Origin of the sequence: Phaeobacter sp. PT47_59 (assembly GCF_028890025.1) — a bacterium.
GTDB lineage: Bacteria > Pseudomonadota > Alphaproteobacteria > Rhodobacterales > Rhodobacteraceae > Phycobacter.
On record NZ_JARCJL010000005.1, the window covers coordinates 1 to 57,152 of the forward strand.

At 62.7% G+C, this 57,152-nt stretch carries 49 protein-coding genes; 27 read left to right on the plus strand and 22 right to left on the minus strand.

The window, feature by feature from the left end; all coding sequences use genetic code 11:
• Window positions 1-1,496, minus strand: a 1,496-nt coding sequence (locus PXK01_RS05910; RefSeq protein WP_274859244.1) for a methyl-accepting chemotaxis protein, incomplete at its 3' end; no start/stop codon positions are given.
• A 422-nt stretch (window positions 1,497-1,918) separates the two neighbouring features.
• On the opposite strand from PXK01_RS05910, the gene PXK01_RS05915 reads away from it, so the two are divergent.
• Genes PXK01_RS05915 through PXK01_RS05945 form a run of 7 tightly spaced genes read left to right on the plus strand, consistent with a single transcriptional unit; the run spans window position 1,919 to window position 6,824 of the window.
• Window positions 1,919-2,206 (plus strand): STAS domain-containing protein, encoded by a 288-nt coding sequence (locus tag PXK01_RS05915; protein WP_274848825.1) that lies wholly within the window; start codon window positions 1,919-1,921, stop codon window positions 2,204-2,206.
• The gene (locus PXK01_RS05920) at window positions 2,203-2,577 is read left to right on the plus strand and encodes a response regulator (protein ID WP_274848826.1); all 375 of its coding nucleotides are present in this window, start codon (window positions 2,203-2,205) and stop codon (window positions 2,575-2,577) included. The genes PXK01_RS05915 and PXK01_RS05920 overlap by 4 nt, the downstream gene beginning before the upstream one ends.
• Window position 2,578: 1 nt before the next feature.
• Window positions 2,579-4,741 (plus strand): chemotaxis protein CheA, encoded by a 2,163-nt coding sequence (locus tag PXK01_RS05925; RefSeq protein ID WP_274859245.1) that lies wholly within the window; start codon window positions 2,579-2,581, stop codon window positions 4,739-4,741.
• Window positions 4,725-5,213, plus strand: coding sequence for a chemotaxis protein CheW (locus PXK01_RS05930; protein WP_274848828.1), 489 nt, complete (start codon window positions 4,725-4,727; stop codon window positions 5,211-5,213). The genes PXK01_RS05925 and PXK01_RS05930 overlap by 17 nt, the downstream gene beginning before the upstream one ends.
• Window positions 5,210-6,076: a CheR family methyltransferase gene (locus tag PXK01_RS05935; RefSeq protein WP_274848829.1), complete on the plus strand. Its 867-nt coding sequence runs from the start codon at window positions 5,210-5,212 to the stop codon at window positions 6,074-6,076. Before PXK01_RS05930 ends, PXK01_RS05935 begins: the two co-directional genes overlap by 4 nt.
• Window positions 6,077-6,109: 33 nt before the next feature.
• Window positions 6,110-6,496 carry a response regulator gene (locus tag PXK01_RS05940; protein WP_274848830.1) on the plus strand — a complete coding sequence of 129 codons (387 nt, stop codon included), beginning with the start codon at window positions 6,110-6,112 and terminating at the stop codon, window positions 6,494-6,496.
• Between the two features lies 1 nt (window position 6,497).
• Window positions 6,498-6,824 (plus strand): hypothetical protein, encoded by a 327-nt coding sequence (locus PXK01_RS05945; RefSeq protein ID WP_274848832.1) that lies wholly within the window; start codon window positions 6,498-6,500, stop codon window positions 6,822-6,824.
• A gap of 89 nt (window positions 6,825-6,913) precedes the next feature.
• Here the strand turns inward: PXK01_RS05945 and PXK01_RS05950 are convergent, their stop codons facing one another.
• Both PXK01_RS05950 and PXK01_RS05955 read right to left on the minus strand, forming a co-directional pair.
• On the minus strand, window positions 6,914-8,080 hold the full coding sequence (locus tag PXK01_RS05950; protein ID WP_274859246.1) for a nucleotide sugar dehydrogenase: 1,167 nt from the start codon (window positions 8,078-8,080) through the stop codon (window positions 6,914-6,916).
• Window positions 8,081-8,169: 89 nt separating this feature from the next.
• Entirely contained in the window at window positions 8,170-8,973 is an 804-nt protein-coding gene (locus tag PXK01_RS05955) for an undecaprenyl-diphosphate phosphatase (protein WP_274859247.1), read from the minus strand.
• Between the two features lie 236 nt (window positions 8,974-9,209).
• Between PXK01_RS05955 and PXK01_RS05960 the strand changes: the two genes are divergently transcribed.
• Window positions 9,210-10,649, plus strand: coding sequence for an NAD(P)-dependent oxidoreductase (locus PXK01_RS05960; RefSeq protein WP_274859249.1), 1,440 nt, complete (start codon window positions 9,210-9,212; stop codon window positions 10,647-10,649).
• A gap of 86 nt (window positions 10,650-10,735) precedes the next feature.
• Complete coding sequence (gene gltB / locus PXK01_RS05965) at window positions 10,736-15,268, plus strand: glutamate synthase large subunit (protein ID WP_274859250.1); 4,533 nt, start codon at window positions 10,736-10,738, stop codon at window positions 15,266-15,268.
• A 100-nt stretch (window positions 15,269-15,368) separates the two neighbouring features.
• On the opposite strand, the gene PXK01_RS05970 is transcribed toward gltB, so the two are convergent.
• Window positions 15,369-16,124, minus strand: coding sequence for an FkbM family methyltransferase (locus tag PXK01_RS05970; protein WP_274859251.1), 756 nt, complete (start codon window positions 16,122-16,124; stop codon window positions 15,369-15,371).
• Window positions 16,125-16,284: 160 nt separating this feature from the next.
• Here PXK01_RS05970 and mtgA point away from each other — a divergent pair, with 160 nt between their 5' ends.
• The 3 genes from mtgA to queG all read left to right on the plus strand — a co-directional run bounded on the left by mtgA (window position 16,285) and on the right by queG (window position 18,823).
• Entirely contained in the window at window positions 16,285-17,019 is a 735-nt protein-coding gene (mtgA, locus tag PXK01_RS05975; RefSeq protein ID WP_274859252.1) for a monofunctional biosynthetic peptidoglycan transglycosylase, read from the plus strand.
• Window positions 17,020-17,083: 64 nt separating this feature from the next.
• Window positions 17,084-17,749, plus strand: coding sequence for an FtsZ-binding protein FzlA (gene fzlA / locus PXK01_RS05980; protein ID WP_274849701.1), 666 nt, complete (start codon window positions 17,084-17,086; stop codon window positions 17,747-17,749).
• 21 nt (window positions 17,750-17,770) lie between these two features.
• Window positions 17,771-18,823, plus strand: coding sequence for a tRNA epoxyqueuosine(34) reductase QueG (gene queG / locus PXK01_RS05985; RefSeq protein ID WP_274859253.1), 1,053 nt, complete (start codon window positions 17,771-17,773; stop codon window positions 18,821-18,823).
• On the opposite strand, the gene PXK01_RS05990 is transcribed toward queG, so the two are convergent.
• The 3 genes from PXK01_RS05990 to PXK01_RS06000 all read right to left on the minus strand — a co-directional run bounded on the left by PXK01_RS05990 (window position 18,820) and on the right by PXK01_RS06000 (window position 23,184).
• Complete coding sequence (locus PXK01_RS05990; RefSeq protein ID WP_274859254.1) at window positions 18,820-19,614, minus strand: carnitinyl-CoA dehydratase; 795 nt, start codon at window positions 19,612-19,614, stop codon at window positions 18,820-18,822. The two genes, queG and PXK01_RS05990, sit on opposite strands and share 4 nt — an antisense overlap.
• A gap of 1 nt (window position 19,615) precedes the next feature.
• The gene (locus tag PXK01_RS05995; protein WP_274859256.1) at window positions 19,616-21,649 is read right to left on the minus strand and encodes an acetate--CoA ligase family protein; all 2,034 of its coding nucleotides are present in this window, start codon (window positions 21,647-21,649) and stop codon (window positions 19,616-19,618) included.
• 371 nt (window positions 21,650-22,020) lie between these two features.
• Window positions 22,021-23,184: an acyl-CoA dehydrogenase family protein gene (locus PXK01_RS06000; RefSeq protein WP_274859257.1), complete on the minus strand. Its 1,164-nt coding sequence runs from the start codon at window positions 23,182-23,184 to the stop codon at window positions 22,021-22,023.
• 78 nt (window positions 23,185-23,262) lie between these two features.
• On the opposite strand from PXK01_RS06000, the gene PXK01_RS06005 reads away from it, so the two are divergent.
• Window positions 23,263-24,201, plus strand: coding sequence for a GlxA family transcriptional regulator (locus PXK01_RS06005; RefSeq protein WP_274859258.1), 939 nt, complete (start codon window positions 23,263-23,265; stop codon window positions 24,199-24,201).
• Here the strand turns inward: PXK01_RS06005 and PXK01_RS06010 are convergent.
• Window positions 24,198-25,397 carry a hypothetical protein gene (locus PXK01_RS06010; protein ID WP_274859259.1) on the minus strand — a complete coding sequence of 400 codons (1,200 nt, stop codon included), beginning with the start codon at window positions 25,395-25,397 and terminating at the stop codon, window positions 24,198-24,200. The genes PXK01_RS06005 and PXK01_RS06010 overlap by 4 nt on opposite strands.
• A 30-nt stretch (window positions 25,398-25,427) precedes the next feature.
• Window positions 25,428-26,198 (minus strand): class II aldolase and adducin N-terminal domain-containing protein, encoded by a 771-nt coding sequence (locus tag PXK01_RS06015; protein ID WP_274859260.1) that lies wholly within the window; start codon window positions 26,196-26,198, stop codon window positions 25,428-25,430.
• Between the two features lie 186 nt (window positions 26,199-26,384).
• Here PXK01_RS06015 and ade point away from each other — a divergent pair, with 186 nt between their 5' ends.
• The 4 genes from ade (at window position 26,385) to PXK01_RS06035 (ending at window position 31,127) form a co-directional block, all read left to right on the plus strand.
• Window positions 26,385-28,187, plus strand: a complete 1,803-nt coding sequence (gene ade, locus PXK01_RS06020) for an adenine deaminase (protein WP_274849709.1) — start codon at window positions 26,385-26,387, stop codon at window positions 28,185-28,187.
• Window positions 28,184-29,650, plus strand: a complete 1,467-nt coding sequence (locus PXK01_RS06025) for an AMP nucleosidase (protein ID WP_274859261.1) — start codon at window positions 28,184-28,186, stop codon at window positions 29,648-29,650. The genes ade and PXK01_RS06025 overlap by 4 nt, the downstream gene beginning before the upstream one ends.
• A 142-nt stretch (window positions 29,651-29,792) precedes the next feature.
• Window positions 29,793-30,080 carry an HU family DNA-binding protein gene (locus tag PXK01_RS06030; RefSeq protein ID WP_274849711.1) on the plus strand — a complete coding sequence of 96 codons (288 nt, stop codon included), beginning with the start codon at window positions 29,793-29,795 and terminating at the stop codon, window positions 30,078-30,080.
• Window positions 30,081-30,239: 159 nt separating this feature from the next.
• Complete coding sequence (locus tag PXK01_RS06035) at window positions 30,240-31,127, plus strand: DMT family transporter (protein WP_274859262.1); 888 nt, start codon at window positions 30,240-30,242, stop codon at window positions 31,125-31,127.
• Between the two features lie 9 nt (window positions 31,128-31,136).
• On the opposite strand, the gene PXK01_RS06040 is transcribed toward PXK01_RS06035, so the two are convergent.
• Complete coding sequence (locus PXK01_RS06040; RefSeq protein ID WP_446728422.1) at window positions 31,137-31,658, minus strand: glutathione peroxidase; 522 nt, start codon at window positions 31,656-31,658, stop codon at window positions 31,137-31,139.
• A 163-nt stretch (window positions 31,659-31,821) separates the two neighbouring features.
• Between PXK01_RS06040 and msrB the strand changes: the two genes are divergently transcribed.
• On the plus strand, window positions 31,822-32,271 hold the full coding sequence (gene msrB, locus PXK01_RS06045; protein ID WP_274849713.1) for a peptide-methionine (R)-S-oxide reductase MsrB: 450 nt from the start codon (window positions 31,822-31,824) through the stop codon (window positions 32,269-32,271).
• A complete protein-coding gene (gene msrA, locus PXK01_RS06050) occupies window positions 32,268-32,780 on the plus strand; it encodes a peptide-methionine (S)-S-oxide reductase MsrA (RefSeq protein ID WP_274849714.1) in 513 nt (170 codons plus the stop codon). Before msrB ends, msrA begins: the two co-directional genes overlap by 4 nt.
• Window positions 32,781-32,855: 75 nt before the next feature.
• Here the strand turns inward: msrA and PXK01_RS06055 are convergent, their stop codons facing one another.
• Window positions 32,856-34,865: a hydantoinase/oxoprolinase family protein gene (locus PXK01_RS06055; protein WP_274859263.1), complete on the minus strand. Its 2,010-nt coding sequence runs from the start codon at window positions 34,863-34,865 to the stop codon at window positions 32,856-32,858.
• A 125-nt stretch (window positions 34,866-34,990) separates the two neighbouring features.
• On the opposite strand from PXK01_RS06055, the gene PXK01_RS06060 reads away from it, so the two are divergent.
• Window positions 34,991-35,878, plus strand: coding sequence for an SDR family oxidoreductase (locus PXK01_RS06060; RefSeq protein ID WP_274859264.1), 888 nt, complete (start codon window positions 34,991-34,993; stop codon window positions 35,876-35,878).
• Between the two features lie 113 nt (window positions 35,879-35,991).
• Here the strand turns inward: PXK01_RS06060 and dxs are convergent, their stop codons facing one another.
• The 6 genes from dxs to PXK01_RS06090 all read right to left on the minus strand — a co-directional run bounded on the left by dxs (window position 35,992) and on the right by PXK01_RS06090 (window position 41,174).
• Window positions 35,992-37,920, minus strand: coding sequence for a 1-deoxy-D-xylulose-5-phosphate synthase (gene dxs / locus PXK01_RS06065; RefSeq protein ID WP_274859265.1), 1,929 nt, complete (start codon window positions 37,918-37,920; stop codon window positions 35,992-35,994).
• 42 nt (window positions 37,921-37,962) lie between these two features.
• Window positions 37,963-38,847: a polyprenyl synthetase family protein gene (locus tag PXK01_RS06070; RefSeq protein WP_342456176.1), complete on the minus strand. Its 885-nt coding sequence runs from the start codon at window positions 38,845-38,847 to the stop codon at window positions 37,963-37,965.
• 4 nt (window positions 38,848-38,851) lie between these two features.
• On the minus strand, window positions 38,852-39,100 hold the full coding sequence (locus tag PXK01_RS06075) for an exodeoxyribonuclease VII small subunit (RefSeq protein WP_274859267.1): 249 nt from the start codon (window positions 39,098-39,100) through the stop codon (window positions 38,852-38,854).
• A 175-nt stretch (window positions 39,101-39,275) separates the two neighbouring features.
• Window positions 39,276-39,761, minus strand: coding sequence for a hypothetical protein (locus tag PXK01_RS06080; RefSeq protein ID WP_274859268.1), 486 nt, complete (start codon window positions 39,759-39,761; stop codon window positions 39,276-39,278).
• Between the two features lie 202 nt (window positions 39,762-39,963).
• Complete coding sequence (locus PXK01_RS06085) at window positions 39,964-40,665, minus strand: response regulator (protein ID WP_274846897.1); 702 nt, start codon at window positions 40,663-40,665, stop codon at window positions 39,964-39,966.
• Window positions 40,662-41,174 (minus strand): MarR family winged helix-turn-helix transcriptional regulator, encoded by a 513-nt coding sequence (locus tag PXK01_RS06090; RefSeq protein WP_274859269.1) that lies wholly within the window; start codon window positions 41,172-41,174, stop codon window positions 40,662-40,664. The genes PXK01_RS06085 and PXK01_RS06090 overlap by 4 nt, the downstream gene beginning before the upstream one ends.
• 190 nt (window positions 41,175-41,364) lie before the next feature.
• Between PXK01_RS06090 and PXK01_RS06095 the strand changes: the two genes are divergently transcribed.
• Window positions 41,365-42,231 (plus strand): branched-chain amino acid aminotransferase, encoded by an 867-nt coding sequence (locus tag PXK01_RS06095; RefSeq protein WP_274859270.1) that lies wholly within the window; start codon window positions 41,365-41,367, stop codon window positions 42,229-42,231.
• Window positions 42,232-42,331: 100 nt separating this feature from the next.
• Here the strand turns inward: PXK01_RS06095 and PXK01_RS06100 are convergent, their stop codons facing one another.
• A complete protein-coding gene (locus tag PXK01_RS06100; RefSeq protein ID WP_274846900.1) occupies window positions 42,332-42,760 on the minus strand; it encodes an organic hydroperoxide resistance protein in 429 nt (142 codons plus the stop codon).
• A 111-nt stretch (window positions 42,761-42,871) separates the two neighbouring features.
• Between PXK01_RS06100 and PXK01_RS06105 the strand changes: the two genes are divergently transcribed.
• On the plus strand, window positions 42,872-43,303 hold the full coding sequence (locus tag PXK01_RS06105; RefSeq protein WP_274859271.1) for a MarR family winged helix-turn-helix transcriptional regulator: 432 nt from the start codon (window positions 42,872-42,874) through the stop codon (window positions 43,301-43,303).
• A gap of 119 nt (window positions 43,304-43,422) precedes the next feature.
• Window positions 43,423-44,985: an alkaline phosphatase D family protein gene (locus PXK01_RS06110; RefSeq protein WP_274859272.1), complete on the plus strand. Its 1,563-nt coding sequence runs from the start codon at window positions 43,423-43,425 to the stop codon at window positions 44,983-44,985.
• 60 nt (window positions 44,986-45,045) lie between these two features.
• Here the strand turns inward: PXK01_RS06110 and PXK01_RS06115 are convergent, their stop codons facing one another.
• Window positions 45,046-45,987 carry a DMT family transporter gene (locus tag PXK01_RS06115; RefSeq protein WP_274859273.1) on the minus strand — a complete coding sequence of 314 codons (942 nt, stop codon included), beginning with the start codon at window positions 45,985-45,987 and terminating at the stop codon, window positions 45,046-45,048.
• A gap of 616 nt (window positions 45,988-46,603) precedes the next feature.
• On the opposite strand from PXK01_RS06115, the gene PXK01_RS06120 reads away from it, so the two are divergent.
• The gene (locus tag PXK01_RS06120) at window positions 46,604-48,106 is read left to right on the plus strand and encodes a malonate--CoA ligase (RefSeq protein ID WP_274859274.1); all 1,503 of its coding nucleotides are present in this window, start codon (window positions 46,604-46,606) and stop codon (window positions 48,104-48,106) included.
• 104 nt (window positions 48,107-48,210) lie between these two features.
• Here PXK01_RS06120 and PXK01_RS06125 read toward each other — a convergent pair whose 3' ends face one another.
• Complete coding sequence (locus PXK01_RS06125) at window positions 48,211-48,837, minus strand: cation transporter (RefSeq protein ID WP_274859275.1); 627 nt, start codon at window positions 48,835-48,837, stop codon at window positions 48,211-48,213.
• 73 nt (window positions 48,838-48,910) lie between these two features.
• On the opposite strand from PXK01_RS06125, the gene PXK01_RS06130 reads away from it, so the two are divergent.
• The gene (locus PXK01_RS06130; RefSeq protein ID WP_274859276.1) at window positions 48,911-49,333 is read left to right on the plus strand and encodes a MerR family transcriptional regulator; all 423 of its coding nucleotides are present in this window, start codon (window positions 48,911-48,913) and stop codon (window positions 49,331-49,333) included.
• A 3-nt stretch (window positions 49,334-49,336) separates the two neighbouring features.
• Here PXK01_RS06130 and PXK01_RS06135 read toward each other — a convergent pair whose 3' ends face one another.
• The gene (locus PXK01_RS06135) at window positions 49,337-50,371 is read right to left on the minus strand and encodes an ACP S-malonyltransferase (RefSeq protein ID WP_274859277.1); all 1,035 of its coding nucleotides are present in this window, start codon (window positions 50,369-50,371) and stop codon (window positions 49,337-49,339) included.
• Window positions 50,368-52,557: a dehydrogenase E1 component subunit alpha/beta gene (locus PXK01_RS06140; RefSeq protein WP_274846908.1), complete on the minus strand. Its 2,190-nt coding sequence runs from the start codon at window positions 52,555-52,557 to the stop codon at window positions 50,368-50,370. Before PXK01_RS06140 ends, PXK01_RS06135 begins: the two co-directional genes overlap by 4 nt.
• 330 nt (window positions 52,558-52,887) lie before the next feature.
• On the opposite strand from PXK01_RS06140, the gene PXK01_RS06145 reads away from it, so the two are divergent.
• Window positions 52,888-53,889 carry an efflux RND transporter periplasmic adaptor subunit gene (locus PXK01_RS06145; RefSeq protein ID WP_274846909.1) on the plus strand — a complete coding sequence of 334 codons (1,002 nt, stop codon included), beginning with the start codon at window positions 52,888-52,890 and terminating at the stop codon, window positions 53,887-53,889.
• Window positions 53,886-57,143, plus strand: coding sequence for an efflux RND transporter permease subunit (locus PXK01_RS06150; protein WP_274859278.1), 3,258 nt, complete (start codon window positions 53,886-53,888; stop codon window positions 57,141-57,143). The genes PXK01_RS06145 and PXK01_RS06150 overlap by 4 nt, the downstream gene beginning before the upstream one ends.
• Window positions 57,144-57,152: the final 9 nt, after the last annotated feature.

Genomic DNA, 57,152 nt, shown 5'->3' on the forward strand with positions numbered 1-57,152 from the left:
AGGTCGTCCGAGGACTGGCTGATCTCGGCCGCGCCATTGCGGATGCTGGCGGCGGACTCGACCACCTGCGAGACGGTAGCACTGAGATTTTCCACCGTCTTGTTGAAGTCGGCGCGCAGCTGTTCGTGTTCGCCGCTAAACGGTTCAGTGATCGTCTGGGAGAAATCGCCCTGCGCCAGGCGCAGCAGGCCGGAGCTGAGTTGTTCCACGACGCGCTCTTGTTCCTGCTGCTGAGTCGCGCGCTCTTCCTGGGCGCTGCGGGCATGGCGCAGGTCTTCCTGCATGGAGACCAGAGTCTTGCCGATTTTGCCGATTTCATCGCTGCGCTTGGCTTCGGTGACTTCGGTGCTGAGATTGCCGGAGGCGACTGATTCCATGTTTATGCTGATGCGATCCAGGGGCCGGGTAATGGTGCGCGCAAAGAGCCAGCCCAGCACCGACAGACCAGCGGCACAGGCCACCGACACCAGCAGCAAGAAGGTCATGGAGCGATTCACCGGTGCCATCAGTTCGGCGCGATCCTGTTCGATCACGATCGCCATATCCGCGCCCATCATGTGGAACGGTTCGGAGAAGGCCGCGACGTCCTGACCATCGTGGCCCTCAACGGAGGGGTAGAAGGCGCTGACGCCATTCAACGCTGCGGTGATGAAGTCGTGGGCGGGAACCGGATCAAGGGTCTGGTGTCCGCCTTCGAAACGGGAGGAGGAGCGTGTCAGCATGTCTGGGCCGACCAGGTAGGCCTCGACGCTTTCGCCGACACCGCGCGAATCGTTCATGAACGCATTGATCATACCGACGGGGATCTGCAGGATCAGAACGCCGACCATCTGGCCCGAGTTGGACACCAGCTGCGTCCCCACAAAGGCCGCGGGTACATTGCCGCTGGGCGCATAGGGGGCGAAATCCGAGAACATCACCTGCCCCGGTTCCGCGTCAACAATTCGGCGGTACAGATCGCCGATGCCAGATTCCTTGTAGGGACCGTCGAAGAGGTTGGTGGCGTAATCGTCTTCCTTGTAGACCGTGTAGATGATGTTCCCGGTCAGGTTCACCAGGAAGGCATCATAATAGCCCTTGGCGGTCAGCAAGGTGCGGAAGGCCGGGTGAAACTTCGCATGATGAATGTTGTAGGGAATCGTCGCCTTGGCACGATCCAGCAGGTGGCGTTCGCCAAGCGGGTTCGGGTTGTTGTCGATATAGGCGTCACGCACCGTGGTCGCAGCGTCATCGCCGAGGTTGGCCCAGGCGCCGGACAGGCGCTGCAAGGCGGTTTCGGTCGACGGCATGGCGGCGAGCGTCAAGAGATCGGCCTCAATCCCCCGCATCAGGGCCTCAACGGCGGTTTCACGGCCTGCCACGAGTGATTCGAAGTGTTCTTCGGCTTGCTGGGCTGCGCTGTTGCGCGCTGTCAACGTGCTGATCGTGACAATCACCGCTGCCATAAAGGCGCCGAATGCAACAACAAACAATGGGAGCTTGTGGGCAATCTTCATGGTACTGAGAGCCTTCCAATCTGTGTGTTTCCGAGAGGTCCGGCTGGGACCGGGTTAGGATCGATGAATGCCCACAAGGGGTTAATTTGCCGCTTAAATTGGCGGTGCTCCTTCAAATTTTAGAAACGTGCCGCGCCTCACGCGGTCTGGCATCGCTGTCTGGATCCGATCTGGGTGCGGCGCTCGGGCGTGCATTCGGGCGCGTATATGGATTCAAACTGTGTGGCGGCCCGCGCCCGGGGGTCGCGATGGGAATCGGGCGCATAAAATTTTCCAGAATTGGCGGGCTCAAGAGCGGGGCGGAGTAGGTCAAAACGGCGTTCTGCCAGGCCTCCGGCAATCAATTATTAAGTCCCCGGCCCTAAGAATGGTCCTATCGAACTCTAACATGTGACCGACAACGGGGGTGCGACTCGCGGAAGATGACCACGGAAACGCAAAAACACCTTTTGGAATTGCCAAATGCCTTCGCGGAACTTGATCCGCTGATTGCATTTCTGCGCGGGGCGCGCACCTCAGCGGTTGAAGTCGACTGCACTGGGGTGGTCGCGATGCCGTCGCGCTGCCTGCAACTCCTACTTAGTGCTGAACAGCAATGGCGCTCGGAAGAGCTGGGCTTTGCGGTCACAAACATCAGTGAATCGTGCCGAAAGTCTCTGTCGCTTTTGGGTTTAGAGTCCAACCGGTTTGAAGACGAGGTAACAGCATGAAAACCAAAGTTCTTGCAATTGACGATTCCCGGACAATTCGGAATCTGCTTGCGGCCACCCTGGAAGAGGCCGGTTTTGAATACCACTGCGCGGTGGATGGCCGCGAGGGCGTGGATATGTATCCCGATGTTGCCCCCGATGTGGTGATCACCGACATCAACATGCCCAACCTGGACGGTTTCGGCGTGATCGAAGAGCTGCGCGGCGAGGGTATCAACTCCAAGGTGCCGATCCTCGTGCTGACCACCGAAAGCGCTGCCGAGATGAAGGCGCGCGCTCGCAATGCCGGTGCCACCGGCTGGATCACCAAGCCCTTTGACGATGCATCGCTGATCTTTGCGCTCAAGCGAGTGACTGGAGCTGCGGCATAAGATGTCGGGTTCGATTCAAGATACCTTCTTCGAGGAGTGCGAAGAGCTCCTTGAGGCAACGGATGAGGGTCTGACTGCCATCGAGGGTGGCAATCACGATCCGGAGGTGGTCAATGCCGTCTTCCGTGCCGTCCACTCGATCAAGGGTGGCGCCGGGGCATTTGGCCTGGACGAGTTGGTGGCGTTTGCCCACAGGTTTGAGACCGTTTTCGACGAGGTGCGGGCCAACCGCCTGGAGCTTGAACAGAAGCTGGTTCAGCTTCTGCTGCGGTCCAGTGATCACCTGTGTGATCTGGTGGCCACCGCCCGCGATGGCGGCGAAACCGACGAAGCGCATCACAACATGCTGATCGCGGCGCTGGATGAGTATATTCCCGAAGAGGAAGAAGATCTCACCTTCGAGCCGATGGGCCTGGGTGGTGGTGGTTTTGCCCCCGCGGCAATCGATTTGCCCACCGCGCCGACCGAGGAAACCTATCGGATCCGGTTCCATCCCATGAAAGAGATGTATGGAACCGGGAACGAGCCGTTCTTCCTGTTTCAGGCGCTCAAGGAACTGGGTGATCTCGAGATCAAATTGGACGACACCGAGCTGCCGGGCTTTGACGCGATCGACGTCGCCGAAAGCTACCTGGCCTGGGATCTGGTCCTGACCACGACTGAGCCGCGCGAAAAGGTCGAGGCCGTCTTCGAATTCGTCGAGGGCCTGTGCGAGCTGTCGATCGAAGGGGATGGCGACGCCGAGGCAGATGCGGCAGCGCTTGCCGCCTTGGAAGCTGCATTCGGTGCGGCTCCGTCCGTCGAGGACGGGGAGGCTGCGCCTGCCCCTTTTGAACAACCGGCCCCCGCTCAGGCGCCAGAGGCAGAGTCTGCACCCGCAGCTGCCCCTGTAGCTGACGCAGCTCCTGCTCCGAAAGCCGATACCGCAAAATCGGAGCAGCGCGGGGGGCCCAAGCCAACCCTGCGCGTGGAACTCGAACGGGTGGACCGGCTGATCAACGCGGTTGGCGAGCTGATCATCAACCATTCGATGCTGGCGCAGCAGATTGCCAACCTCGATGTGGCCGATATGCGCGATGTGGAGACCGAGCTGGAAGGGTTCAAGAACCTGGCCCGGGATATCCAGGAAGGCGTCATGTCGATCCGCGCACAACCGGTGAAGCCGCTGTTCCAGCGGATGGCCCGGATTGTCCGCGAAGCCTCCAGCGCGACCGGCAAGACCTGTAAGCTTGTCACCGAGGGTGAAAACACCGAGGTCGACAAGACGGTGATCGAACGCCTGTCCGATCCGTTGACGCATATCCTGCGTAACGCGGTGGACCACGGCATCGAAAAGCCTGAGGACCGCGAGAGTGGTGGCAAGAACAAGGTCGGCGAAATCCGCCTGTCTGCCTCGCATCGCTCCGGCAGTGTCTGCATCGAGATCAAGGACGACGGGGCCGGTGTGAACCGCCCGCGCGTCAAACAGATCGCCATCGACAAGGGCCTGATTCCTGAAAATGCCGAGCTGACCGATAGCGAGATCGACAACCTGTTGTTCCTGCCCGGTTTCTCGACCGCCAAGGAGGTCTCGAACCTCTCTGGTCGCGGCGTGGGTATGGATGTGGTGAAGAACGCGGTCACCGGTCTTGGTGGACGTATCAACATCACCTCGACCCCCGGCAAGGGATCGACCTTTACCATCATCCTGCCGCTGACGCTGGCGGTTATGGATGGCATGGTGGTCTCGGTCGCAGATCAGACCATGGTGGTTCCGATCACCTCGATCGTGGAAACGATGCGCGGCAGTGACGACATGATCAACAACCTCGGCGCCGATGGCACCCTGTTGTCGATCCGTGGGAACTTCGTGCCGATCTGCGATGTCGCGGGTGCCTTGGGTCTGGAAAAGAAGGATGACCAACCGCCCGGCGTCTACCTGCTGGTGGAAACGGAAACAGGTCAGCGCAGCGCGCTGGCAGTGGACGACATCCATGACCAGCGCCAGGTGGTCATCAAGAGCCTGGATGGGGTCTGTGGGGAGATTGCCGGTGTGGCAGCCGCCACGATCCTCGGAGATGGCAAGATCGCCATGATCCTCGATCCGGAAAGCATTATTGCGGCCTCGCCCTCGGCAGCCGCCTTTGACACCGAGCGGAGAATGAACAATGCAGTCGCAAGTTGAAGTCAAGCACGGCGATCAGGAAGTGAAACACGCCCAATTCAGTGAGTTCGTGAGCTTCACTGTGGCGGGCCAGGCTTTCTGTCTCAAAATCACTCAGATCCGTGAAATCCGTCGCTGGTCGCCGGTCACGATCCTGCCGCATGCCCCATCCGACGTGCTGGGTGTCATGAACCTGCGCGGTGCCGTGATCCCGATCTACGACCTGTCCGCACGTTTCGGTCTGCATCAGACCGAAGCCAGCGAACGCAACGTTGTGATCGTCGTCGCGGTTGGCGGCAAGCCGGTTGGCCTTCTGGCGGAATCGGTTTCGGAAATCATCTCGATCAATCCGGATGATATCCAGGACACGCCGCCGGTCGATAGCCGCTACACCATGGAGTACATCCAGGGTATCATTTCCCACGATGAGACCATGGTGCGGATTATCAACCTGGATGCGGTTATCTCGGTCCCTGAACAGGTGATGATGTGAACGCAAGAACCCCGATAGATCCTAAGGCAGATGCCTTCAGCCTGACTGATCAGGATTTTGAAGCCATCGCCCAATTTGCCTACAAGCATTTTGGGCTGTCCATGTCGAGCAGCAAGAAACCCTTGGTTTCTGCTCGGCTGGCACGGCGCCTGCGCCAGCAGAACGTCGTGAACTTCAAGGACTATCTTGCCCGTTTGAACGGTCCGAATTCCGAGTCAGAGCGCAGCAGCCTGCTGTCGCTGCTGACGACGAACGTGACCCAGTTCTTCCGGGAACCGCATCACTTTGAAACGATGCGCAAGGATGTGCTTCCGGGGCTGATCAAGAAGGCGCGGGAAGGCGGTCGGGTCCGAATTTGGTCTGCGGGATGCTCCAAAGGTCCGGAACCCTATACCCTGGCGATGATCATTCATGACATGTGCCCGGATGTGAACCGCCTGAACTTCAAGATCCTGGGCACCGATATCGATCCCGTCGTCGTTCAAGCGGCCACGGCAGCCAAGTATCCGGCCGAAGAATTCGCGCAGATTCCTGCGGAATACCGCAAGCTGGTACCGAAACTTGATGCGGATGGGCGCCTGCCCGAAAGCATCCGGTCGATGGTGACTCTGGGCGTTCTGAACCTGATCGAACCGTTTCCATTTAAGGGAAAGTTCGATGTAATCTTCTGTCGAAATGTGGCCATCTACTTTGATACACCCACGCAGCAGAAGGTCTGGCAGGCGTTTCAACGATCACTGGAGCCGGGAGGCTACCTGTTCATCGGGCACTCCGAACGGATGTCCGGACCTGCTGCCAAACATATGAAGACGGCAGGGATCACCACATACATTCATACGCCATCGGGTGGGGATGCCCGATAGTCGGAGCAGTAAAGAGAAACACGAGGAAAAAACATGAGCTTGAAAGACAATCTGCGCGTCATGGTTGTGGACGATATGTCGACAAGCCGGGGGATCTTGACCCAGTCCTTGGACGAGATGGGCATCAAGAACTACATGGTAGAGAACAACGGCCAGTCCGCGTTCCAGAAGATCACCAAAACGCCGGTGCACCTGGTGCTGTCGGATTACAACATGCCAGGCATGGACGGTCTGGGTCTTCTGCAGGCGGTGCGCGGGCATCAGGTCACACAGCGTGTCGGTTTTATCCTGGTGACGGGCAAGCCGACTCCTGAGATCATCGAGGTCGGCAAGAAGCTGGGTCTGAACAACATCATCCGGAAACCGTTCACGGTTGCGACCATGAAGCAGGCCATCGAACAAGTGGTTGGGCGTTTGTAAGATGCAGCATCCCGACAAAGCCCTACGAGATCTCTGCGCCATTTCCTCATGGGAAATGCAGCAGCTCAAAGCCAAGATTGAAGAGTTAGAAGACGTTGCGTTGACGGTCCTGGAACGTGGCACCCGCCCGACCAGCAAAGAGCTGCAGTCCCTGCAGGATTTCGATTTGGTGATCCAGACCCTTGCTGGATTGTCGGGATTTTACGACCGCGTTCAAAAGCAGGTGGATGAGGCTGGGCCGGCCGACCTGCCGACCGCTGCCAAGGGGGTGACCCTGGAACGGCTGCGGGACCGGCTGCTGTCGCCCAGCGGCCTGCAAGACGCCTGATCTTTATCGCCGCCCTCTGGGCGGCGTTTTCCTTTCGGCCGGAACAGTCAGGAAGGGAAGGGCGCAGCGCTCCCCTGTTTCAATCTTCTTCAATCGGCTCCGAACAGATCTCTTGTGAAGACCTTGTCGGCGACATCGCGGATCTCGTCACTCATCCGGTTTGCGACGATCACATCCGCCTCGGCCTTGAAGGCGGCAAGGTCGCGCACGACCGGCGAATGGAAGAAATGCTCTTCTTCCAGCACCGGTTCGTAGACGATGACCTTGATCCCCTTGGCCTTGAGCCGCTTCATGATGCCCTGGATGGAGGATTGGCGGAAATTGTCGCTGCCTGCCTTCATCACCAGACGATGGATGCCGACCACCTTGGGCCCGCGCATCAGGATCTGGTCGGAGAGGAAATCCTTGCGCGTGCGGTTGGCATCCACGATGGCGCGGATCAGGTTCTGCGGTACCTGGCTGTAGTTGGCCAGCAGCTGCTTGGTGTCCTTTGGCAGGCAATAGCCGCCGTAGCCGAAGGAGGGGTTGTTGTAATGGTCCCCGATGCGCGGATCCAGGCTGATGCCTTCGATGATCTGGCGCGTGTCCATGCCACCGGCCATGGCATAGCTGTCCAGCTCGTTGAAGAAGGCCACCCGCATGGCAAGGTAGGTATTGGCAAAGAGCTTGATCGCCTCGGCCTCGGTTGGATCGGTGAAGAGGACCGTCACATCCTTGCTTTCCGCCCCTTCCAGCAGGAGATCGGCAAAGATGCGGGCGCGCTCGGAGCGCTCTCCGACGATGATCCGGCTGGGATGCAGATTGTCATAGAGCGCACGCCCTTCGCGCAGGAATTCGGGGCTGAAGATCACCTGCTCGGTGTCCAGGCGGCGGCGGATGTCCTGGGTGAATCCGACCGGGATTGTGGACTTGATGACGATGGTGGCGTCGGGGTTCACGTCGATGACCTGGCGGATCACGGCCTCGACCGAGGAGGTGTCGAAGAAATTGGTCTTGGGGTCGTAATCGGTCGGTGTTGCGACGATGACAAAGTCGGCATCCCGATAGGCCGAGGCGGCATCGGTCGTTGCGGTGAGCTGCAGATCGCGCTTGCTCAGGAAGGCCTGCAGGTCCTCGTCAATAATCGGGCACTGACGACGGTTGACCATGTCCACGCGGGAGGCGGAGATATCCACGGCGGTGACCACGTGGTTTTGCGCCAGCAATACGGCGTTGGACAAGCCGACATATCCAAGCCCGGCAACAGCAATATGCATCAATAGCTCCTTCCGGGCCGTGTTTGGGTCAAGGGGATCAGGCTCTCTCAAACGCAGCAGAGGCCGATGCGCGCCATCTTTCAACGGGTCTAGCTGTAGGCGATGGCCAGCAGGATGATCCCTAGGATGACACGGTAAATCACATAGGGCGTAAAACTGACCGATTTCAACAGCCGCATCATCAGGGCGAGCGCGGCGAGGGCCGACAGGAAAGCCAGCCCGGCGGCGATGATCCCATCGCGCATCAGCGCGGTATTGGCCTCCACCGCAACCTCGGCGCCCAGAAGAACGCCCGACGCAAGGATGGTCGGGATCGACATCAGCATGGCGATCCGGGCGCCGTCGCTGCGGGTATAGCCAAGCTGCCGTGCCCCGGTAATGGTGATCCCCGATCGCGAGGTGCCCGGGATCAGCGCGATCATCTGCCACAGCCCCATGATCAGCGCGTCGCGCAGGCCCCAATCGCCCGCCGATTTCACCTCGGCTCCTTTCTGGTCGGCAATGTACAGCACGATCCCGAAGATCAGCATGGTCCAGCCGATCACGGTCGTGGAGCGCAGCGCATCGCTGAGGCCGGAGAAATGCAGCACCGCCCCCAGGATCACCGTGGGAATGGTCGCAATGACAAGGCCAAGTGCCAGCCGCGCCCCTTCGGTATCGAGATGGCCGCAGGCAAGGTGGGGCAGGCCCAAAAGGCCTTTGCGCACGTCCTGCCAGAAATAGATCACCACCGCGACCAATGTTCCCACATGGACGGCGACATCGATCACCGGCCCCTGATCGTCAAGGCCGCTCAGCTTGGGGAGGAGAATCAGGTGCCCCGAGGAGGAAATCGGCAGAAACTCCGTAATGCCCTGGATCAGGGCCACCAGAACAAGGTGAAACAACGGCATGACGGGCGGCTCCTTCATGGGCGGGTTGGCCCTAAACGCCCTTTTTTCTTAATGAATGCCCCCCCGGATGGGAAGATTTTCATTTAGGTCCGATTCGGACTTAAAATCGCTGTACATTTTTGCTGAGGTGGGCGATATAGGCGTACTGCACAGAAAGTATGTCAGCATTGCTGACTTTTATTTCGCCGCACTTCGATCTATGACAATCGCAGCAAGCTAAAAAGGGGAGTATACCCGTGGCCAAGCAACCGATGCTCAAATTCGTGAAAATCGATCGCGACATGCCCGAAAAGCGGGCCGCAGAAGATCGCAAGGAAGATTTCAACGAGATCTACGCGGAGTTCGCCCAGGCAAAGGCGGAGGAGCAGGCGAGCCGCTGCAGCCAGTGCGGTGTGCCCTATTGCCAGTCCCACTGCCCGCTGCACAACAATATCCCCGATTGGCTGCGCCTGACCGCGACGGGTCGTCTGGAAGAGGCCTATGCCACCAGCCAGGCCACCAATACCTTCCCCGAGATCTGCGGCCGCATCTGCCCCCAGGACCGCCTGTGCGAGGGCAACTGCGTGATCGAACAGTCCGGCCATGGCACCGTCACCATCGGCGCGGTGGAGAAATACATCACCGACACCGCCTGGGAGAATGGCTGGGTGAAACCGTTCACCCCGCTGCAGGAGCGCGGCGAAAGTGTCGGCATCATTGGTGCGGGCCCCGGTGGCCTGGCGGCCGCGGACATGCTGCGCCGCGCCGGGGTGCAGGTCACCATCTATGACCGCTATGACCGTGCGGGCGGGCTTCTCACCTATGGTATCCCCGGCTTCAAGCTGGAAAAGGACGTGGTGATGCGCCGCAACCAGCTGTTGGCCGATAGTGGCGTGACCTTTGTCATGAACTGCAACGTGGGCGAGGACATCTCGTTCGAGGACATTCGCGGCAAGCATGACGCGGTGATCATCGCCACCGGCGTTTACAAATCCCGCGATCTGTCGATGCCGGGCAGCGGCGCGGCGGGGATCGTCAAGGCGATCGACTTCCTCACCGCCTCCAACAAGCGCAGCTTTGGCGACACGGTGCCGGAATTCGAAAGCGGCGAGCTGAACGCCGAAGGCAAGAAGGTCGTGGTGATCGGCGGTGGTGACACCGCGATGGACTGCGTGCGGACCTCGATCCGCGAAGGCGCGACCTCGGTCAAATGTCTCTATCGTCGTGACCGCGCCAATATGCCCGGTTCGCAGCGTGAAACCCAGAACGCCGAAGAAGAAGGCGTGATCTTCGAATGGTTGTCCGCGCCCAAGGGCTTTGTCGACAGCGATGGCACGGTGACCGGCGTCATGGTGCAGAAGATGCGCCTGGGAGCCGCCGATGCCACCGGCCGCCAGGCGCCCGAGGTCATCGAAGGCGCCGATTACGTGGAAGAGGCCGATCTGGTGATCAAGGCGCTGGGCTTTGAGCCGGAAGACCTGCCGACCCTTTGGGGCCAGCCGGAACTGCCGGTCACCCGTTGGGGCACCGTCAAGGCCGAGTTCAAATCGGGCGCAACGGACCTGCCCGGCGTCTATGCGGTGGGCGACATCGTGCGCGGCGCCAGCCTTGTGGTCTGGGCCATCAAGGACGGACGCGATTGCGCCGAGGCGATCCTGGAACGGTTCGACGCCAAGGCTGCGGTAGCCGCCGAGTAACAATTCACATTGATCCCACGCGGTCGCGCGCCCCTGACACAGGCGAAACACAGGCGAGGCGCCGCCGCCAGGCAAAGGAAAACGATATGACCAAATATGATGCAGAATGGGTCCGCGCCGAGGAAGCCAAGCGCAAGTGGATGGCCGAAAACGGTCTCTATTCCGAGGAAGAAGAGCATTCTTCCTGTGGTGTGGGTCTGGTTGTCTCCCAGGATGGCAGCGCCAGCCGCAAGGTGGTTGAGGCCGGTATCGACGCCCTGAAGGCGATCTGGCACCGCGGTGCTGTGGATGCGGATGGCAAGACCGGCGATGGCGCCGGTATCCACGTGCAGATCCCGGTTCCCTTCTTCTACGACCAGATCAAGCGCACCGGCCACGAGCCGCACAAGGATCAACTGATCGCCGTCGGTCAGGTCTTCCTGCCGCGCACCGATTTTGGTGCCCAGGAGAAATGCCGGACCATCGTGGAAACCGAAGTCCTGCGCATGGGCTATTACATCTATGGCTGGCGTCATGTGCCGGTCGATGTGACCTGCCTGGGTGAAAAGGCCAACGCCACCCGCCCCGAGATCGAGCAGATCCTGATCTCCAACTCCAAGGGCGTGGACGAGGATACCTTTGAGCGTGAGCTCTATGTGATCCGCCGCCGGATTGAGAAGGCCGCCGCCGCCGCTGGCATTGGCGGGCTTTACATTGCCTCGCTGTCCTGCCGCTCGATCATCTACAAGGGCATGATGCTGGCCGAGCAGGTCGCCGTCTTCTACCCCGACCTGATGGACGAACGCTTTGAGTCCGCCTTTGCGATCTATCACCAGCGCTATTCCACCAACACCTTCCCGCAGTGGTGGCTGGCACAGCCCTTCCGCATGCTGGCTCATAACGGCGAAATCAACACGCTGAAGGGCAACATCAACTGGATGAAGAGCCATGAAATCCGCATGGCCTCTTCCACCTTTGGCGATTACGCCGAGGACATCAAACCGATCATCGCGGGTGGCTCGTCGGACTCGGCAGCGCTGGACTCGGTATTCGAGGTTCTGGTGCGCGCGGGCCGTTCGGCTCCGATGGCAAAAACCATGCTGGTGCCGGAAAGCTGGTCCAAGCAGGCGGTTGAGCTGCCCGAAGCCTGGCGCGACATGTATTCCTACTGCAACTCGGTGATGGAACCCTGGGACGGCCCTGCTGCCCTCGCCATGACCGATGGCCGTTGGGTCTGCGCCGGTCTGGACCGCAACGGTCTGCGCCCGATGCGTTACGTCGTCACCGGCGATGGTCTGGTGATCGCCGGCTCCGAAGCGGGCATGGTGCCGATCGACGAAGCAAATGTGGTGGAAAAGGGCGCGCTTGGCCCCGGTCAGATGCTGGCCGTGGATATGAAAAAGGGCAAGCTGTTCCACGACACCGAGATCAAGGACAAGCTCGCCGCAGCGCTGCCTTTTGGCGATTGGGTGAGCAAGATCAACGATCTTGATGAAACCCTGGCCACCGTGGATGAGAAACCGCTGTTCAGCGGCGAAGAACTGCGCCGCCGTCAGATCGCGGCCGGCTACACCATCGAAGAGCTGGAGCAGATCCTGGCGCCCATGGCCGAGGACGGCAAGGAAACGCTGGCCTCGATGGGCGATGACACGCCCTCTGCGGTGCTGTCGAAGAAATACCGCCCGCTGTCGCATTTCTTCCGCCAGAACTTCAGCCAGGTGACCAACCCGCCGATCGACTCCCTGCGCGAATATCGCGTGATGTCGCTGAAGACCCGGTTCGGTAACCTCAAGAACGTGCTGGACGAGGACAGCTCGCAGACCGAGATCATCGTGTTGGAAAGCCCCTTTGTCGGCAATGCCCAGTGGGACAAGCTGATGGAGAACCTGAACGCGCCGCTGGTGGAGATCGACTGTACCTTTGCCCCCGGCAAAGGCTCCCTGAGCGCCGCGCTGCAACGGATCCGTGCCGAGGCCGAAGAGGCCGTGCGTTCGGGTGCTGGGCATATCGTGCTGACCGACCAGCATTCGGATGCAGGCAAGATCGCCATGCCGATGATCCTGGCGACCTCGGCGGTGCATTCGCACCTGACCCGTAAGGGTCTGCGCACCTTCTGTTCGCTGAACGTGCGTTCGGCGGAATGTATCGATCCGCATTACTTTGCGGTTCTGATCGGCTGTGGTGCCACCGTGGTGAACGCCTACCTGGCCGAGGATTCCCTTGCTGACCGGATCGAGCGTGGCCTGCTGGATGGCTCGCTGACCGAAAACGTGGCGCGCTACCGTGAAGCCATCGACCAGGGTCTTCTGAAGATCATGGCGAAGATGGGCATCTCGGTGATCTCCTCCTATCGTGGCGGGCTGAACTTCGAGGCCGTGGGCCTGTCCCGCGCCATGTGTGCGGAATATTTCCCCGGCATGACCAGCCGGATCTCCGGCATCGGTGTCTCGGGTATCCAGGTCAAGGCCGAGGAAATCCACGCCTCTGCCTGGGGCGCACAGCAGAACGTGCTGCCCATCGGCGGCTTCTACAAGGCGCGCAAATCCGGTGAGACCCACGCCTGGGAAGCCACCTCGATGCACATGCTGCAGATGGCCTGCAACAAGGCCTCCTACCAGATGTGGCAGCAGTACTCGAAGAAGATGCAGAGCAACCCGCCGATCCATTTGCGCGACCTGCTGGACATCAAGCCCCTGGGCAAGCCGGTGCCGCTGGAAGAGGTGGAAAGCATCACCGCGATTCGCAAGCGTTTCGTGACGCCGGGCATGTCGCTGGGTGCGCTGTCGCCCGAGGCGCACAAGACCCTGAACGTCGCGATGAACCGCATCGGTGCCAAGTCGGATTCCGGCGAAGGCGGGGAAGATCCGGCGCATTTCGTGCCCGAACCCAATGGCGACAACCCCTCGGCCAAGATCAAGCAGGTGGCCTCGGGCCGCTTCGGTGTCACTGCCGAATACCTGAACCAGTGTGAAGAGCTGGAGATCAAGGTGGCCCAGGGTGCGAAACCCGGTGAGGGTGGTCAGCTGCCGGGTATGAAGGTCACCGATCTGATTGCCCGTCTGCGCCATTCGACCAAGGGTGTGACGCTGATCTCGCCGCCGCCGCACCACGATATCTATTCGATCGAGGATCTGGCGCAGCTGATCTACGACCTGAAGCAGATCAACCCGCGCTGCAAGGTGACGGTGAAACTGGTGGCCTCTTCCGGCGTTGGCACCATTGCCGCCGGCGTGGCCAAGGCGAAGGCGGACATCATCCTGATCTCGGGCGCTAATGGCGGCACCGGGGCCTCGCCCGCGACCTCGATCAAATTCGCAGGCCTGCCCTGGGAGATGGGTCTCACCGAGGCGCATCAGGTGCTGGCGATGAACAACCTGCGCGGCCGCGTGACCCTGCGGACCGATGGTGGCCTGCGCACCGGACGTGACATCGTCATGGCCGCGATGATGGGCGCCGAGGAATACGGCATCGGCACAGCGGCGCTGATCGCCATGGGTTGCATCATGGTGCGTCAGTGCCAGTCCAACACCTGCCCGGTCGGCGTCTGTACGCAGGATGAGTCCCTGCGCGCCAAGTTCACCGGCAATGCGGACAAGGTGGTGAACCTGATCACCTTCTACGCCCAGGAAGTGCGGGAAATCCTCGCTTCCATTGGTGCGCGCTCTCTGGACGAGGTGATTGGTCGTGCAGATCTTCTGGCGCAGGTCTCCCGTGGGTCGGCGCATCTGGACGATCTGGACCTCAACCCGCTGTTGATCACCGTCGATGGTGCGGCAGACATCGTCTACAACCGCGACAAGGACCGCAACGCGGTGCCTGATACGCTGGATGCGGAGATCGTGCGCGATGCTGCGCGGTTCCTGCAGGATGGCGAGAAGATGCAGCTCTCCTATGCGGTGCAGAACACCCACCGCACCGTGGGTACGCGCACCTCGAGCCACATCGTGCGCAACTTCGGCATGCGCAACTCCTTCCAGCCCAACCACCTGACGGTGAAGCTGCAAGGGTCTGCCGGTCAGTCCCTGGGTGCCTTTGCGGCACCGGGTCTGAAGCTGGAGGTTTCCGGTGACGCCAACGACTACGTCGGCAAGGGCCTGTCGGGCGGCATGATCGTCGTGCGCCCGCCAATGGCCTCTCCGCTGGTGGCAAGCGACAACACCATCGTCGGCAACACGGTCCTCTATGGCGCGACCGATGGCTACCTCTTTGCGGCGGGCCGCGCGGGCGAACGTTTCGCTGTGCGCAACTCGGGCGCATCGGTGGTGATCGAGGGCTGCGGGTCGAACGGTTGTGAATACATGACCGGCGGCGTTGCGGTGATCCTGGGCTCGATCGGTGCCAACTTTGGTGCCGGCATGACCGGCGGCATGGCATACCTTTATGATCCCGAAGGCAAGGCCGAGACCATGATGAACATGGAAAGCCTGGTCACCTGTGCGGTCACCGTCGATCACTGGGAAGACCAGTTGAAGGGCCTGGTGGAACAGCACCTGGAGGAAACCGGAAGCCGCAAGGCCGCCGATATCCTGCAGCACTGGGACAGCGAGAAAGCCAACTTCCTGCAGGTCTGCCCGAAAGAGATGCTGGACAAGCTGGCCCATCCCCTGTCGCAGGAACAGGCCGCCGTTCCCGCCGAATAAGGCAGGCGGCGAGTATTCCAAATGAAAAAGCCCCCCAGGCACATCGCTTGGGGGGCTTTGCTTTGAAGGGACGCGGAAGGGACGCGCGTTGACGCAGGCCTCAGGCGGCCTTCACGTACCAGTCGTCGAAGCGCGAGATATTCTCCATCACGCGGGTATAGCCATTGCTGGTCAGCAGCTTGTACAGCCCTTCGCGGTTGGGCTGGTAGTTGTGCTCTACCGTGATGCAGCCAAAGCTCCAGCGCGAGAAATCAAAAGCCGAGAGGATTTCAAGCTCGCTGCCCTCGGTATCCACCGAAAGATAGTCAATGTGGCTGGGCGCCTTGTTTTCTTCCAGCAGATCGTTCAGCGAAATGGTCGTGACATCATAGCTTTGCCCCCGCAACCGCCGCCCGGTCTTGACGAAGGAGGAAACGCCCGAGTTCTCCCCGCGCGGCGCCTCGGTAAAGCGGAGCGTTTCGCCGGATTTCGACCAGACACAGCGCTGGTCGATCTGGCAGCCGCGGTTGGCCGCCAGATCCGCATGCCAGCTCCGGGCCGGTTCCGAGAGGATCCCGTTCCAGCCGAATTCTGTTTCCAACAGGTAGCTGTTGCTCAAACTCACGCCGTTGGTGGCGCCAAATTCGACAAAGAAGCCCTCCCGTTTGAAATCGTTGCAGGCCAGCGCAAAGAGATCCTGGCGCAGCTGCGCGCGGGAGTTGCCAAGCAGATCAAAGCAGGCCTCACGTTTGTCGCGAGGAACCGCCTTGAGGAACTCCATGTCGAAATGGTCCTTCTCGCGGGCCAAGAGCTCTGAATACCGGTCGCGTTTCAACAGCTTGCGCGACAATAGCGATTGAGAAGAGGATTGGCCCAACACCGGACTCCTAACGTTTGAACATTTGTCGATTGGATTTTTAGGGACATCGCCCGAATAAATCAAACGCTTCATCCCGATGGCCATTTGGCGCTCGCCGCTGTTCAGGGGCGCGTTCTTTCATGGTTGGGCTGGGCGGTTCCCTGACCTATAGAGAGACATGGCTAAGGCAGTGAAGAGAAAGACGAGTGCCGCACGCCCCACCTTATGGTGGCGGATGACATGGCCCTTCAGGTGGATCAGGCGGTGGGTCTTGCGGGCCTGCCTCGCGGTCATCGTATTGATTGTTGCGCTGATCGCTCTTTTCTCGGTGGTGAACCCGCCGATCACCCATACCATATGGTCCGAGCAGCGCCGTTTGGGTGAGGTGGACCGCGAATGGGTGCCGTTGGAGGATATCGCGCCGGCCCTGGCGCGTTCGGTCGTGGCGGCCGAGGATGCCCGGTTCTGCCAGCATTGGGGCATTGATGTGATCGCGGTACGGGCTGCCCTGGCCGAAGGCGGGCAACGCGGCGGCTCGACCATTTCTCAGCAGGTGGTGAAGAATGTCTTCCTCTGGCAGGATCGCAGCTGGGTCCGCAAGGCGCTGGAGGTGGTGCTGACGCCCCTGGTCGAGGCAATCTGGAGCAAGCGGCGCATCCTGGAGGTCTATCTGAACGTGGCCGAAATGGATGAGGGCGTCTTTGGAGCCGAAGCGGCGGCGCGGCGCTATTTCGGCGTTGGTCCGGATGCACTGTCGAACCGTCAGGCGGCCCTGATCGCGGCGGTTCTGCCCGATCCAAAGGGGCGGTCTGCCGCGCGTCCCTCGCCACGTCTGCGCCAGCGGGCGGCGCAGATCCAGGACGGGGCGGCCACCATCCGCGCAGATGGCCGTTCGGCCTGTTTCGAGGATTGAAGTTTTTGCCGCAAGCGGGCATTGCTGGTGTCATCCCGCATGCTTCAGGAGCACCCATCAGCCAATGGCACGCCTGTATCACGTTCCCCTGTCCCCCTTCTGCCGCAAGGTCCGCCTGTCGCTGGCGGAAAAGAAGATCGAGGTCGAGCTGGTCGAAGAACGCTATTGGGAGAAGGATCCCGATTTCCTGCGCCGCAACCCGGCGGCCAAGGTCCCGGTGGTGCGGCTTGACGGCAAGATGATGTCGGAAAGTGCCGCGATCTGTGAATATATCGAGGAAACCCGGCCCGAGCCCTCGCTGATGCCTTCGGACCCCGATGGCCGCTACGAGGTGCGCCGCCTGGTCAGCTGGTTTGACGACAAGTTCCACAACGAGGTGACCTCGAAACTGCTCTATGAGCGGGTCAACAAGAAGGTCACCGGCGAAGGCTATCCCGACAGTCGAAACGTCAAGGCCGGGGCGCGGGCGATCAAGTATCACCTCGATTACATGGCCTGGCTCCTGGATCATCGGCGCTGGTTGGCGGGCGACAGCATGACGCTGGCGGATTTTGCCGCCGCGGCGCATCTGTCCTCGCTCGATTACATTTCGGACGTGGATTGGAACCGCTCGGCGGTGGTGAAGGACTGGTATGCCAAGATCAAGTCGCGCCCGGCGTTCCGCTCGATCCTGGCCGACCAGATCCCCGGCTTCCGCCCGCCGCCGCATTATGCCGACCTCGATTTCTGATCTGGCCCTGCCGGTGCCGACATGAGCGCCGCGCTGAAGGAAAGTTTGATCCGGCAGGCGCTGGCCGAAGGGTTCGTGTCCTGCCGGATCTGCCGCCCCTGGGACGTACCCGAGGTGCCCGAACGGCTGCAGGCCTTCCTGGCGGCGGGCTATCACGGGCAGATGGGCTGGATGGCAGAGCGCAGCCATTGGCGCGGTGATCCTGCGCAGCTTTGGCCCGAGGCGCGGTCGGTTATCATGCTCGCCGAAAGCTATACGCCGGACGAGGATCCGATGGCGGTGGTCGGAATGGCGGACCGGGGTGCGGTATCGGTCTATGCGCGCGGCAAGGATTATCACGACCTGGTCAAGAAGCGTCTCAAACGTCTGGCCCGTTGGTTGATTGCCGAGGCGCAGAAGGACGGCGATACGGCAGAGGTGAAGGTCTTTGTCGATACGGCCCCGGTGCCGGAAAAGCCGCTGGGGCAGGCGGCGGGGCTTGGTTGGCAGGGAAAACACACCAATCTTGTCAGCCGGGATTGGGGCAATTGGGCCTTTTTAGGCTCTGTTTTCACCACGCTGGACCTGCCGGTGGATGGACCCGAGCGGGACCATTGCGGATCCTGTCGGTCCTGTCTGGACGCCTGTCCGACCGATGCCTTTCCGGCGCCCTATCAGCTGGATGCACGGCGCTGCATTTCCTATCTCACGATCGAGTACAAAGGGCCGGTGGATCATGACCTGCGTGCCAGGATGGGCAACCGGATCTATGGCTGCGATGATTGCCTGGCGGCCTGCCCGTGGAACAAGTTTGCCGTTGCGGCCAGCGATATCCGCTATGCCGCCCGCGAGGGGCTGGTAGCACCAAATTTGGCGGATCTGGCCGCGCTGGACGATGCGGGTTTCCGCGAAAAATTCTCCGGATCCCCGATCAAGCGCATCGGGCGGGACCGTTTCGTGCGCAATGTGCTTTATGCCATTGGCAACTCAAACGACCCCGCGCTGGCCCCGGCGGCAGCACGGCTGACCGAGGATCCCGATCCCGTGGTGGCCGAGGCCGCACGCTGGGCGGTGGAGCGCCTGAGGGACGCTTAACGCCCCTTCCAGACCGGATCGCGTTTCTCGGCAAAGGCGCGCGCCCCCTCCATCTGATCCTCGCTGTCATAAAGCACATCGACCGAGCGCAGCTGCCGTTTGGTGATGCGGTTCATGGCGTCCTGGAACTTGGAATCCTCCGCATCGCGCACGATCTCCTTGATCGCCGCATAGACCAGCGGCGGGCCGGAGGCCAAAAGACGCGCCAGCTCCCAGGCGCGGTCCATCAGCTGATCGGCAGGCACAATCTCATTCACCAGGCCCCAGCGGTTTGCCTCTTCCGCGTCGAACCAGCGGCCCGTCAGCAGCAGCTCCATGGCGATGTGATAGGGGATGCGTTTCGGCAGCTTGATCGAGGCGGCATCGGCCACGGTGCCCGAGCGGATTTCCGGCAGGGCGAATGTGGCGTGATCGGCGGCGATGATCATGTCGGCGGACAAGGCCAACTCCAGCCCGCCACCGCAGGCGATGCCATTTACCGCGGCAATCACCGGCTTGTTCATATCGCGCATCTCCTGCAGCCCGCCAAAGCCGCCGACGCCGTAATCGCCATCCACCGCATCGCCGTCGGCGGCGGCTTTCAGATCCCAGCCCGGGCAGAAGAATTTCTCTCCACCCCCGGTCAGGATCGCGACGCGCAACTCGGGATCGTCGCGGAAGTCGCGAAAGACCTCACCCATCACGACGCTGGTTTTCAGGTCGATGGCATTGGCCTTGGGTCGGTCCAGCGTCACCTCGAGGATGGCGCCCTCGCGGCGGGTTTTGACGGGGCTTTGAGCTGTGTCGGTCATCTTACCAGTCCTTTCTGCGCATCAGCGCATCCGCTGCAATGGCATCTGTCGCGGTGCAGATCAGCGGGTTGATTTCAATCTCTTCCAGACCTTCGGCGTGGTCCAGCACATAAGCTTCCACCGCGCGGATGGCGCGCAGGATGGCAGGGCGGTCGGCGGCGGGCTTGCCGCGATAGCCTTTCAGCACGGTATCGATGCGCAGGGAAGCAAGCGCCTGTTCGATCATCGCATCGCTTGCCGGCAGGAGGAGCGAGGCGCTGTCCTGCAGGATCTCGGTCAGGGTGCCGCCTGCGGCCAGCGTCAGCACGAAACCATGGGCGGGATCCTTGACGACGCCGACCAGCAGCTCGGCGACAGTGCCGGTGATCATTTCTTCCACCAGGAAGGATCTGGCATCCATCTGGTTCGCCGCATCGCTGACCTCACCGCCCGATTGCAGGTTCAGCACCACGGCGCCCGCCTCGGATTTATGCGCCAGCCCTTCGCCCTTCAGAACAACCGGATAGCCGATATCGGCAGCGCAGGCGCGGGCGGCGCCGGGGGTGCGCGCGCGGTGGGATATGGGCACGCGCAGGCGATAATCGGACAGGCGCCGCTTGGCTTCGGCCTCGGGGATCAGATCGGGTTCAACCGTGGGGGTCGGCAGCAAGAGCGGCTCGGTGCTGGAGGCTGCCGGGCGACTTGCGGCTTCGCAGGCCTTGATCGCTTCGCTCAGGCCGCAGAAGGGCACGACGCCTGCCGCCATCAGCCGGGCCGCCACATCCTCGGGCAAAAGCTCGGGCAGGGTGGCGACCATGCCCACATTGGCGCCGGTCTGCTGGCGCGCCGCCACGGTGGCCTCGATGGCGCAGTCCCAATCGGCGGCCGAGCAGCGATCAGGGCGCGGGAAATCCACGATCAGCAGGGTCATGGCAAGGCTCGGGTCCATCATGGCGGCAAAGGCGCGGGTCATCGCCTCGACATCGCGCCAGATATAGGTGTGGTAATCCAGAGGGTTGGCCAGGGCCACCATCGGCCCCAACGCGGCGCGGAGGTTTTCGCTCTGGCGCGGGTTCAGGGGCGGGAAGGTCACATCGCGCCCATGGGCGGTATCGGCGGCCAGGCTTGCCTCGCCCCCGGAACAGCTGATCGAGGCGATACGGTTCGACGGCAGCCGCCCCGCCACATGCAAGAGCTTCAGGGTTTCCAGGAAGGTCGGCAAATCATCGATGCGTGCAATGCCAAGCCGGGCCAGCAGCGCCGCAGCCCCGGCATCCCCCCCCGCGACCGACGCGGTGTGGGAGACGGTTGCCGCCTGCGCCTGGTCCGATTTGCCGACCTTCAGCGCGACGATGGGCTTGCCAAGCGCGCGGGCCCGGGCCGCCAGGGCCTCAAAGGCGCGCAGATCCTTGATCCCCTCGATATGCAGACCCAGGGCGGTGACGCGCTCATCCTCCAGCAATGCGGTGCCGATATGGGAAATATCCGCCTGCGCCTGATTGCCTGCGGTGACCACATAGGCCAGCGGCAGGCCGCGCTGCTGCATGGTGAGGTTGATGGCGATGTTGGAGCTTTGGGTGACGATGGCCACGCCGCGATCCACCCGCTCTCCGCCATGCTGGTCGGGCCACAACAGTGCGCCATCCAGGTAGTTGATGAACCCGTAGCAGTTCGGACCCAGGATCGGCATCTCCCCGGCGGCCTCCAGCAGGCGGGCCTGCAGGTCGGCGCCATCGGCATCCTCGGCCTGGGATTCGAGAAACCCCGAGGCAAAACACACCGCACCACCTGCGCCGCGCGCCGCAAGCTGCCCCACGATATTGATGGTGGCGTGGCGGTTCACGCCGATGAATGTGGCGTCCGGTGCCTTGGGCAGATCGGCGATGGAGGCATAGGCGCGAAGCCCCGCGATTTCTTCTGCCTTGGGGTGCACGGGCCAGATCTCACCTGCGAATCGCATGGCCTGGCATTGCTCAATCACAAGGCGGCACCAGTCCCCGCCACCGACAACCGCAATCATCTGTGGGCGGAGCAGTCGAGACAGCTCATGTGTCATGCAGAAACTCCTCGTAAAATCATGTGGTTGGACATGTGGTGAAATAACGCACAGCAAAGTAACCTTTGGTTAAGGTCTTTAACTCTTTATGGTTGTGCGGAACGAGTAGGGATGCTTTAGACCGCATATCTAGGAAGCCCCCCGCGCCGGATTGGTGTCGGGGGGCTGACTTTGTCCAAAGCCCAGCATTTCTTGGCAGAGTGCTGCCGATACAAAATCGCGGCTGTCGCACATGCGGTCCGCTGCGGCCTTGCGGCGGCGCGTGGATCCAGAAATCTGATCAAATTTAGCAACTCTCCCACCGGGAGAACCGCTGTATTCTTGCGGCATGCAGTGCGCCGTGGCTTGTCCTTCAGATGACGCAACGTCCTTCAGCCTCCGAGCGGGCGCAGCAGTTCGCGGCTGATGATATGGCGCTGGATTTCGCTGGTGCCTTCCCAGATCCGTTCGACCCGGGCATCGCGCCAGATGCGTTCCAGCGGCAGCTCGTCCATCAGCCCCATGCCGCCGTGGATCTGGATCGCCTCATCGGCGACCATGGCCAGCATTTCGGTTGCCTTCAGCTTGGCCATGGACATGTCGCTTTCGGTGACGCTGCCCTGATCGAACTTCCAGCCTGCTTCCCAGGTCAATAGGTTCGCGGCCTTCAGTTCCATTGCCATATCGGCTAGCTTGAAGGAGACGCCCTGGAACTTGCCGATCTGCTGGCCGAACTGCTTGCGCTCGGCGGCATATTCCACCGCTTGCTGCAGCGCCCGTTCGGCGCGGCCCAGACAGGTTGCGGCAACTTGCAGGCGGGTGGCGCCCAGCCAGGTGTTTGCCACCTCGAAGCCCTTGTCCACCTCACCCAGGATCGCCGATTTCGGCAGGCGGCACTCGTCGAATTCGAGCACCGCATTGGTATAGCCGCGGTGGCTGACATTGCGGTATCCGTCGCGCACGCTGAAGCCCGGCGTGCCCTTGTCCACGAAAAAGGCGGTGATCTTCTTCTTCGGTCCGCGGGGCGTCATCTCTTCGCCGGTGGCCATGAAGACGATAGCGAAATCGGCGATGTCAGCATGGCTGATGAAATGCTTGGTGCCATTGAGGATGAAGTCGTCACCATCCGCCCGCGCCGTTGCCGTCATGCCGCGCAGGTCGGATCCTGCGCCCGGTTCGGTCATCGCCAGGCAGTCCCATTTCTCTCCCTTCATGCAGGGGTAGAGGTACTTTTCCTTCTGTTCCTCCGTGCCGGCCAGAAGGATGTTCGAGGGGCGCGCAACGCAGGTCCAGTGCAGCGCATAATTGGCGCGACCCAGCTCCTTTTCGTACATCAGCCATGTGAGTGTATCGAGGCCCGCGCCGCCCACCTCTTCGGGCATGTTGGCGGCATATAGGCCAGCGTCGATCGCCTTGGCCTGGATCTCCTTGATCAGCTCCATCGGCAGATGGCCGCTGCGCTCCACCGCCAGCTCGTGCGGGTACAGCTCCTTTTCGACAAAGGCGCGGGTGGTATCGACGATCATCGTCTGTTCTTCGCTCATGCCAAACTGCATCACGGGGATCCTTCTTGTTCGCTTGCCGCAAAGCCTAGGAGGGCTGTAGGCTGATATCATGCAGAAATGAGATAAACCATGCAGAGTTGGGTCAAAGATGCCGCCGCGCCGCAGCAAGTCGATGTGCTGCTCTTCGATGCCTTTTCCGGCCATTGCCTGGCCAACACGATAGAGCCGATGCGCGCTGCCAACACCCTGGCGGGGCGGCGGATCTACGGTTGGCGGTTCCTGACGCTGTCCGGCGGCACGGCGGTGTCCTCGGCCGGGATGGAGGTGACGGCCCATGCGCGCCTGACCGACTGCAGTGGCGATATGCTGATTGCCATGCCCAGCTATGATTACCGGCGATTGGCGAGCGAGGCCACGGGTCGGGCGCTGCGGGCGGCGGCGGGACGTTACGATGTGATGGCGGGGTTTGATGCAGGCGCCTGGCTGTTGGCGGCTGCGGGACTGCTTGATGGGCGCTGCGCGACCATTCACTGGGAAGAATTGCCGGGTTTTGCCGAAGCCTTTCCTGCCGTCGATGCACAGCGCCTGCGCCACGTGCGAGACGGCAACCGGATCACCTGCTCCGGTGCGCTGGCAGCGTTCGAGCTGATGCTGGACCTGATCGCGGAACGCCACGGCCAAGCCCTGCGGCTGGAGCTTGCCGCCCTGTTCATGAGCCCCGAGGCCACCGGCGGCCAGGTGGTGCCGCTGGCGCGCAGCCGGTCCTTGGTGCGGGCCATCGAGGTGATGCAGGCCAACCTCGAAGAGCCGCTGACCATCGGCACCGTCGCCCGCCGCGTGGGGCGCAGCCAGAAGGATCTGGAGGCGCGGATGAAGGCGGAGCTCGGCGCGTCTCCGCAGGTGGTCTACCGCAGGCTGCGGCTGATCCAGGCGCGCAAGCTGGTGCTGGAAACGCCCCTGGCGGTGGCCGAGATCGCCCTGCGCTGCGGCTACGAGGACCCCAGCGCCATGACCCGCGCCTTTCGCCGCGAATTCGGCACCACGCCGCAAAAGCTGCGCCGGGGTTAACCGGCGCCTTGCCGCGCGCTGATCCAGCCGTTCAGACGCCAGATCCCCCAGGCCAGCGGAATGGCGGCAAGCCCGCCGATCACATAGGCAAGCGGTTCATCCGCGAAGCTTTCGAACAGTTGGGTATAGGCATGAATGCCGCCAAAGGTGAGCGCGGCGTTGAAAAGCCCCCGTTCGTTGCGCTGGGCGGCCCAGATCACCATGCCCGCCAGCACCAGCGCCCAAAGCACGGAATAGGCCCCGGCGGTCAGTTCAAAGGCATGGTCGCGGAATGCGGTTCGGGCGGTGTCGAAACTCTCCCAATCCTCATAGGCGCTGCCAGAGTAACGACCTGGCCCCCAGATGGTCTCTCCGGGAAAATCCCCCCAAAGCGACCCGACCAGCGCGCAGAGATTGGCCACCACAAAGGCGAGCATCACCAGGCTGCGCAGGTGCCGCGCGATGCGTTCGGCCTGGCGTTTGGCGAACCACAGGCACAGGGCGATCAGCAATGCCATCTGCAGGATCGAAAGCGTCGGCTCGGGCGAATAGAACACATAGGCCGCGTGAAAATAGGCGCTGCCGGTTTCCAGCGCCTGCGCAAAGGGCGCCAATGCCAGCGCCGTGATCAGCCGCACATCGATCAGCGCGCCGACACCTGCCAGCAGGGCGGCGTAATAGAGCATTTCGATATTGCGCAGAGGTGAGCCGATGTCGTGCTGATGGCTCAGCGCCTCGATCCCGATGATATGGACGGCCAGCGCCATCAGGATCAGACTGCCAAGAACAAAATGCGACGACAGACCGCCGCGCCAGTACCGCAGCATGAGGCCCGCCAGCAGGGCACCCCCGGCAGGCGCCAGGATCAGCCCCGCACTGTCTTCATAACTCTCCATCAGCTCTAGCGTGGCGCCGCCGATCAGCATGCCCGCCCCGATCAGCGTGGCGGCATTGCCGAACATGCGAAACAGCTCGGCCGTGCGCGCCAGGATCACCAGGCCGCCCGCCGTCATCAGAAGGCCTGCAATGGCAACCGGCAGGGGCTCGGCCAGCCAGAAGATGAACCCGCCGGTGGCGGCCAGGATGCCAAGGCACAGGATCACATTGACGCCAAGGGTGACCATCGCCTCGCGCGCGCGGCTCTCGATGATGCGGGCCTGATCGGCGGTGATCACGCCGTCTTGGGTGAGCTTGGTGGTATCGGCGAGCGCATGCATCCGTGGCGACCCTTTCGTGCGGCCTGTCGATCAACTGGCGTAGGTGGAGCCTTCGCCGTCCAGCACCAGCTTGATCTCCCGCAGGTGTGCCTCGGCCTGACCGGGGTAGTCGTCCAGCTCGGCCGCGGTCTTTTCGGCGACCTCGTCCGACAGGCGCCGCAGGGGGAGGCCGGTTTGCAGCGCGCGGATATAGGTCTCGGCCGCGCGTTCAAAGTAATAGAGCCGGTTGAAGGTATCGCCGGGATCATCGCCGATCACAAGAACGCCATGGTTGCCCATGATCATCACCTTCTTCTTGGGATCACGCAGCATGGCGGCACAACGGCTGCCTTCATCCTCGAAGGCGAGGCCGCCATAGCCATCGTCGATCACGTAGCGATCAAAGAACATTGCGGTGTTCTGGTCGATGGGCGGCAGATTGCTATCGGCGAGCGAGGCCAGAACCGTGGCAAAGATCGAATGCACATGCATCACGCAGCGGGCATGGGGACACAGCCGGTGGATCGAGCCATGCAACCCCCAGGCGGTCGGATCGGGCGCATCGGGCCGCTCCATCGTTGCCGGATCATCGGCGTCCAGCAGCAACAGGTTGGAGGCGGTGATACGGGCAAAATGCATCTGGTTGGCATTCATCAGGAACCGGGTGCCTTCGGGGTTCACCGCCAGGCTGAAATGGTTCGCCACCCCTTCGTGCATGTTCAGCCGTTCGGTCCAGCGAAAGGTGGCCGCAAGGTCAACCCGCTCCTGCCAGTGCCCGATATTCTGCCGGTCGACACTGGGATGCAAATCCGTGACTGTCATGTGATGCTCTCCAATTTCCGCTTGTTAGAGCCTGATTTACCAGCTCATCGATACCAATTTTCTCCAGCCTCCCGCGTCGCGCCCAAACTGACAAGGGGAATTCTTCGCTTTCCCCGATAGGTGATCCTTTGAGCGCAGAATACCGTCGCCCCTTGCACTTGTGAGCGCAATCAGAACAATTGGCGCATGACACAGACCGTATTTCCGAGCTGGCCCGATTCCGCCCCGAAACTGATCGATGTTGCCGCTGGCCGTGCGCCTGCAGACACGGTGATCCGGCAGGGTAAATGGGTCAATGTGCACACCCGCGAAGTGCTGGACGGCCACGACATCGCCATCGTCGCGGGGCGGATCGCCTATGTTGGCCCCGATGCCTCTTACTGCACCGGTCCGGACACCGAAGTGATCGAAGCGCAGGGTCGCTACATGATCCCCGGCCTGTGTGATGCCCATATGCATATCGAAAGTGGCATGCTGACCCCGGCGGAATTTGCCCGCGCGGTGATCCCGCATGGCACCACGACGATGTTCACTGATCCGCATGAGATCGCCAATGTGCTGGGTCTGGATGGCGTGCGGATGATGCATGACGAGGCGCTGATGCAGCCAGTCAATATCTTCACCCAGATGCCAAGCTGCGCCCCTTCGGCGCCGGGGCTTGAGACGACGGGCTATGAAATCTCGCCCGAGGATGTGAGCGAGGCGATGACCTGGCCCGGCATCATCGGTCTGGGCGAGATGATGAATTTCCCTGGCGTTGCCAATGCCGATCCAAAGATGTTGGCCGAGATCGCCGCGACCCAGCGCGCTGGCAAGACGGTGGGCGGGCACTATGCCTCTCCGGACCTTGGCCCCGATTTCGCGGCCTATGTGGCGGGCGGCCCGGCGGACGATCACGAGGGCACCTGCGAGGCCGACGCCATTGCCCGGATGCGACAGGGAATGCGCGCCATGGTGCGGCTCGGCTCTGCCTGGTACGACGTCGAGGCGCAGATCACCGCGATCACCGAAAAGGGCCTGGACCCGCGCAACTTCATCCTCTGCACCGATGATTGCCACTCGGGCACCTTGGTGCATGATGGCCATATGAACCGGGTGGTGCGCCACGCCATCGACTGCGGCTGCGATCCGGTCGTGGCCCTGCAGATGGCGACGATCAACACAGCGACACACTTTGGGCTAGAGCGGGAGTTGGGATCGATCACCCCCGGCCGCCGCGCCGATGTGATCCTGACCTCGGACCTGCGGACGCTGCCCATCGAATTGGTGATGGCTCGCGGGCAGATCGTGGCCGAAAACGGCTCTATCGCGGTGGAATGCCCGCATTTTGACTGGCCGAAAAGTGCCACCGGGACGGTCCATCTGGGGCATCAACTGACGGCGGCAGACTTTGAACTGAAGGCGCCCGAGGGGGCAAATTCGGTCACCGCCAATGTAATCGGTGTGGTGGAAAACCAGGCCCCGACCAAGGCGCTGAAGGCCGAGCTTCCGGTTGTCGACGGGCTGGTCGAAGGTACCGGCGATGTGTGCCAGATCGCGCTCGTCGAACGCCATCGCGCGACCGGCGGAGTGACCAATGCCTTTGTGTCTGGCTTTGGGTACGAGGGACCCGTGGCGATGGCCTCCACCGTGGCCCATGACAGCCATCACATGATCGTTGTCGGCACCGACCGGGAACAGATGGCGTTGGCCGCCAATCGCCTGGCCGAAGTGGGCGGCGGTGTCACGCTGTTCCGCGACGGAGAGGAACTGGCGCTGGTCGAACTGCCCATCGCGGGGCTGATGTCGAACCGCCCTGCCACCGAGGTCGCCGCCAAGGCGCAGAAACTGGTCGAGGCGATGGAGGCCTGCGGCTGCAAGCTGAACAACGCCTATATGCAGCACTCGCTGTTGGCGCTGGTGGTTATCCCGGAACTCAGGATCTCGGATCTGGGGTTGGTAGATGTGCGCACATTCCAGAAAATCCCAGTATTAGAGCCTATGTCATGACGACCATCCGTCTGCCGAAACACCCCGAACCCGAAACCTATACTGACCCTGCACTGGCGGTGGAGCGGTTGGAGCTGTTGTACCAACAGGCCACCGATTTCCTGTGTGACGGGTTCATACGGGTAATGGAAAATGCAGCCCCTGCGGGGCAACGTATCCGCGCCTTCTATCCCGAGATCCGCTTTACCACCTCCAGCTTTGCGCAGGTGGATTCGCGGCTCAGCTTCGGGCATGTGTCGATGCCCGGCACCTATGCCACCACGGTGACGCGCCCGGATCTGTTCCGCAACTACCTGATCCAGCAGATCGGGCTGTTGATCAAGAACCACGGTCAGCCGGTCACCATCGGTGCGTCAGACACACCGATCCCGGTGCATTTCGCGGTTGCTGCCCGTCCCGATCTGACCGTGCCGCAGGATGGGGCCGCCGGGTTCACCCTGCGCGATGTCTTTGATGTGCCGGATCTGTCGACCACCCATGACGATATCGTCAATGGCACCCATCAGCCTGCCAATGGCACCGGGCCGCTGGCGCTGTTCACGGCGCAGCGCGTGGATTACTCGCTGGCGCGGCTGGCGCATTACACGGCGACCGATCCGTCGCATTTCCAGAACCACGTGCTGTTCACCAACTACCAATTCTACGTGGCCGAGTTCGAAGCCTATGCCCGCGCGCAGCTGGCGGATCCGGCATCGGGCTACACCGGTTTTGTCAGCACCGGCGATCACGAGATCACCGATGCGGATGCCGAGATTCCGCCGGTCGACAAGCTGCCGCAGATGCCGACTTACCATCTGAAGCGCAAAGACGGCAGCGGTATCACCCTGGTCAATATCGGCGTCGGCCCCTCGAACGCCAAGACCGCCACCGACCATATCGCGGTGCTGCGGCCGCATGCCTGGCTGATGGTGGGGCACTGCGCCGGGCTCAGGAATACCCAGGCGCTGGGCGATTTCGTCCTGGCCCATGCTTACTTGCGCGAGGATCACGTACTGGACGATGACCTGCCGGTCTGGACCCCGATCCCGGCGCTGGCGGAAATCCAGATTGCGCTGGAACAGGCAGTGGCCGAGGTCACCGAACTGGAAGGCTACGATCTGAAACGGATCATGCGCACCGGCACAGTCGCCACTATCGACAACCGCAACTGGGAGTTGCGCGACCAGTCCGGCCCGGTGCAGCGGCTCAGCCAATCGCGCGCCATTGCGCTGGATATGGAAAGCGCCACCATTGCCGCCAATGGCTATCGCTTCCGGGTGCCCTACGGCACGCTGCTGTGTGTGTCGGACAAGCCGCTGCATGGGGAGCTGAAGTTGCCGGGCATGGCCTCTGATTTCTACCAGACCCAGGTTTCGCGCCATTTGCAGATCGGAATTCGCGCGATGGAGCAGCTGCGCGGCATGCCCTTGGCACGCCTTCACAGCCGAAAACTGCGCTCTTTTGACGAAACCGCCTTTCTGTAAGGGTAGTTTTCCCCAGTTTTCTGCGGAAAATCGCTTGTTTTCTCACTCTTTGGTGAAGCAATGCGTTGTGTTACCGCACAACATAAAGATAATGTCACGCGATGAGGCCCCAGAGTTCGGGCAGTTTTAAGGAGAGCTAAGAATGTCCAAACCGATGACCAAAACCCAGCTTGTCGCAGCACTGGCTGAGGAAATGGGCAGCGACAAGAAAGCCGCCGGCGCCGCGCTGGATGCTGTTTGCGCGCTGATCACACGCGAAGTGTCGAACGGCGGTGCCGTGACCCTGCCCGGTGTCGGAAAGATCTACTGCCGCGAGCGCCCCGAGCGCGAAGTGCGCAACCCCGCCACCGGCGAGAAGTTCATGAAAGAGGCCGACAAGGTCGTCAAGATGACCATCGCCAAGGCCCTGAAGGACAGCGTCAACGGCTAAGTCCAAGGGTTGATCCACCGGATCACAGTTTCAAAGGGCCATCCTCAGGGGTGGCCCTTCCTTTTTGCGTGATCGCTCGCCCTGATCAGAAGTCCGGCGCGGCTTGCATGATCGGATGATTTGCGGGACTGTCGCCGCAAAACTGCGAAAGGATGGGGCGTGGATATTCGTGCAATTGCCATGGGGCTGACCTTTGCCCTGATGTGGTCCTCGGCCTTTACCTCGGCACGGATTATCGTGGTGGATGCATCGCCGCTGTTTTCGCTGGCGGTGCGGTTCCTGATTTCCGGCCTGATCGGCGTCGCCATCGCGGCGGCCATGGGCCAGACCTGGCGGCTGACGCGGGGCCAGTGGCGGGCGACGGTGATCTTCGGCATCTGCCAGAACGCGCTGTACCTGGGACTCAATTTCGTCGCCATGCAGACGATCGAGGCCTCCTTTGCCGCCATCATTGCCTCGACCATGCCGCTCTTGGTGGCGCTGGCCTCTTGGGCGATCTTCCGGGAGCGGCTGAAACCCCTGGGCATCATTGGCCTATTGGCGGGGGTGCTGGGTGTCGCCCTGATCATGGGCACACGGATCAGCGCAGGTGTGGACCTGTTCGGCGTTCTATTGTGCGTGATAGGTGTCATCGCGCTTGCCACGGCCACCCTGGCCCTGCGCGGCGCCACATCGGGGGGTAACTTCATGATGGTGGTAGGGCTGCAGATGCTGATCGGCTCGGCCATCCTGTTCGTCGCCGCGCCCCTTTTCGAGGATATCTTCGTCAACCCGACCCTGCCGCTGGCGCTGGCCTTTGCCTATACCACGCTGGTGCCGGGGTTGGCGGCGACCTTTATCTGGGTGTTGCTGCTCAATCGCATCGGCGCGGTGCGGGCCGCCACGTTCCATTTCCTGAACCCGGTCTTTGGCGTGGCGATTGCGAGCCTTCTTCTGGGAGAGAAGCTGGGCCCGCTGGATATCATCGGCGTGTTGATCGTGACTGGTGGTATCCTGGCCGTGCAGCTGTCGAGACAGCCGGGAAAACAGGCAAAGCCCGCCGGTTAGAGATCGGTATCAGGGCAGAAACCGCTCTATCGCGCTGGTGATCTGTCCCGACAGGGGCCGCGCGACGGATCCCCAGGTGCCTGCCACGGATCCATCCGGCGCAATCAGGATCTTGTTGAAGTTCCAGCCCGGCTCAAACCCCGTCTCGGCGCGCACCGCCTGAAAAAACGGATGCGCTCCGGTGCCTTTCACATGGGTGATATCGGTCATCGGCAGGGTCAGATCATAGGTCAGTTCGCAAAACTGCTTCACCTCCTCCGCGCTGCCCAGCTCCTGCTTGAAATCATTGGACGGCACCGCCAGCACCACCAGCCCGCGATCCCGGTAGCGATCATAGAGTGTCTGCAGCCCCGAATACTGTTTGGTGAAGCCGCAGCGCGAGGCGGTATTCACCACCAGAACCGGCTGCCCGCGATAGCTGGCCAGATCAATCTCGCCCCCGTCGATCGAGGCAAACCGCCCGCCGATGGGCGCGGCCTGCGCCATTTGCCCCACGACGACCAGCGCGGCCAATATCCACATCCGTAGCATTTGATCCTCCACTGCTGTTTCTATGGGTACGCAAGGCAGCGCCAACAGGATCAATCTGCGCTTTGACGTGACGCACATCCGCGCGAGCCGATGCAATAATCGCTTTGCATTTGCCGCGCATCGGACCATGTATCAGGAAAGACTGATCCGCCGGAGGAAGGACATGACGCGCTATACCAAGGACCCGGATGCCATCGCCGCCCTGTCGGACGAGGAATACTACGTCACCCAGAAATCGGGCACCGAACGGCCCGGCACCGGCAAGCTGCTTTATAACAAGGCGCCGGGGATCTACGTGGATATCGTCTCGGGGGAGCCGTTGTTCGCCTCTGCGGACAAATATGAATCCGGTTGCGGCTGGCCCAGTTTCACCAAACCGATTGAACCGGCCCATGTGCAGGAACTGGAGGATCGCTCCCTCGGCATGATCCGCACCGAGGTCCGCTCGACCCATGGCGACAGCCATCTGGGGCACGTCTTCCCCGATGGCCCGCTGGACCGTGGCGGCCTGCGCTACTGCATCAACTCTGCCTCGCTACGCTTTGTGCATCTCGACGACATGGAGGCCCAGGGCTATGGCGATTACATCGATCAAGTGGAGGACCACAGATGAGCAATCCTGAACGCGCCGTTCTGGCGGGCGGCTGTTTCTGGGGCATGCAGGACCTGATCCGCAAGCGCCCCGGCGTCATCAAGACCCGCGTCGGCTATACTGGCGGCGACGTGCCCAATGCCACCTACCGCAACCACGGCACTCATGCCGAAGGGATCGAGATCCTGTTTGATCCGGCCAAGACCTCTTACCGGGAGCTTCTGGAGTTCTTCTTCCAGATCCACGATCCCACCACGGTGAACCGCCAGGGCAATGACATCGGGATGAGCTACCGTTCGGCCATCTACTATGTGGATGAGGCCCAGAAACAGATCGCCGAGGACACCATCGCCGATGTGAATGCCTCGGGCATCTGGCCCGGCAAGGTGGTGACCGAGCTGGAGCCCGTGGGAGATTTCTGGGAGGCCGAACCCGAGCATCAGGACTATCTTGAGCGGATCCCGGACGGCTATACCTGCCACTTCCCACGTCCCGACTGGACCCTGCCCAAACGCGACGCGGCGGAATAATAATGGGGTATTTCCCTTGTGCTAGAGCCTGAAATTGCCCGCCCGTGCGGAATGGCTTGGGCGGGTTTCTTCTGCCTAGTCTTCCGTTGCCACCCGCGGGCGTCCGCTTGCTTCGGCAGTCAGGAAGGCCTCGACAAATACCTCGCGCGCCTCGACCTGGGCAGTGCGGATATCCCGCGTGACATGAACATTGATATTTTCCGCCCCGGCGGCCTGCGCCTCATGCCGGGCCTCGGCACTCAGGTGATCCTCAAGGGTCTTCAGTGCCGCCTCAGAAGAGGTGAAATCCTGTGGCCCGCCCTCCAGGTGCACCCGGAACTTGCCTTCGGCCGGGGAGGTCACGCTGCCGCTGCGGCGCATGGTGACGCGGCCCACGACCGCACCGATGGCATTGGCGACGCCTGCATGTTCCGGCAGGATCATCCGGCAATGCAGCCGGTCTCCCACCGCCGGGTAATAGCTGGGGGCCGAGGCCCCAAGCCCCACCACATCCACGTTCAGCGCCGCATCCAGCGCCAGCATGCCCCGGTGGTTCTTCAGCCCCCGGCGCATCAGGACATGCCGCGCCAGCTGTTCGGGCGGCAGGCCAAAACCCTCAGACTCTTCCGCAAAAGCAGCCTCTAACAAGGTCAAAGAGGTCTGTTCGGTCAACTGGTCGATGATCGTCCGGGCCAGGGTTTCGGCATCCGGTGCAAGGGTATCCCCGCTGCCGATACGACGGCGGGCGAACAGGGTCAGCGCCTTTTCCGCCGCCACCCGGTCCCAGGCATCAAGCCGCCCCAGCACGTGCGACGCATCCGAGGGCGTGACCCCGGCAACCTGCACCAGCCCCCGGTCCACAAGCCTGTTCAGCGCGCCCTGCTCCATGCGGGTGCGCAGCACCGCGCCAAGGGGGTGCACGTCGCTGTCGATGCGGTCCAGCAGCACAGCCTCCCGTTCACCCAGGCCCGCGACGGGAAGGCCAGGCACCGCGCGCAGGAACTTGCCGTCGTGTTCGCCCACCACCGGGGCGTTCACCTGCCGGTCCAGCGCTGCGTGCACCACGTCGGGCGCCTCTGTCGCGATCAGCGAGATCGGCACCACCCGGCGCGGTCCCAGCACCAGCCCGCCTTGCAGGCCTTCTGCGTGGATATGGACCTGGCTGTCGCCGCCCAAACCGCTGGTGCGCATGGCAACCGCCTCCACCATGGTGCGATAGCCGCCGACGCGGGCGCCCTCGGGATCGATTGCGGGCCGTCCGCCCTTGATCAGAGCCACATCTGTGGTGGTGCCGCCGATGTCGCTGACCAGCGCGGTATCGACCCCGGTCATCCAGCGGGCCCCAACGATGGAGGCGGCAGGGCCGCTGAGGATCGTCTCGATCGGTCGGGTTCGCGCCTGCTCGGCGGACATCAGGGCCCCGTCGCCGCGCACCACCATCATCGGCGCGGTGATGCCGATATCCGCCAGCGTGTGCTGCGCGCGCCCGATCAGGCGGTCGATCATCCCGATCAGCCGCGCATTCAGCACCGCCGTCAGTGCGCGTTTCGGTCCGTTCAGTTTCGCCGACAGCTGGTGCGAACAGGTGACCGGCGCGCCGGTTGTCTCGGCAATGATCCGGGCAGCCTCCAGCTCATGCGCCGGGTTGCGGGTGGCAAAGACGCTGGCGACGGCATAGCCGCTGACACCCACGGTTTCAGTCTCTAAAAAGGCCAAAAGGGTATCTGTATCAAGCGGAGCCGCCTCGCTGCCCGCATGGGTATGCCCGCCAGCCAGCACCAGCGCCGGGTCTCCTTTCAGGGCTTCGCTCAACCCATGGCGCTCAAGATCCTCGGGCGCAAAGCCGATATATACCAGCGCCACGCGCCCGCCTTGCCCTTCGACCAGCGCATTGGTGGCCAGCGTGGTCGACAGCGCCGCCATCGACACATCCTGCGCGGCCACGCCCGATTGCGCCAACACCGCCCGCACCGCACCGCCCACGCCAATGGCCAGGTCATGCCGGGTGGTGAGGGATTTGGCCGAGGCGATCACCTCTTGCTCGTCCCGGATCAGCACCGCATCCGTATAGGTCCCGCCCGTATCCACTCCCAGTTGCAGCGCCATCGCCTGTTCCTTTTCTGCTCGCTGTTTCCCGGTGTAGCGTCGATTCTGTGCCGGTCCATCCTGTTTGCGTCATTGCGGGCATTTCCGCCCTTGCCGGGTGGCGCTCGGCGACGCATCTATGGCGTATGACAAAAACACTTCTCTCAATCGGCTATGGCTATTCGGCTCAGGCACTGGCGCGGCGGGTTCTGGCGCGGGGCTGGCGGGTGATTGGCACCACGCGGGATGTGCTGGAGGATGGCGGCCCGACAGAGGTGGACCTGCTGCAATGGCCCGGCGGTGATGTCCCCCTTGAGGGCGTCACCCATGTGCTGTCTTCCGTCGGCCCGAACGAGGATGGCGATCCGGTGATCACGGCGTTGCGGGATCAGCTGGCGACACGCGCCGCAGCGGGGCAGTTCGACTGGGTAGGGTATCTCTCCACCACCGCTGTCTATGGCGATCAGGGCGGCGCCTGGGTGGATGAAGATACACCGGTTGCCCCCTCCAGCCGTCGCGGTGCCTGGCGCGCGCAGGCAGAGGCGGAATGGCAGGCGATCCCCGGTCTGCCGCTGCATATCTTTCGTCTGGCAGGCATATACGGCCCCGGTCGCGGCCCCTTTGCCAAGCTGATGGCGGGCACGGCGCGGCGCATCGTGAAGCCCGGACAGGTGTTTTCCCGCATCCACGTGGAGGATATCGCGACGGTGCTTGAGGCCTCGATCGACCGCCCCAATCCGGGTGCGATCTACAATGTCTGCGATGACGAACCCGCCCCGCCGCAGGATGTGCTGGGCTTCGGGGCTGAATTGCTGGGCCTGCCGGTGCCTGCCGAGGTGCCCTTTGACGAGGCCGGGATGACCCCGATGGCGCGCAGTTTCTACGGCGAGAACAAGCGCGTTCGCAATACCCGCATCAAGGAAGAGCTGGGCGTGACGCTGGCCTACCCCGACTATCGCGTCGGCCTGCGTGCGGTGAAGGCGGCTGAGGATCTGGAGAGTTACACGCCCCCCGCCACGCCGCCGGCGCTGTAAGGGGGATCGCTTGGCCTGGGTGCGTGCCTGCCCGATGTGGAAAGCTTGCCTTCTGGGCAAGACGGCAGGCGCATTCGCGCCTCCCCAGGCAGTCACAGTCCTAACTTCAGCAGCTAAGCCCGCTTTTCCCCAATCGTGGCGATGCCCAGCACCTCCAGCACCTTGGCTTCGATCTGGGGGGCGTTCATGGCGGCCACGTCGTACATGTCCTTGGGGCTGGCCTGATCGATGAAGGTATCGGGCAGCACCATGGACCGGTACTTGAAGCCGCTATCGAACACGCCCTCATCCGCCAAAAGCTGCGCCACATGGCTGCCGAAGCCGCCTACAGCGCCTTCCTCGATGGTGATCAGCGCCTCGTGATCACTCGCCAGCTGCAAGATCATGTCGCGGTCCAGCGGTTTGGCAAAGCGGGCATCGGCAATCGTCGGCGTGATCCCCTTGGCCGCGAGCGCCTCGGCGGCTTTTTTCACCTCTCCCAGGCGGGTGCCGAAGGAGAGGATCGCGACGCGGGCACCTTTCTGGATCATTCGGCCCTTGCCGATCTCCAGAATTTGCGCCTCTTCGGGCATTTCGACGCCTTCGCCCTCACCACGCGGATAGCGGAAGGCGATGGGGCCGTCGTCATGGGCGGCGGCGGTGGCGACCATATGCTTCAGCTCGGCCTCGTCGGCAGCGGCCATCACCACCATGCCGGGCAGGTTGGCCATATAGGCGATATCGTAGCTGCCCGCATGGGTGGCGCCGTCGGCGCCCACCAGACCGGCGCGGTCGATGGCGAAACGCACCGGCAGGCGCTGGATCGCCACGTCATGCACCACCTGGTCATAACCGCGCTGCAGGAAGGTGGAATACATGGCGCAGAAGGGCTTCATCCCGCCGGCGGCCAGGGCGGCGGCAAAGGTGACGCCGTGCTGTTCGGCAATCCCCACGTCAAAGGTGCGCGAGGGGTAGCGCTCTGCCATCAGGCCCAGCCCGGTGCCATCGGGCATGGCGGCGGTCACGGCGCAGATCTTGTCATCTGTCGCGGCCAGCTTCACCAGCTCGTTGCCAAAGACCGAGGTATAGGAGGGGGCGTTGGAGGGCGGCTTGTTCTGCTTGCCGGTCACCACGTCAAAGGTCGCCGTTGCGTGGCCCTTGTCATCGGCGCGCTCGGCGGGGGCATAGCCCTTGCCCTTTTTCGTCAGCACATGGATCAGGATCGGACCGGAGGCGCGCGCCTTTACGGTGCGCAAGACCGGCAGAAGCTGGTCCATGTCATGCCCGTCGATGGGGCCGAGATAGGAAAAGCCGAGGGATTCGAACAGCGTGCCGCCCACGGCCATGCCCTTGAGCATGTCCTTGGCGCGTTTGGCGCCCTCGCGGAAGGGTTCCGGCAGCAATGATGCGGCGCCCTTGGCGACGGCTTTCAGCTCCTGAAACGGTTCCTCGGCATAAAGGCGGCTGAGGTAGGAGGACAGCGCCCCCACCGGCTGGGCGATCGACATTTCGTTGTCGTTGAGGATCACGATCAGGCGCTTGCCCAGGTGGCCCGCGTTGTTCATCGCCTCGAAGGCCATGCCGCCGGACATGGCGCCGTCGCCGATCACCGCGATGGCATCGCCCAGACCCTCGGGGATGTTGCCGCCGAGATCGCGCGCCACGGAGAACCCAAGGGCCGCACTGATCGAGGTAGAGCTATGGGCGGCGCCAAAGGGATCATAGGGGGATTCGGATCGTTTGGTGAAACCGGACAGGCCGCCCTTCTTGCGCAGGGTACGGATGCGGTCGCGGCGTCCGGTCAGGATCTTGTGCGGATAGCATTGGTGCGAGACATCCCAGATCACCTTGTCGCGCGGCGTCTCGAAGACCGCATGCAGCGCCACGGTCAGTTCCACCACACCCAGGCCCGCGCCCAGGTGGCCGCCGGTTTCGGAAACGGCAGAGATCGTCTCCTGGCGCAGCTCGTCTGCAACCTGCACCAGCTGGCGGTCGCTGAGGCCCTTAAGATCTGCCGGGCGGGCGATCTGGTCGAGTAGCGGGGTGTGGGGCCTCTCTGACATGGCTCCTCCTCAGGAGTGGCGCGGCGGGGGGCTGCGCTTTGGTTAGCTGTCGCGCGAGATAACGAAGCGCGCGGCGTCCTTCAAGGTTGCGGCCCCCTCTCCATAGGGGGAAAGCGCGGCGCATGCGGTCTCGCACAACTCTTTTGCGCGGGCTTTTGCCGCCTCCAGTCCCAACAGGGACACGAACGTGGCCTTGCCAGCGGTTTCATCCTTGCGCAGGGCCTTGCCGACCTTGGCGACGTCACCCTCAATATCCAAGATGTCGTCAGCGATCTGAAAGGCAAGGCCCAAGGCGCTGGCATAGGCACGTAAAGCACCTGCATCGGCACCTGCCAGAACGGCGCCGGCGGTGGCGGACCATTCGATCAGGCAGCCGGTCTTGCGGGCCTGAAGCCGGGTGATCTCATCCAGGGTGAGCGGGGCGGCGGCGGTTTCGGCGGCGATATCCAGCATCTGCCCGGAGACCATGCCATCCTTGCCGGCCGAGGCGGCCAGCGCCCGGATCAGTGGCAGGGCATGCACACCCATGTGATCGGAAGAGAGGAGCTCGAAGGCAAAGCTCTGCAGGGCATCCCCGGCGAGCGTCGCGGTGGCCTCGTCCCATTTTCGGTGCAGGGTGGGCTGGCCCCGGCGCAGATCGTCATCGTCCATGCAGGGCAGGTCGTCATGCACCAGCGAATAGGCATGGATGCATTCGATGGCCAGTGCCGCATCCAGCGCCGCCGTTTCATCCACCCCGTGCAGACGGGCGCTTTCCAGCACCAGGAAGCCGCGCAGCATCTTGCCGCCCAGCATGGCATAGCGCATGGCGTCATGCAGCTGGTCGTCGCCGGTCAGCCTTTTATGCATATGAGCGGTGATACGGGTCTGCGCGTCCAGAAGCGCAGGTTTGAGGGCCTGCGCGCCGGTCTTGGTCGTGGCGGTCATCCCGTCAGCCCGCATCCAGCGGCTGGGTGCCTGTCGGAGTGCCACTGGCATCCAGGGTGATGGCGGCGACCTTTTCCTCGGCGCGCTTCAGCTCGTCCTCGCAGCGTTTTTTCAGCGCCGCACCGCGCTCATACAGCGCGATCGAGTCATCCAGCGCCACGTCGCCGCGCTCCAGCTGGTCCACCACGCGCTCCAGCTCGGCCATGGCCTGTTCAAAGCTCATCTCTTCGACGGGGGTCTGGGTTTCACTCATCTGGCTGCCTTTGTCGATCTTGCTCTGTCCACATGTCCCGCAAGCCGGTTCAGCTTGGGCGGGCAGGCCGTTCAGAACATATCCAAGACGCAAAGTCGAGGTAATAAGGCCGCGCAACGGGGCCATGGATGGTCGATCAAACCGGGATTGGCCTGTGCCAGCGCAGGGCGCTGACCTAGCCCAGCTCTTCCTGGCACGCGATGGCGGCCTCCAGCCCGACATAGGTGCCGCCGAGATCGATGGCCATGACCTCTCCGTACTCATTATAGAGCGTCATCGTGTATTTCTCGGCGATATCGAACAGGAAATCCGGGTTGGTGAAATAGATATCCGCGCCGGGCACGCCATTGAGGTAGATGCCGGTGGCCTCGCCGTTGTATTCCTGCCCGTCCAGATCGAAGAGGATCGGATAGGCGGCGCCTTCCTCGATGGATCCCCAGGCCTCGTTAAAGGCGGTGACATAGCCCGCGCCCGCAGTGCGGTCGAAACCGATGCGCACCACCGAACCATCCTGATAGGCGGCCTGGATCAGGCAGCCATCGCCCAGACTGGGATCGATCATCACGTCCCAACCGCCTGCGGTGCCCCATTGTTCCAGACCCTGTGCCGTTGCCGCCAGCGGCAGCATCGCGGCAAGCACGGCATATGTGATGCGTTTCATTTGGTTGTCCCTCCCGTTGACCATGGGCTCGCTGAGCGTCAGCCGGTGTGTCATCCGGCGCCCGTCTACTTGGTACTCTACTTGGTACGTGGTGCAGCCTTGCCAGGCCTGCCGCAAGACAGGGCCGGGCAGCGTCACTGCCTGAAAGGTTAAACCATTTTGCGCAATCTGCCTTCAGAAAATCCCCGAAGCGATGCTGTGGTCAATCCGGCGCCAGCATATAGCCCGCGCCGCGCACGGTTTGCAGGTATTGCGGCTGTTTGGGATCTGCCTCGATCTTGCGGCGCAGACGGGTGATCTGCACATCCACCGCGCGTTCCTGGGCCTGGCCGCGATCACGGCCAAGGTCCTCGACCAGCTTGGCACGGCTGACCGGCTCGCCGGGGCAGGCCGAGAAGATCTTCATCAGCTGGACCTCGGTGCCGGTGAGGCGGATCAGCTCATCGCCCTGCCACATCTCGCCCCGTTCGATATCATAGCGGATGTCGCCAAGATGCAGCACCTTGGGCGCGCTGTCCTCGGCTACCGTATCGGGAATGCGCCGCAGGATCGCGTTGACGCGCAGCAAGAGTTCCTTGGGTTCGAACGGTTTCGACAGATAGTCGTCGGCGCCTGCCTCAAGCCCGGCAATCCGGTCCGGGGTTTCGCCCTTGGCCGTCAAGAGCAGGATCGGCGTTGCCATGGTTTCGCGCAAAGAGCGCGTCAGGCTGACGCCATCCTCTCCCGGCATCATCACGTCCATGATGATCAGGTCGAAATCGAGTCCCGCCAACAGCCGCCGGGCATGGGCGCCGTCGCGGGCTGCGGTGACCAGGAAACCGGCCCGCATCAGGAACTTCTTCAGCAGGCTGCGGATGCGCTCGTCGTCATCGACGATCATCAGATGGGCTTCGGGGCTGCTCATGATCCGGTTTCCCGCAGTTTGGCATAGGCGCGGCGCATGTCCGGATCCATCATTGCCTCCAGCACCTTCTTGAACCCCTGCACCGCCTCGGGGCCGGCCTCCTTGTAGGCGGCGCGCATGCGGGCGCGCTGGGCGTCCGACAGGGCGGTTTCCAGGGCGGTGCCCTTGTCGGTCAGGAACAGGTGACGTTCGCGTTTGTCGGCGGTGCCGATGCGACTTTCGACCAGCCCGTCCTCGATCAGGGTGCGTAACACGCGGTTCAGGGACTGTTTGGTCACGCCGAGGATGGTCAGCAGGTTGTTCACCGTGGTGCCCGGCGCGCGGTTGATGAAGTGGATCGCCCGGTGGTGCGCCCGCCCGTAGGCCATCTCGGCCAGGATCCGGTCGGGATCGGCGGTAAAGCCCCGATAGGCAAAGAACATTGCCTCGATCCCCTGGCGCAGCTGCTCATCGGTCAGAAACAACAGGCTTTCGCCGCCAAATCCCTGCCCTGATCGCCCTTCCGGCATGGCAGTCCCCCCTAAATGATACTCTTCCGGATGGTGATCCGGCCTGCTCTCACAGGCAGTTTAAGTCAGCGTTATTGACATTCCAAGGGTGAAGATGTATCGAATCGCAGCTTTGGCGCAACAATATGTCCGGTTCGGTCATTTCAGGCGCAACTTATGAAAACATCGATGGATTTAGGGGAGGTGCGGCATGGCCGGATATGATGACCGTGACGGATTGATCTGGATGGACGGCGAAATGGTCGAATGGCGGGATGCCAAGGTGCATATCCTGACCCATGCGATGCATTATGCCTCCTCCGTGTTCGAGGGCGAGCGCGCCTATAACGGCAAGATCTTCAAGAGCCGCGAACATTCCGAGCGTCTGATCGCCTCGGCCAAGGCGCTGGACATGCCGATGCCCTATACCGTGGATGAAATCGAGGCGGCCAAGGAAGAGACCCTGAAGGCCTCGGGGCTGACCGACGCCTATGTGCGCGCCCTGGTCTGGCGTGGCGCGGGCGAGGACATGGGCGTGGCTTCGGCCAAGAACCCGGTGCGGATGGCGGTGGCCGTCTGGGGCTGGGGCGCCTATTACGGCGACGCCAAGATGCAGGGCGCCAAGCTGGATATCGCGGAATGGAAACGGCCCAGCCCAGAGACCATCCCGGTGCACGCCAAGGCGGCGGGTCTTTACATGATCTGCACCATCTCCAAGCACAAGGCCGAGGCCAAGGGCTGCTCGGATGCGCTGTTCATGGACTACCGTGGCTACGTGGCCGAGGCGACCGGCGCCAATATCTTCTTCGTGAAGGATGGCGAGGTGCATACGCCGAAACCCGATTGCTTCCTCAACGGGATCACCCGGCAGACCGTGATCGGCATGCTGAAGGATCGCGGCATCACCGTGCATGAGCGCCACATCCTGCCCGAGGAAATGGAAGGCTTCGAGCAGTGCTGGCTGACCGGCACCGCCGCCGAGGTGACCCCGGTGGGCGAGATCGGCCCCTACACGTTTGAAGTGGGTCAGATGACCCGCGAGATCGCCGAAGCCTACGAGGCGCTGGTGCGCAGCTGATCGCACTGGGCTGCTATCAAGATGCAAAAGCGCGGACCGAATGGCCCGCGCTTTTTCAGTTTCAGGACCTGCGGTGCCGGGAGTGCCTTGTGGAAGGCGATCAGACCACCTCGGTGGTGACTTCGATATTGCCACGGGTGGCATTGGAGTAGGGGCAGATGGCGTGGCCCGCATCGGCGATGCGCTGCACCTCAGCCTTGTCGACGCCGGGCATGGAGACTTTCAGCTTCACCTCAAGGCCAAAGCCGCCGCTCTCGCTGGGGCCGATCCCGACCTCTGCATCGACCGAGACATCGTCGGGAACCTTGGCCAGGGTCGCATCCTGGGTGGTGGCGAATTTCATCGCGCCGATATAGCAGGCGGCATAGCCCGCGGCGAACAGTTGCTCGGGGTTGCTGCCCTTGCCGCCGCCGCCCATTTCCTTTGGCGGATCCAGGTCCAGGGTGACCTCGCTGCCGTGGATGCTGGCCTTGCCGTCGCGCCCGCCGGTTGCGGTGGCGCCTGCGGTGTAGATTGCGTTGATGGACATCTCGTCTCCTTGTTGACTCGCACGTTTTTATATCGTGCACGATAGAAATAGCAGGCCGATCCCGAAAATCAAGCGCTTGCGATTAAAGCGTGCACGACATAAACCCACCTCATGACCTCTGCGCTGACAATCGACGATCTGCTGTGTTTTTCGCTCTACTCGGCGAACCACGCGCTGACGCGGCTGTATCGCCCGTTGTTGGAGCCCTTGGGGCTGACCTACCCGCAATACCTGGTGCTGATGGCCCTGTGGGAGCAGGACGCGCAAAAGGTCAGCGATCTGGGCAAGCGGCTGGATCTTGAGACCAACACGCTGACGCCTTTGCTGAAACGGATGGAGAGCGCGGGCTACCTGAGCCGTCGCCGCAACCCGCAGGATGAGCGCAGCCTGATCGTGTCGCTTACCGACAAGGGGGCGGGGCTCAAGGGCGAGGCGCGCCATATCTCTACCTGCGTGATCGAGGCAATGGGCGGGGACCTGGAAGAGCTGATCGAGCTGCGCGATCGGGTCAATGCCCTGCGCGCGCGGATCGACCAGGCCTGAGCGCAAGCCGCCGGTCTTCACAAAACATTTTCCAAAGTTTCATTTTGATCCCGTGGTACTTTTACATTCCCGGGGTCTGTCTGGCGCCACCTATCCAATTGCAACAGACAGGGTTTGTCATGTCTTCTCATCGCTTTATGCGTCCCAGCCGCCGGGCCTTCCTGGCGGGCGGTACCGCTTTTGCCGCCGCGCTGGCGGCGCCTTCGATTTCCCGCGCCGGCGCGCGCCCGATCTTTACCCACGGTGTTCAGTCGGGTGACGTCAACACCATGTCCGGCATGATCTGGACCCGCACCGACCGCCCCGCGCGGGTGATGATGGAAGTCTCCACCACCGAGAGCTTTGCCAATGCGCGCCAGCTGACGCCGATGAACGCGCTGCCCGGAAGCGATTTCGCGGTAAAGCGCATGGTGGACGGTCTGCCGTCCGATCAGGATATCTTCTACCGCTTCGTGGCGGCGGATCTGAACGACCTGCAGGCCACGTCCGAACCCATCGTCGGCCAGTTCCGCACCGCCCCCACCGCGCGCCGCGATGTGCGGTTTGCCTGGTCGGGCGACACCGCCGGTCAGGGCTGGGGCATCGATGACGAAGGCATGCGCACCTATGCCACCATGGCCCAGCACCGCCCCGATTTCTTCATCCACTCGGGCGACACCATCTATGCCGACGGCCCGATGAAGGATGAGGTCGAAAAGGACGGAAAGCTGATCTGGAAGAACGCCACCCTGATCGACGAAAAGCGCAAAGTGGCCGAAACGTTGGACGAATTCCGCGGCCAGTGGAAATACAACATGATGGACGAGCACGTGCGCGCGATGAACGCCCTGTGTCCGACCTTCTTCCAGTGGGATGACCACGAGGTGGTGAACAACTGGTCGGATGCCAAGGACCTGAGCGGCGATGATCGCTACACCGAGAAGAACGTGCATCTGCTGGCGTCCCGGTCGGCGCAGGCCTTCCACGAGATGACCCCGATCAGCTACACCCCTGCCGAGCCGGGCCGGGTCTACCGCAAGATCGGCTATGGTCCGATGCTGGACGTCTTCTTCCTGGATCTGCGCAGCTACCGTGCGGGCAATAGCTTGGGCCTGCAGGACAACCCCGCCGATGAGGCCACCACGCTTTTGGGTGCCGAGCAGATCGCATGGCTCAAGCGTGAGCTGGTGCAATCCACCGCCACCTGGAAGGTCATCGCCTGCGACATGCCGATCGGCCTTGTGGTCCGCGATGGCGAGCGGGTCGAGGCGATCTCGAACGGTGACAACGGTAGCGCCAAGGGCCGCGAATTCGAAATCGCCGACCTCTTGCGCTTCATCAAGACCGCGAAGATCGACAATACCGTGTGGTTCACCGCCGATGTGCATTACACCGCCGCGCATTACTACAACCCGGACAAGGCCGCCTTCCAGGATTTCGAACCGTTCTGGGAGTTCGTCTCGGGCCCGCTCCATGCCGGCACCTTTGGCCCGAATGCGCTGGATGGCACCTTTGGCCCCGAGGTCAAGTTCGTGAAGGCCCCGAAAGAGGGCGAAGCCAACCTGCCGCCCTCCGAAGGGTTGCAGTTCTTCGGCCTGGTGGACATCGACGGTGCCACCCAGCAGATGACCGTGCGCCTGATGGACCGTGCCGATCAGGAGCTGTGGAAGATCACCCTGGATCCCAAGGGCACCCGCATCTGACCCTTTGACCCGAGATCGAAATCAGCATTGGCCTCGGCGTAACTGCCGGGGCCAATTGCCTTACCCGCCCTTGGGGTCGGTGAGGGAGCGTGCCTTGCCGCGTTCCAGCCCCAGGCGGCTTTCGCGCCAGATCACCAGCGCGTTGCCCGCGATCACCAGCGTGGCCCCTGCCAGCATGACAAAGGTTGGCAGCTCGTCGAACCAGAAATATCCTAGCAGGATCGCGAAAATCATCGAGACATAGTCATAGGGCGCCAACATCGAGGCAGGCGCAAACCGGTAGGAGGAGGTCACAAGGATCTGCGCAATGCCACCCACCAGGCCGGCGCCGATCAGCATCGCCAGAACCTCGGCGCTGGGCATCACCCAGCCAAAGGGCAGCGTCAGCAGCGCCAGGGCCGAAGCGGTCAGCGAGAAGTAGAAGACGATGGCGGCGGTCGGCTCGGTCATCACCATGCGGCGCACGTGGATCTGCACGAACCCCCGCGCGATGGTCGCCCCCAGCACCAAGAGCGCGCCCAGCGTCGCCCCGTCCGACAGATCCGCACCGGACCCAAGGCGCGGCCAGATCATGATCATCACCCCGACCAGGCCGATGGCGACAGCGGTGATGCGCACCAGGCGGATGGTCTCCCCCAAGAACATCGCCGCCAGGATCAGCGTGAAGATCGGCGTGGCATAGCCGATGGCGGTGACCTCTGGCAGCGGCAACAGACCGAGACCGAGGAAGGTCATCCCCATGGCCGAGGTTCCGACCAAGCCCCGCCAGACATGCACCATCGGGTTCTTCGTCTTCAGCCCTTCCCGCAGATCCCCGCGCAGGGCCAGCCAGACAACAATGACAGGGATCGCAAAGAAGGAGCGGAAGAACACCGCCTCCCCCGCCGGAACCTGTTCGGTTGCGGCTTTGATCAATGCCGACAGAATGGTGAACAAGCCGATCGCCGCCACCTTGAGCAGAATCGCCAGAACAGGTCGATGCGATGTTAAGGGTTTTGTCATGTGCGGAAATCTGCGCCTGTGCGAGGCAAAGATCAAGGAGATGTCTGCTAGTCGTGTTGGACATCAGTGTGGGCGAAATGGGCAATTGCGACGACCGCAGCAAATAAGCTTTGCCTGCTGTTTCAGCGGTACTGTCGGAAGCGTCATGAAAACGCGGGTTCGCTTAGAATACTTCCTCAAGCCAACCTATGTTGGAGTATGCCCCGCGTTCACACTCTTCAAGACTGGCGTAGTATCCTGACATGTTCGGACAGGACCAGTACCCGCCATCCGGATGGTAGAGCAGTTCGTCTTCATTTACATCAACCCAAAGGTTTTCGTAGTAGCGAAACAACTTGCGATCAGGACTGGCACGTATCTCTACGTTGCGTGTTCCATTCCCACTATTCAGCGTTTTCTCTAACGTCCAGATTTCCATGAATCCAAACTACCATGCCCGTTGCTGAAGCACTTCTCTAAAGAAGCATATCTTTAGCCTACACTCGCTTCACAGCAAAAACATGGCAAAGTGGGCTCAAAGCGGACCAACACGATTGCTAGACCCGGCCAGAACCAATGGCTTGATTTCCCGCCCTGCCTTGGCGCAGATAGCGGCATGTGCCAAAGGATGCTGCCGATGTATGACGCCAACCACCTGATTTCCCGGCTGCGCGCGGCCTCGATCACCCATGAGACGCGCAATTTTGCCACCTTCCCGGCGCGGGCCAGCATGACCTTTGGCGAGCTGTTTGCAGGGGCCGAGCGCAACGCGGCGGCCTTGGTCGGGATGGGGGTCAAACCCGGTGACCGGGTGGCGGTGCAGGTGGAAAAGACCATCGAGGCGATCCAGCTTTATCTTGGCACGGTGATGGCGGGTGGCGTCTTCCTGCCCTTGAACACCGCCTATACCACCCCCGAGGTGGCCTATTTCCTGCGCGATGCCAACCCCCGCGTTCTGGTCTGCGATCCCGCCCGCGCCGATGACCTGGCCGAGGTGGCAGGCGATGCCCGCGTGGTGACGCTGGATGGCAAGGGCCTTGGCAGCCTGACCGATGCCGTCGTGGGGCGTGGCGGCTTTGATCCTGTGCCACGCGGGCCGGACGATCTGGCCGCGATCCTATATACCTCGGGCACCACGGGGCGCTCCAAGGGGGCGATGCTGAGCCACGCAAACCTTGCCTCCAATTCAGTGATGCTGCGCGATTACTGGCAGTTCACCGACAGGGATGTGCTGATCCACGCGCTGCCGATCTTCCACACCCACGGGCTGTTCGTCGCGACCAATGTGGCGCTTTTGGCGGGCGCGCGGCTGGTGTTCCTCAAGGGCTTCAACGCCGATGAGATTCTTGAGGCGATGCCACGCGCCACGGCGCTGATGGGGGTGCCGACCTTCTACACACGCCTGCTGGCGGATCCGCGCCTGACGCGGGAGCGGGCCGAGAACATGCGCCTGTTCATCTCCGGCTCGGCGCCCTTGTTGGTGGATACGCATGAGGCATGGGAGGACCGCACCGGCCACCGCATCCTGGAACGCTATGGGATGACCGAAACCAACATGAGCACCTCGAACCCCTATGACGGAGAGCGCCGCGCAGGAACCGTCGGCTTTCCCCTGCCGGGGGTCGAGGCGCGGATCATGGCCGATGGCAAAGAGGTGGCGCAGGGCGAGATCGGCGTCTTGCATGTGCGCGGGGCCAATGTGTTCCAGGGCTACTGGCAGATGCCCGAGAAAACCGCCGAAGAGCTGCTGCCCGATGGCTGGTTCATCACAGGCGACATGGCCCGCATGGATGCAGACGGCTATGTCACCATCGTCGGCCGGGAAAAGGATCTGGTGATCACCGGAGGCTTCAATGTCTACCCCAAAGAGGTGGAAGGCCTGATCGATGATCTGCCCGGCGTGCTGGAAAGTGCTGTGATCGGCGTGCCGCATCCCGATTTCGGCGAGGCGGTGGTGGCCGTGGTGGTTCCCACGGGCGAAGGCACCAGTGCCGAGGCTGTGAAGGCCGCACTGTCGGGTCAGCTGGCGAAGTTCAAGCAGCCCAAAGAGGTGATCCTGCTCGACGCCCTGCCGCGTAACACCATGGGAAAGGTGCAGAAAAAAGCCCTGCGCGAGGAATACGCCGGGCTGTTTGCCTGAGAGGCCTATCCTTCTGACCGCCTGGGACAAAGGCCCGGGCAGCGCCCGAACCGCCCCCCACGGGGCGGGCGCTTCACGCCCACCCCGCCGGTTCGTGCACTCCCCTAATGCTGATGCGCCAGATCCTCGCGGCGTTCCTGAATGGCCTGCACCAGGATCTGCCAGGCCGAATTCAGAAACAGCCCGGCCATGATCCCGGCCACGATCAGGTCCGGCCAGCCGGTGGCGGTGCCCCAGACCCCCAGCGCCGCGATCATCACCGCCACATTGCCGATGGCATCGTTGCGCGAACACAGCCAGACCGAGCGCACATTGGCATCTCCATCCTTGTAGGCCGCCAGCAAGAGGACCGAGGTCAGATTGGCCGCCAGGGCCATGAACCCGATGACGCCCATCACCTCGGCCTGCGGCACGCCCAGCACAAAGACGTGGTAGAGGGTCGAACCAAATACCCAGATCCCCATCAGAAGCAGGCTGATCCCCTTGGCCAGCGCCGCCAGCGCGCGGGTGCGCAGGCTGGCACCGATGACCGCCAGCGAGATCCCGTAGGTCAGCGCATCGCCGAGGAAATCCAGTGCGTCCGCCTTCAGCGCCTGGCTGCCCGCTACCTGGCCTGCGCCCATCTCGACCGCAAACATGCCCGCGTTGATCGCGATCACCACCCACAGGCGCCGTTTATAGGCCGCCGACATCCCGTCAAACCGCGCCTCATGCCCGCAACATCCTGCCATGACCCTTGTCCTTTGTTCCGATTCGAGGTCAACCTAATGGCTCTAGTCACTAGAGGTTCAAGAGGGATCCGCGATGTTTTCCATCGGCGCGCTGTCCAAGGCCACCGGGGTCAAGGTGCCCACCATTCGCTATTACGAAGAGATCGGTCTGTTGCCGCCTGCAGGGCGCAACGCGGGCAACCAGCGCCGCTATGGGCAGGAGGGGCTGGAGGCGCTGGGCTTCATCAAGCACGCCCGCGACCTTGGCTTTGCGCTGGAGGACATCAAGGTGCTGATGGCGCTGGATGGCGAACTCGGCACCGATTGCGCCGAGGCCAACCGCATCGCGCGCGCCCAGCTGGACCAGGTGCGCGCGCGCATTGCGAGGCTCGAGCAGCTTGCGACGGAGCTGGAGCGCATTGCCCATCTCTGCGATGGTGGCAATGGGGGACAGTGCAAGGTGCTGACGGCGCTGGGCGATCACAGCCAATGCGCCGCCGATCATGGGGCGGTCTAGGCTCTAACCGGTGACCAATGCCCGCTGCGCGTCGTCTCCCATGGAGATCAGCAAGGGCGCCTCTGCCTGCCGTGCCTTGAAGGCCTCCTTGCCTGTCATCCCCTGCCAGCCTGTGTGCACCAGCGATTGCGCGACCGCGCTGCCCAGGGTGGTGCCGGGGCCGGTGACGATGAACAGGTCCGGTGCGAATTCCAATGCGGCGTTCTGGATTGCGCGGGTGAAATCGTAGGCCTCCACCACCTGATGGCCGAGCGTGTAATCCCAAAGTGCCTGCGTATCGGTGGCGCCGGGCCACCAGACCTGTCCGCGCCCATCGATCAGGGGAACTTCGGGCTGGGTGAACATCTGCGCGTCCAGCCGTTTGCGTCCCTCGGCGGCGACGGGGGCTTGAAGGGCGGTGTGAAAGGCCGCGTGATTGGCAAGGCGCATGGGGAAACGCTCATCCACCACTGGCACGGCGGCTTCAAAGGCGGCAAGCCCAGCCTCATTTCCCGCCAAGACCAGCATGCCGCCCAGATTGATCGACAGCGCCAGATCGTGACCCGCGCGGGCATTGATCTCTGCCACCTGCGCCAGCAGTGCAGCCTTGCGGGCGGGATCATCCTGCCAGTCACCGCCCGTGAAAGGGTAAACCAGCTGGCCGCCGATCAATTGCTCCTGCATCAGCGTGCCCATGGTGTTCACCACGGTGAAGCCATCGTCCGCGCTCAGCGCACCCGCAGCGGCAAGCGCGATATACCAGCCCATGGAGTTGCCGGTGACCGCGACCACCTCGATATCGCTCGCCAAGGACTGCGCATCGGCGAGGGATGCAGCATAGATCAGCGGCGAAGCGATATCTCCGCGCGAATACGTCGCGACCGAGAAACGCTCCGCCCCGTCCAGTGTGGTGACCTCCTCCTGACCGGCGGCGGCGCGCAGGGCGTCAAAGCCCGCAAACAACGCCGCCTTGTTGCCGTGGTGGCGGTGCAGGTAGCCGAGTTCCGGTTTGTTATAGGTGCCCCGGCCGGGGCAGATCAGAACGGCGGTTCGGGTCATTTGGCGCCTCCGGTCAGGTCAAGGGCGGCGGCCAGAATGCTCTCCTTCGAGGGCAGCGTCGCGGCATAGGCAGGCCCGGTGGCGATAAAGCAATCGCCTGCAGCGTGGCGTGCGAGGGAGGTGACGCCTGCTTCGGTGAACAGCGCCATCAACCCTTCGGACTGGCTGCCGGTGGTGCGGCATTCATCGACGATCAGCACATGTTTGCAGCCCTTGGTGGCCTCAATCAGCGCCTCTGCCGGCAGCGGAGCCAGCCAGCGCAAATCGACGATGCGCGTCTTGATGCCTTTTGCCTCCAGTTCGGCCTTGGCCTGCGTCGAAAGATAGCGCCCGTTGCCATAGGTCACGATGGCCAGATCGGTGCCGTCCCCGTGGACTCCGACCTCGCCGATCCCGATCCGCTGATCCGGGGCCGGGTAGCTCCGCATCCAGCCGCCGTCCTTGGCCTCATGCAGGTCGCGCATCGGATAAAGCGCGATGGGTTCGACAAAGACCACCACCCGCTGCTCCTCGCGCGCCAATCGCACTGCTTCGCGCATCATCATCGCGGCCTCGGCCCCATCCGACGGGCAGGCGATCACGATCCCCGGAATGTCGCGCAGCACCGCCAGCGAGTTGTCGTTGTGGAAATGGCCGCCAAAGCCTTTCTGATAGCCAAGCCCTGCAATGCGCAGCACCATCGGGTTGGAGAACTGCCCGTTCGAGAAGAACGGCAGCGTCGCCGCCTCGCCGCGGATCTGGTCTTCGGCGTTGTGCAGATAGGCGAGGAACTGGATTTCCGGCATCGGCAGGAAGCCGTTGTGCCCCATGCCGATGGCGAGGCCCAGGATGGATTGTTCGTCCAGGAGCGTGTCGATCATCCGGTCGGGGCCGAACCGCTGGTGCAGCTTCTGCGTCACGCCATAGACACCGCCCTTGCGGCCCACGTCCTCGCCCATCATGACGATTTCGCCATGCTCCAGCATCAGGTCGGTCAGCGCCCAGTTGATCAGTCGGGACATCGGCTGAGGTTCTTCCATGGCGCGCATGTCGCTGCCAAAGGTCTCGGCACGTTTTTCTGGCGGCACGCCATTGGTGGGCGCGCAGACCCGCGCGGGCGGGATCAGGCTGGCGGCCACATCGGCGCCGGTTTTCAGATGCGGGCGGGTGACCACCTCGGCCCTTATGCGTTCGACGCGGGCGCAGGTGTCATTGTAGATCTTCAGTGCTTCCTGCGGCTGAAGCGCGCCTGCCTCGGCCAGAAGGCGCACCGAATGGAGCAGGGGATCGTTCGCCTCATCCGATTCAACTTCGGATTTCGACAGGTAGGTGGTGGGCACATCAGCGCCGGCATGGCCGTAAAGGCGCACGGTACGAAGGTGCAGGAAGGCGGGCTTGCGGCGGGTCCGCACATATTCGGCGGCTTCCAGCGCGGTGGCGTAGGCCTCAAAGATATCCAGCCCGTCGGTCTTGAAATACTTGATGCCGGGCCGCCCCGCCATCGAGGATTCGATCCAGCCGGTGGGCGTCTTGGTGGAAATTCCGATGCCGTTATCCTCGCAGACGAACAGGAGCGGAAGTGGGATCGACTGCACCGAGGTCCAGCCTGCGGTGTTGATCGCGCCCTGCGCCGTGGAGTGGTTGGCCGAGGCATCGCCGAAGGAACACATGACGATGCTGTCATCGGCCAGGACCTGATGTTCGGGGCGATGGCGTTTGGCGGCGCCCACCGAATAGGCTGCCCCCACCGCCTTGGGCAGATGGCTGGCGATGGTGGAGGTTTGCGGCGGGATCATCAGCGCCTTCGATCCCAGCACCTTGTGCCGCCCGCCCGAAGTGGGATCCTCGGAGGAACAGGCAAAGGACAGCAGCATGTCCCAGGCAATGCGCTGCCCTGGCACCTGATCGGCGCGGGCAATTTGAAAGGCCGCATCGCGGTAATGCAGGAAGGCCATGTCATCGGCCCGCAGGGCACGGGCGACGGCGGCCATGCCCTCATGCCCCGAGGATCCGATTGTATAAAACCCCTCACCCGCCTTCTGCATGGCGCGGCTGGTCAGATCCAGCGCCCGGCTCAGCACCTGGGCGCGATAGACGGCGACGGCGGTATCGGCAGGCAGCCCCTTTCGTGGTGGGGCCCCGGTCGGCAGTTCTCCTGCCGTGACCCGGTCCAGAAAATTCTGATGCACGATCTGGGCGCGATCCATCTGACGTCCTCTTTCCTTGTCCGTCTCACCTTGTCGTCGGGGTTATCTCCCAGATTGCGCGGGATTGCCAATGCCATTGCGCGGACAGCTCACGACAATGGCAAATAACGGTGCGGTAGTCGGCGCTGCACCCATGGGAAACCGACCACCTCGAGGGCGAAAACTACCGTGAATTATACATGTCATGGGCTTTGTTTTTGCAAAAACCTTTGAGAAGCTCGCTTGAGCCAAGTCAAAGCCCAATACATTGATTTCGCCGAATGTGTCGGTCAAAACTAATGGAGCGCATCTTGGATGCTGCGCGTCCCCAGGCCCCGAAGAGGATTGAATATGCGCCTTTTGCTCCCTGTCTATTCGCTGTCGGCCATGCTGCCGGTGTTGTGCCTGCTGATCGGGCAGGCCGTCTCGGCGCAATCCTTTGACGTGGAGTTGCGCGAGGTTTCGGATTGGCGACCGGTCTTTGGCAAGGTGCAGAGCGTGAAACGCGCGCTGGCGCGGGCGCGCCTGTCCGGCAGCCTTGTGGAGCTGAGCGCGGATGAGGGCGATAGCGTGGCCTCGGGGCAGGTGCTGGCCCGGGTCGAGGATGAAAAGCTGGCGCTCGAAATTGCCGGGGTCGAAGCCGGTATCCGTGCGCTGGAGGCGCAGATCGCCCTGGCTGAAATCGATCTGACCCGTGTTCTGGAACTGCGCGAACGCGGCGCCTCTCCGAAAACCGCGGTGGATCAGGCCCAGACAGCGCTGAATGTGGCGGAGGAAAACCTGGCCGCACAGCAGGCGCAGCGGGATCTGCTTTTGGCCCGGCAGGCCGAAGGCATCGTGCGCGCGCCCGAAGCGGGGCGGATCCTCAGCGTGCCGGTGGTCGATGGGATGTTCGTCAATCCGGGTGAAACCGTTGCCACCATCGCGACCGAGAATTTCGTGCTGCGCACCGAGCTGCCCGAACGCCACGCCCGCTACCTGGGCGCCGGTGACACCGTGCGCATCCTGGCGCGCGGGGCGCTGACAAATACCGAGGTGCACAGCGATGGCCGTATCGCCAAGATCTACCCCGAGCTGGTCGCCGGTCAGGTCGTGGTGGATGTGGAGGCCGAGGGCCTGGGTGATTTCTTTGTGGGGGAACGGGTGCGGCTGCTGATCGCCACCGGCCAGCGCCCGGCCATCGTGGTGCCGGACGGTTACCTGCAGCAGCGCAACGGGGTGACCTTCGCGCGGCTCGACAGCGAGGTCGAGGTGGTGGTCCAGCCCGGTGTGCCCGTCGATGGCGGCATAGAGGTGCTGGCAGGGCTGAAACCCGGCGATCGGCTGAGTGCATATGAGGCGGCGCAACAATGAGCACCGAGACCTCTCAGACCGACGAAAAATCGGAATCCCTTGGCATTGCCGGGTCGATCTCCAGTGCCTTCATCAACTCTCCCCTGACGCCGCTGCTGCTGATCGCCTCCATGATCCTGGGTTTCGTGGCGCTGCTCATGCTGCCGCGCGAGGAAGAGCCGCAGATCTCGGTGCCGATGGTGGATGTCTTCATCCAGGCCAACGGACTGGCCGCCGATGACGCGGTGGAACTGGTTGCAAAACCGATCGAGGCGCTGCTGACGCGGCTGCCGGGGGTGGAACATGTCTACAGTCAGAGCTTTGATGACCGGGTGATGGCCACCGCCCGCTTTGAGGTGGGCGTGCCCGAGGATGACGCCATCCTGCGCGTTCATTCCGAAATCCGCGCCAATTTCGACCAGCTTCCCATCGGCATCCCGGAGCCCCTGATCATCGGGCGCGGGGTCAACGACGTCGCCATCCTGGTCCTGTCACTCGCCCCGCGCGCGGATCTACCGCGCGATGTGGCAGAGCGGTGGGACAGGGCCAACCTGGGCGAGGTCGCCTCGCAGCTGATGTCGGAACTCTCCAAGGCCGAGGACGTGGGCCGCACCTATATGGTGGGAGACAGCCGCACCGAGATCCGGGTGGAACCCGACACCGCCGCGCTGGCCCTTTATGGCGTCACGCTGGAGCAACTGGCCGAAAAGGTGCGCAACGCCAACCGGTCCGAGCTGCTGGGCCGGGTGCGCCAGACCGGCGCCTCGCTGGATCTGCTCAGCGGACAAAGCCTGGTGGGTCAGCCCGACCTTGGCCTGCTTCTTGTCACCACGCGGGACGGGCGGCCGGTCTATGTGAAGGATGTTGCCCGCGTCAGCATTGCCCCCGCCGATGCCGACAACCGCGCCTGGACCCTGCACCCCGGTGAGGCGACGCCGCGCCCGGCGGTCTCGCTTGCCTTTGCCAAGCGCGAAGGGGCCAATGCGGTCAACGTGGCAGAGGAGCTGCTGCAGCGGCTGGAGATCGCCAAGCGCGACTTCCTGCCCGATGCGCTGGAGGTGGAGGTCACCCGCAACTACGGCGAGACCGCGCAGAAGAAATCGGATGAGCTGTTCTCGCATCTTGCCGGGGCCAGCGTGTCGATCTTCCTGATGATCGTGGTCTTCATCGGCTGGCGCGAAGGGGTGGTGACGCTGATCATCATTCCCGCCACCATCCTGATGACCTTTGCCGCCTCCTACCTGATGGGGTTCACCATCAACCGGGTGTCGCTGTTTGCGCTGATCTTCTCGATCGGGATCCTGGTGGATGACGCCATCGTGGTGGTGGAAAACATCGCCCGCCACTGGCGGCTGGATCCTACCGGCGACAAGACCAAGGTCGCTCTGCGTGGTGTCGCGGAGGTCGGCAACCCGACCATCATTGCAACGCTCACCATCGTATTCGCCCTGCTGCCGATGCTGTTTGTCTCGGGCATGATGGGCCCCTACATGAGCCCCATTCCCACCAATGCTTCGGCGGCGATGATCCTCAGCTTCTTTGTGGCGGTGGTCTTTGCGCCCTGGATCATGCTGCGGCTTCAGCGCAAGACACCGGGTACTGCTGCTGCGCATGGCGGCGGCGAGGACGGCCATGGCGAAGACACCCGCATGGCGCGGATCTATCGCGCCATCGCCCGGCCCCTGCTGGCCAGCCGCACGGGGGCAGCCATCTTCCTGATCCTCGTCTTCGTGGGCACCGGCGCGTCGGTGTCGCTGTTTGGCACCCAGTCGGTGGTGGTGAAGCTTCTGCCCTTTGACGACAAGTCCGAGGTGCAGGTGATCGTCGATCTGCAGGAAGGCGCCACGCTGGAGGATACCGAGCGCGCCCTGTTCGCGCTGGCCAGCGCCGCCGGGGAGATTCCCGAGATCGAAAGCATCCAGGCCTATGCGGGCACCGCTGCACCCTTCAACTTCAACGGGCTGGTGCGGCACTACTTCGTGCGCCAGAATCCAGAGCTGGGCGATCTGCAGATCAACCTGGCCGATTCCGAAGAGCGCGACCGCCAAAGCCATGCCATCGCCCTGGAACTGCGGGAACGCCTTGCGGCGGTTGACCTGCCCGCAGGCAGCTCGGTCAAGGTGGTGGAAGTGCCGCCCGGCCCGCCGGTGCTGGCGACCCTTCTGGCCGAGGTCTATGGCCCCGATCCCGACACCCGGCGCGAGGTGGCGACGGGGTTGAAGGAGATCTTCCGGGACGTGGATTTCATCGTCGATGTGGATGACAGTTTTGGCCGCCCGCCGGAACGGCTCCGGATCGAGATCGACCAGGCCAGCCTCGATTTCCACGGGGTGGAGCAAAGCGCGGTCTATGACACGCTGTCGCTGCTGTTCCACGGCACCACCGTTGGCTATTCCCAGCGCGGTGGCGGGGTGCGGCCGATCCCGATCAGCATGAAGCTGAGTGAGGAACGCCGCCAGGTGACCGAATCCCTGCTGGCAACGCCCTTGGCCGCCCGTGGTCCGGCAGGCATCGGTCAGGGCAACGTGGAACTGGGCGAGGTGGTGCGGGTCTCGGTCGAGCAGGGCTCCTGGCCTGTCTTCCGAAAGAACGGTCTGAACCTAGAGATGGTCACCGCCGATCTGGCAGGCCGTTTCGAGGCGCCGATCTACGGCATGATCGCGGTGCAGGAGGAGATCGACGCCCGCGACTGGCCCGAGGGCATGACACCCCAGGTCACCCTCTACGGCCAGCCCATGGATGAAAGCAAACCGATCCTGCTGTGGGATGGCGAATGGGAGGTCACCTATGTCACCTTCCGCGACATGGGTGCGGCCTTTGGCGCGGCCTTGGTGGGGATCTATTTCCTGATCGTCGGCCAGTTCCGCAGCTTCAAGCTGCCGCTGGTGATCATGACGCCGATTCCGCTGACCCTGATCGGGATCACCCTGGGACACTGGGCGATGAACGCGCCCTTCACTGCCACCTCGATGATCGGCTTCATCAGCCTTGCGGGTATCATCGTGCGCAACTCGATCCTGCTGGTGGATTTCATCCGCCGCGAACAGGACAACGGGCGGTCCTTGCATGATGCGCTGTTGGCGGCGGGGGGCGTGCGTTTCCTGCCGATCTTCCTGACCGCGATCACCGCCATGTCCGGCGCGGCCTTCATCCTGGTCGATCCGATCTTCCAGGGGCTGGGGATTTCGCTGCTGTTCGGGTTGGCGACATCGACCGCGCTGACGCTTCTGGTGATCCCGGCGATCTACTGGGTGGCGCGCGGCGGCAGGGCGTAGGGCACCCCT

What these genes read in the sequence shown, in the direction of transcription:
- PXK01_RS05915 (WP_274848825.1), top strand. Translation starts at nt 1,919, where the DNA reads ATGACCACGGAAACGCAAAAACACCTTTTGGAATTGCCAAATGCCTTC.
- PXK01_RS05920 (WP_274848826.1), top strand. Translation starts at nt 2,203, where the DNA reads ATGAAAACCAAAGTTCTTGCAATTGACGATTCCCGGACAATTCGGAAT.
- PXK01_RS05925 (WP_274859245.1), top strand. Translation starts at nt 2,579, where the DNA reads ATGTCGGGTTCGATTCAAGATACCTTCTTCGAGGAGTGCGAAGAGCTC.
- PXK01_RS05930 (WP_274848828.1), top strand. Translation starts at nt 4,725, where the DNA reads ATGCAGTCGCAAGTTGAAGTCAAGCACGGCGATCAGGAAGTGAAACAC.
- PXK01_RS05940 (WP_274848830.1), top strand. Translation starts at nt 6,110, where the DNA reads ATGAGCTTGAAAGACAATCTGCGCGTCATGGTTGTGGACGATATGTCG.
- PXK01_RS05945 (WP_274848832.1), top strand. Translation starts at nt 6,498, where the DNA reads ATGCAGCATCCCGACAAAGCCCTACGAGATCTCTGCGCCATTTCCTCA.
- PXK01_RS05950 (WP_274859246.1), bottom strand. Translation starts at nt 8,080, where the DNA reads ATGCATATTGCTGTTGCCGGGCTTGGATATGTCGGCTTGTCCAACGCC.
- PXK01_RS05955 (WP_274859247.1), bottom strand. Translation starts at nt 8,973, where the DNA reads ATGCCGTTGTTTCACCTTGTTCTGGTGGCCCTGATCCAGGGCATTACG.
- gltB (WP_274859250.1), top strand. Translation starts at nt 10,736, where the DNA reads ATGACCAAATATGATGCAGAATGGGTCCGCGCCGAGGAAGCCAAGCGC.
- mtgA (WP_274859252.1), top strand. Translation starts at nt 16,285, where the DNA reads ATGGCTAAGGCAGTGAAGAGAAAGACGAGTGCCGCACGCCCCACCTTA.
- fzlA (WP_274849701.1), top strand. Translation starts at nt 17,084, where the DNA reads ATGGCACGCCTGTATCACGTTCCCCTGTCCCCCTTCTGCCGCAAGGTC.
- queG (WP_274859253.1), top strand. Translation starts at nt 17,771, where the DNA reads ATGAGCGCCGCGCTGAAGGAAAGTTTGATCCGGCAGGCGCTGGCCGAA.
- PXK01_RS05990 (WP_274859254.1), bottom strand. Translation starts at nt 19,614, where the DNA reads ATGACCGACACAGCTCAAAGCCCCGTCAAAACCCGCCGCGAGGGCGCC.
- PXK01_RS05995 (WP_274859256.1), bottom strand. Translation starts at nt 21,649, where the DNA reads ATGACACATGAGCTGTCTCGACTGCTCCGCCCACAGATGATTGCGGTT.
- PXK01_RS06000 (WP_274859257.1), bottom strand. Translation starts at nt 23,184, where the DNA reads ATGCAGTTTGGCATGAGCGAAGAACAGACGATGATCGTCGATACCACC.
- PXK01_RS06005 (WP_274859258.1), top strand. Translation starts at nt 23,263, where the DNA reads ATGCAGAGTTGGGTCAAAGATGCCGCCGCGCCGCAGCAAGTCGATGTG.
- PXK01_RS06010 (WP_274859259.1), bottom strand. Translation starts at nt 25,397, where the DNA reads ATGCATGCGCTCGCCGATACCACCAAGCTCACCCAAGACGGCGTGATC.
- PXK01_RS06015 (WP_274859260.1), bottom strand. Translation starts at nt 26,198, where the DNA reads ATGACAGTCACGGATTTGCATCCCAGTGTCGACCGGCAGAATATCGGG.
- ade (WP_274849709.1), top strand. Translation starts at nt 26,385, where the DNA reads ATGACACAGACCGTATTTCCGAGCTGGCCCGATTCCGCCCCGAAACTG.
- PXK01_RS06025 (WP_274859261.1), top strand. Translation starts at nt 28,184, where the DNA reads ATGACGACCATCCGTCTGCCGAAACACCCCGAACCCGAAACCTATACT.
- PXK01_RS06030 (WP_274849711.1), top strand. Translation starts at nt 29,793, where the DNA reads ATGTCCAAACCGATGACCAAAACCCAGCTTGTCGCAGCACTGGCTGAG.
- PXK01_RS06040 (WP_446728422.1), bottom strand. Translation starts at nt 31,658, where the DNA reads ATGCTACGGATGTGGATATTGGCCGCGCTGGTCGTCGTGGGGCAAATG.
- msrB (WP_274849713.1), top strand. Translation starts at nt 31,822, where the DNA reads ATGACGCGCTATACCAAGGACCCGGATGCCATCGCCGCCCTGTCGGAC.
- msrA (WP_274849714.1), top strand. Translation starts at nt 32,268, where the DNA reads ATGAGCAATCCTGAACGCGCCGTTCTGGCGGGCGGCTGTTTCTGGGGC.
- PXK01_RS06055 (WP_274859263.1), bottom strand. Translation starts at nt 34,865, where the DNA reads ATGGCGCTGCAACTGGGAGTGGATACGGGCGGGACCTATACGGATGCG.
- PXK01_RS06060 (WP_274859264.1), top strand. Translation starts at nt 34,991, where the DNA reads ATGACAAAAACACTTCTCTCAATCGGCTATGGCTATTCGGCTCAGGCA.
- dxs (WP_274859265.1), bottom strand. Translation starts at nt 37,920, where the DNA reads ATGTCAGAGAGGCCCCACACCCCGCTACTCGACCAGATCGCCCGCCCG.
- PXK01_RS06070 (WP_342456176.1), bottom strand. Translation starts at nt 38,847, where the DNA reads ATGACCGCCACGACCAAGACCGGCGCGCAGGCCCTCAAACCTGCGCTT.
- PXK01_RS06075 (WP_274859267.1), bottom strand. Translation starts at nt 39,100, where the DNA reads ATGAGTGAAACCCAGACCCCCGTCGAAGAGATGAGCTTTGAACAGGCC.
- PXK01_RS06080 (WP_274859268.1), bottom strand. Translation starts at nt 39,761, where the DNA reads ATGAAACGCATCACATATGCCGTGCTTGCCGCGATGCTGCCGCTGGCG.
- PXK01_RS06085 (WP_274846897.1), bottom strand. Translation starts at nt 40,665, where the DNA reads ATGAGCAGCCCCGAAGCCCATCTGATGATCGTCGATGACGACGAGCGC.
- PXK01_RS06090 (WP_274859269.1), bottom strand. Translation starts at nt 41,174, where the DNA reads ATGCCGGAAGGGCGATCAGGGCAGGGATTTGGCGGCGAAAGCCTGTTG.
- PXK01_RS06095 (WP_274859270.1), top strand. Translation starts at nt 41,365, where the DNA reads ATGGCCGGATATGATGACCGTGACGGATTGATCTGGATGGACGGCGAA.
- PXK01_RS06100 (WP_274846900.1), bottom strand. Translation starts at nt 42,760, where the DNA reads ATGTCCATCAACGCAATCTACACCGCAGGCGCCACCGCAACCGGCGGG.
- PXK01_RS06105 (WP_274859271.1), top strand. Translation starts at nt 42,872, where the DNA reads ATGACCTCTGCGCTGACAATCGACGATCTGCTGTGTTTTTCGCTCTAC.
- PXK01_RS06110 (WP_274859272.1), top strand. Translation starts at nt 43,423, where the DNA reads ATGTCTTCTCATCGCTTTATGCGTCCCAGCCGCCGGGCCTTCCTGGCG.
- PXK01_RS06115 (WP_274859273.1), bottom strand. Translation starts at nt 45,987, where the DNA reads ATGACAAAACCCTTAACATCGCATCGACCTGTTCTGGCGATTCTGCTC.
- PXK01_RS06120 (WP_274859274.1), top strand. Translation starts at nt 46,604, where the DNA reads ATGTATGACGCCAACCACCTGATTTCCCGGCTGCGCGCGGCCTCGATC.
- PXK01_RS06125 (WP_274859275.1), bottom strand. Translation starts at nt 48,837, where the DNA reads ATGGCAGGATGTTGCGGGCATGAGGCGCGGTTTGACGGGATGTCGGCG.
- PXK01_RS06130 (WP_274859276.1), top strand. Translation starts at nt 48,911, where the DNA reads ATGTTTTCCATCGGCGCGCTGTCCAAGGCCACCGGGGTCAAGGTGCCC.
- PXK01_RS06135 (WP_274859277.1), bottom strand. Translation starts at nt 50,371, where the DNA reads ATGACCCGAACCGCCGTTCTGATCTGCCCCGGCCGGGGCACCTATAAC.
- PXK01_RS06140 (WP_274846908.1), bottom strand. Translation starts at nt 52,557, where the DNA reads ATGGATCGCGCCCAGATCGTGCATCAGAATTTTCTGGACCGGGTCACG.
- PXK01_RS06145 (WP_274846909.1), top strand. Translation starts at nt 52,888, where the DNA reads ATGCGCCTTTTGCTCCCTGTCTATTCGCTGTCGGCCATGCTGCCGGTG.
- PXK01_RS06150 (WP_274859278.1), top strand. Translation starts at nt 53,886, where the DNA reads ATGAGCACCGAGACCTCTCAGACCGACGAAAAATCGGAATCCCTTGGC.